Annotated in this window: 42 protein-coding genes, 10 tRNA genes, 2 rRNA genes, 1 pseudogene, 1 riboswitch and 1 other annotated feature (2 of these 57 running past the window's edge); of the genes and pseudogenes, 48 read left to right on the top strand and 7 right to left on the bottom strand. The window is 44.4% G+C overall.

What is annotated here, in order from left to right:
- The 14 genes from gyrA to BN3261_RS13205 form a co-directional block, all read left to right on the top strand.
- A protein-coding gene (gene gyrA / locus BN3261_RS13270) for a DNA gyrase subunit A (protein ID WP_059086495.1) crosses the window boundary here: on the top strand, nt 1-2225 show its 3' portion. It extends 328 nt beyond the left edge of the window; the window shows 2225 of its 2553 coding nt (coding positions 329-2553); its start codon lies off the left edge, out of view; it ends in the stop codon at nt 2223-2225.
- A 15-nt stretch (nt 2226-2240) separates the two neighbouring features.
- Nucleotides 2241-2870 (top strand): hypothetical protein, encoded by a 630-nt coding sequence (locus BN3261_RS13265; RefSeq protein ID WP_021651690.1) that lies wholly within the window; start codon nt 2241-2243, stop codon nt 2868-2870.
- Between the two features lie 23 nt (nt 2871-2893).
- Complete coding sequence (locus BN3261_RS13260; RefSeq protein WP_021651689.1) at nt 2894-3607, top strand: lysophospholipid acyltransferase family protein; 714 nt, start codon at nt 2894-2896, stop codon at nt 3605-3607.
- 181 nt (nt 3608-3788) lie between these two features.
- The gene (locus BN3261_RS13255; RefSeq protein WP_059086494.1) at nt 3789-5255 is read left to right on the top strand and encodes an alpha-L-fucosidase; all 1467 of its coding nucleotides are present in this window, start codon (nt 3789-3791) and stop codon (nt 5253-5255) included.
- Between the two features lie 67 nt (nt 5256-5322).
- Nucleotides 5323-6645, top strand: a complete 1323-nt coding sequence (locus BN3261_RS13250) for an alpha-L-fucosidase (protein ID WP_059086493.1) — start codon at nt 5323-5325, stop codon at nt 6643-6645.
- Nucleotides 6646-6740: 95 nt separating this feature from the next.
- Nucleotides 6741-8039 (top strand): leucine-rich repeat protein, encoded by a 1299-nt coding sequence (locus BN3261_RS13245; RefSeq protein ID WP_059086492.1) that lies wholly within the window; start codon nt 6741-6743, stop codon nt 8037-8039.
- A gap of 252 nt (nt 8040-8291) precedes the next feature.
- Nucleotides 8292-11972 (top strand): leucine-rich repeat protein, encoded by a 3681-nt coding sequence (locus tag BN3261_RS13240; protein WP_059086491.1) that lies wholly within the window; start codon nt 8292-8294, stop codon nt 11970-11972.
- Between the two features lie 244 nt (nt 11973-12216).
- Nucleotides 12217-12558: a nucleotidyltransferase domain-containing protein gene (locus tag BN3261_RS13235; protein WP_015526591.1), complete on the top strand. Its 342-nt coding sequence runs from the start codon at nt 12217-12219 to the stop codon at nt 12556-12558.
- A complete protein-coding gene (locus BN3261_RS13230; RefSeq protein WP_059086490.1) occupies nt 12545-12970 on the top strand; it encodes a HEPN domain-containing protein in 426 nt (141 codons plus the stop codon). Before BN3261_RS13235 ends, BN3261_RS13230 begins: the two co-directional genes overlap by 14 nt.
- A gap of 220 nt (nt 12971-13190) precedes the next feature.
- The gene (locus BN3261_RS13225; RefSeq protein WP_235812385.1) at nt 13191-14375 is read left to right on the top strand and encodes a LacI family DNA-binding transcriptional regulator; all 1185 of its coding nucleotides are present in this window, start codon (nt 13191-13193) and stop codon (nt 14373-14375) included.
- A 256-nt stretch (nt 14376-14631) separates the two neighbouring features.
- A complete protein-coding gene (locus tag BN3261_RS13220) occupies nt 14632-15657 on the top strand; it encodes a sulfate ABC transporter substrate-binding protein (RefSeq protein WP_059086489.1) in 1026 nt (341 codons plus the stop codon).
- A 59-nt stretch (nt 15658-15716) separates the two neighbouring features.
- Complete coding sequence (cysT, locus tag BN3261_RS13215; protein WP_059086488.1) at nt 15717-16556, top strand: sulfate ABC transporter permease subunit CysT; 840 nt, start codon at nt 15717-15719, stop codon at nt 16554-16556.
- Complete coding sequence (cysW, locus tag BN3261_RS13210; protein WP_059086487.1) at nt 16556-17392, top strand: sulfate ABC transporter permease subunit CysW; 837 nt, start codon at nt 16556-16558, stop codon at nt 17390-17392. The genes cysT and cysW overlap by 1 nt, the downstream gene beginning before the upstream one ends.
- Nucleotides 17382-18440, top strand: a complete 1059-nt coding sequence (locus BN3261_RS13205; RefSeq protein ID WP_059086486.1) for an ABC transporter ATP-binding protein — start codon at nt 17382-17384, stop codon at nt 18438-18440. Before cysW ends, BN3261_RS13205 begins: the two co-directional genes overlap by 11 nt.
- Before the next feature lie 155 nt (nt 18441-18595).
- Here the strand turns inward: BN3261_RS13205 and BN3261_RS13200 are convergent, their stop codons facing one another.
- Both BN3261_RS13200 and BN3261_RS13195 read right to left on the bottom strand, forming a co-directional pair.
- Nucleotides 18596-19543 (bottom strand): serine hydrolase domain-containing protein, encoded by a 948-nt coding sequence (locus BN3261_RS13200; RefSeq protein WP_059086485.1) that lies wholly within the window; start codon nt 19541-19543, stop codon nt 18596-18598.
- Between the two features lie 21 nt (nt 19544-19564).
- Nucleotides 19565-20401, bottom strand: coding sequence for a MurR/RpiR family transcriptional regulator (locus tag BN3261_RS13195; protein WP_015526598.1), 837 nt, complete (start codon nt 20399-20401; stop codon nt 19565-19567).
- Nucleotides 20402-20660: 259 nt separating this feature from the next.
- Between BN3261_RS13195 and BN3261_RS13190 the strand changes: the two genes are divergently transcribed.
- From BN3261_RS13190 to BN3261_RS13150, 9 genes and pseudogenes are all read left to right on the top strand, one after another.
- Nucleotides 20661-22007 carry an APC family permease gene (locus tag BN3261_RS13190; protein WP_059086484.1) on the top strand — a complete coding sequence of 449 codons (1347 nt, stop codon included), beginning with the start codon at nt 20661-20663 and terminating at the stop codon, nt 22005-22007.
- Nucleotides 22008-22012: 5 nt separating this feature from the next.
- Nucleotides 22013-22945 carry a serine hydrolase domain-containing protein gene (locus BN3261_RS13185; protein ID WP_173702171.1) on the top strand — a complete coding sequence of 311 codons (933 nt, stop codon included), beginning with the start codon at nt 22013-22015 and terminating at the stop codon, nt 22943-22945.
- 307 nt (nt 22946-23252) lie between these two features.
- A pseudogene (tnpA, locus tag BN3261_RS13180) lies at nt 23253-23674 on the top strand (IS200/IS605 family transposase).
- Nucleotides 23674-24771, top strand: coding sequence for an IS200/IS605 family element RNA-guided endonuclease TnpB (tnpB, locus tag BN3261_RS13175; protein WP_059086482.1), 1098 nt, complete (start codon nt 23674-23676; stop codon nt 24769-24771). Before tnpA ends, tnpB begins: the two are co-directional and overlap by 1 nt.
- A gap of 283 nt (nt 24772-25054) precedes the next feature.
- Nucleotides 25055-26173 carry a fibronectin type III domain-containing protein gene (locus tag BN3261_RS13170; RefSeq protein WP_199874119.1) on the top strand — a complete coding sequence of 373 codons (1119 nt, stop codon included), beginning with the start codon at nt 25055-25057 and terminating at the stop codon, nt 26171-26173.
- A gap of 413 nt (nt 26174-26586) precedes the next feature.
- Nucleotides 26587-26694: riboswitch (TPP riboswitch) on the top strand.
- 248 nt (nt 26695-26942) lie between these two features.
- Nucleotides 26943-27146, top strand: a complete 204-nt coding sequence (gene thiS, locus BN3261_RS13165) for a sulfur carrier protein ThiS (protein WP_059086480.1) — start codon at nt 26943-26945, stop codon at nt 27144-27146.
- A gap of 163 nt (nt 27147-27309) precedes the next feature.
- Nucleotides 27310-28095, top strand: a complete 786-nt coding sequence (locus tag BN3261_RS13160; protein ID WP_015526604.1) for a thiazole synthase — start codon at nt 27310-27312, stop codon at nt 28093-28095.
- Nucleotides 28096-28261: 166 nt separating this feature from the next.
- Nucleotides 28262-29503, top strand: a complete 1242-nt coding sequence (thiH, locus tag BN3261_RS13155) for a 2-iminoacetate synthase ThiH (RefSeq protein WP_059086479.1) — start codon at nt 28262-28264, stop codon at nt 29501-29503.
- Between the two features lie 349 nt (nt 29504-29852).
- Complete coding sequence (locus BN3261_RS13150) at nt 29853-30869, top strand: sulfate ABC transporter substrate-binding protein (RefSeq protein WP_059086478.1); 1017 nt, start codon at nt 29853-29855, stop codon at nt 30867-30869.
- Between the two features lie 157 nt (nt 30870-31026).
- Here BN3261_RS13150 and BN3261_RS13145 read toward each other — a convergent pair whose 3' ends face one another.
- The 3 genes from BN3261_RS13145 to BN3261_RS13135 all read right to left on the bottom strand — a co-directional run bounded on the left by BN3261_RS13145 (nt 31027) and on the right by BN3261_RS13135 (nt 34393).
- Nucleotides 31027-32289 (bottom strand): hypothetical protein, encoded by a 1263-nt coding sequence (locus tag BN3261_RS13145; RefSeq protein ID WP_235812384.1) that lies wholly within the window; start codon nt 32287-32289, stop codon nt 31027-31029.
- A 199-nt stretch (nt 32290-32488) separates the two neighbouring features.
- Nucleotides 32489-33202, bottom strand: a complete 714-nt coding sequence (locus BN3261_RS13140; RefSeq protein WP_059086477.1) for a response regulator transcription factor — start codon at nt 33200-33202, stop codon at nt 32489-32491.
- Nucleotides 33203-34393, bottom strand: a complete 1191-nt coding sequence (locus BN3261_RS13135) for a sensor histidine kinase (protein WP_235812383.1) — start codon at nt 34391-34393, stop codon at nt 33203-33205. It lies immediately after the preceding gene.
- A 304-nt stretch (nt 34394-34697) separates the two neighbouring features.
- Here BN3261_RS13135 and BN3261_RS13130 point away from each other — a divergent pair, with 304 nt between their 5' ends.
- From BN3261_RS13130 to BN3261_RS13025, 22 genes are all read left to right on the top strand, one after another.
- The gene (locus BN3261_RS13130; protein WP_022426722.1) at nt 34698-35936 is read left to right on the top strand and encodes an O-acetylhomoserine aminocarboxypropyltransferase/cysteine synthase family protein; all 1239 of its coding nucleotides are present in this window, start codon (nt 34698-34700) and stop codon (nt 35934-35936) included.
- Between the two features lie 40 nt (nt 35937-35976).
- Complete coding sequence (locus BN3261_RS13125) at nt 35977-36840, top strand: 4Fe-4S binding protein (protein ID WP_059086476.1); 864 nt, start codon at nt 35977-35979, stop codon at nt 36838-36840.
- On the top strand, nt 36833-37078 hold the full coding sequence (locus tag BN3261_RS13120; RefSeq protein ID WP_015526613.1) for a sulfurtransferase TusA family protein: 246 nt from the start codon (nt 36833-36835) through the stop codon (nt 37076-37078). Before BN3261_RS13125 ends, BN3261_RS13120 begins: the two co-directional genes overlap by 8 nt.
- Before the next feature lie 12 nt (nt 37079-37090).
- Entirely contained in the window at nt 37091-37300 is a 210-nt protein-coding gene (gene thiS, locus BN3261_RS13115) for a sulfur carrier protein ThiS (RefSeq protein WP_059086475.1), read from the top strand.
- A complete protein-coding gene (gene thiF / locus BN3261_RS13110; RefSeq protein ID WP_059086474.1) occupies nt 37300-38106 on the top strand; it encodes a thiazole biosynthesis adenylyltransferase ThiF in 807 nt (268 codons plus the stop codon). Before thiS (BN3261_RS13115) ends, thiF begins: the two co-directional genes overlap by 1 nt.
- 82 nt (nt 38107-38188) lie before the next feature.
- Nucleotides 38189-38605 (top strand): M67 family metallopeptidase, encoded by a 417-nt coding sequence (locus BN3261_RS13105; protein ID WP_059086473.1) that lies wholly within the window; start codon nt 38189-38191, stop codon nt 38603-38605.
- A gap of 5 nt (nt 38606-38610) precedes the next feature.
- A complete protein-coding gene (locus BN3261_RS13100; RefSeq protein WP_059086472.1) occupies nt 38611-40317 on the top strand; it encodes an adenylyl-sulfate reductase subunit alpha in 1707 nt (568 codons plus the stop codon).
- Nucleotides 40301-40612 carry a 4Fe-4S dicluster domain-containing protein gene (locus BN3261_RS13095; protein ID WP_015526617.1) on the top strand — a complete coding sequence of 104 codons (312 nt, stop codon included), beginning with the start codon at nt 40301-40303 and terminating at the stop codon, nt 40610-40612. Before BN3261_RS13100 ends, BN3261_RS13095 begins: the two co-directional genes overlap by 17 nt.
- 56 nt (nt 40613-40668) lie before the next feature.
- A complete protein-coding gene (gene cysD / locus BN3261_RS13090) occupies nt 40669-41571 on the top strand; it encodes a sulfate adenylyltransferase subunit CysD (protein WP_015526618.1) in 903 nt (300 codons plus the stop codon).
- A gap of 1 nt (nt 41572) precedes the next feature.
- Nucleotides 41573-43258, top strand: coding sequence for a sulfate adenylyltransferase subunit 1 (locus BN3261_RS13085; protein WP_110925814.1), 1686 nt, complete (start codon nt 41573-41575; stop codon nt 43256-43258).
- Nucleotides 43259-44054: 796 nt separating this feature from the next.
- Nucleotides 44055-44142 (top strand) — tRNA-Ser (locus BN3261_RS13080).
- Between the two features lie 615 nt (nt 44143-44757).
- Nucleotides 44758-45539 (top strand) — a sequence feature (16S ribosomal RNA rRNA prediction is too short).
- 69 nt (nt 45540-45608) lie between these two features.
- Nucleotides 45609-45726, top strand: a 5S ribosomal RNA gene (gene rrf, locus BN3261_RS13075).
- Nucleotides 45727-45731: 5 nt separating this feature from the next.
- Nucleotides 45732-45804, top strand: a tRNA-Ala gene (locus tag BN3261_RS13070).
- A 23-nt stretch (nt 45805-45827) separates the two neighbouring features.
- Nucleotides 45828-45901 (top strand) — tRNA-Ile (locus tag BN3261_RS13065).
- Nucleotides 45902-46217: 316 nt separating this feature from the next.
- Nucleotides 46218-49104 (top strand): 23S ribosomal RNA (locus tag BN3261_RS13060).
- 85 nt (nt 49105-49189) lie between these two features.
- Nucleotides 49190-49263, top strand: a tRNA-Asp gene (locus BN3261_RS13055).
- 29 nt (nt 49264-49292) lie between these two features.
- Nucleotides 49293-49365: transfer RNA gene (locus BN3261_RS13050), tRNA-Val, on the top strand.
- 8 nt (nt 49366-49373) lie between these two features.
- Nucleotides 49374-49455: transfer RNA gene (locus BN3261_RS13045), tRNA-Tyr, on the top strand.
- 7 nt (nt 49456-49462) lie between these two features.
- A tRNA-Thr gene (locus BN3261_RS13040) sits at nt 49463-49535 on the top strand.
- 15 nt (nt 49536-49550) lie between these two features.
- A tRNA-Met gene (locus tag BN3261_RS13035) sits at nt 49551-49624 on the top strand.
- Between the two features lie 5 nt (nt 49625-49629).
- Nucleotides 49630-49702 (top strand) — tRNA-Phe (locus BN3261_RS13030).
- A 65-nt stretch (nt 49703-49767) separates the two neighbouring features.
- Nucleotides 49768-49840, top strand: a tRNA-Lys gene (locus BN3261_RS13025).
- Nucleotides 49841-50158: 318 nt separating this feature from the next.
- On the opposite strand, the gene BN3261_RS13020 is transcribed toward BN3261_RS13025, so the two are convergent.
- Nucleotides 50159-50578: a DUF3592 domain-containing protein gene (locus BN3261_RS13020; protein WP_059086471.1), complete on the bottom strand. Its 420-nt coding sequence runs from the start codon at nt 50576-50578 to the stop codon at nt 50159-50161.
- 129 nt (nt 50579-50707) lie between these two features.
- On the opposite strand from BN3261_RS13020, the gene BN3261_RS13015 reads away from it, so the two are divergent.
- A complete protein-coding gene (locus tag BN3261_RS13015; RefSeq protein WP_059086470.1) occupies nt 50708-54712 on the top strand; it encodes a carboxypeptidase regulatory-like domain-containing protein in 4005 nt (1334 codons plus the stop codon).
- Here BN3261_RS13015 and BN3261_RS13010 read toward each other — a convergent pair.
- Nucleotides 54676-55893, bottom strand: coding sequence for a metallophosphoesterase (locus tag BN3261_RS13010; protein WP_059086469.1), 1218 nt, complete (start codon nt 55891-55893; stop codon nt 54676-54678). The two genes, BN3261_RS13015 and BN3261_RS13010, sit on opposite strands and share 37 nt — an antisense overlap.
- A gap of 235 nt (nt 55894-56128) precedes the next feature.
- Here BN3261_RS13010 and BN3261_RS13005 point away from each other — a divergent pair, with 235 nt between their 5' ends.
- Together BN3261_RS13005 and BN3261_RS13000 are read left to right on the top strand one after the other, a co-directional pair.
- Nucleotides 56129-56950, top strand: coding sequence for a SpoIID/LytB domain-containing protein (locus BN3261_RS13005; RefSeq protein WP_059086468.1), 822 nt, complete (start codon nt 56129-56131; stop codon nt 56948-56950).
- Nucleotides 56951-57115: 165 nt separating this feature from the next.
- Nucleotides 57116-57671: the 5' portion of a M23 family metallopeptidase gene (locus tag BN3261_RS13000; RefSeq protein ID WP_059086467.1), read on the top strand. The gene runs 413 nt beyond the window's last position; the window shows 556 of its 969 coding nt (coding positions 1-556); the start codon lies at nt 57116-57118; its stop codon lies off the right edge, out of view.

Genomic DNA, 57671 nt, shown 5'->3' with positions numbered 1-57671 from the left:
TTGGTTCCGTGGATGGTGACGGTGCGGCTGCCATGCGATATACAGAGGCACGTCTCAGCAAGATATCCATGGAGATGCTTGCTGACATCAACAAGGATACGGTTGATTTTCAGCCGAACTTTGATGAAACAGAGCGTGAGCCGGTTGTACTTCCGGCACGTTTTCCGAACCTTTTAGTAAACGGTACTACAGGTATTGCGGTAGGTATGGCAACCAATATTCCGCCGCATAACCTTCGTGAAACTATCAATGCAGTTGTTAAGATCATTGATAACATTGTAGAAGAAGACAGAGAAACAGCTATGGAGGAGCTTCTTGAGATCGTAAAGGGACCGGATTTCCCTACAGGAGCGACCATCCTCGGAACGAGAGGGATCGAGGAAGCTTACCGTACCGGACGTGGCAAGATCCGTGTCCGTGCGGTGACGAATATCGAGACTTTGCCAAACGGTAAATCCCGTATCGTGGTTACCGAGCTCCCGTACCTTGTAAACAAGGCACGTCTGATCGAGAAGATCGCAGAGCTTGTCCGTGACAAAAAGATCGACGGGATCACAGACCTGAACGACCATTCCAGCCGTGAGGGTATGCGAATCTGTATTGATCTTCGTAAGGATGCCAATGCCAACGTGATCCTGAATCTGCTTTACAAGCATACACAGCTGCAGGATACTTTTGGTGTGATCATGCTTTCTCTTGTTCCAAATCATGGAAGTATGGAACCGAAGGTTCTGAACCTGAAAGAGATGCTGGAGTACTATCTGGAGCATCAGGAGAATGTAGTTCGCAGAAGAACACAGTATGATCTTAATAAGGCACAGGAGAGAGCCCATATTTTGGAGGGCCTTCTGAAGGCACTTGATAATATTGACGAAGTGATCCGCATCATCCGTGGTTCCCGCAACGTACAGATCGCCAAGCAGGAGCTGATCGACCGTTTTGAGTTGACAGATGTGCAGGCACAGGCGATCGTGGATATGCGTCTCCGTGCACTGACAGGTCTGGAAAGAGAGAAGCTGGAGGCTGAGTATGCAGAGCTTATGGAGAAGATCCGCAAGTTCCAGGCAATCCTTGCTGACCGCAAGCTCCTTCTCCGGGTGATCCGAGAGGAGATCCTTGCCATTGCAGAGAAATACGGCGATGACAGAAAGACTTCCATCGGATACGATGTATATGATATCTCTACAGAGGATCTGATCCCGAGAGAAAATACAGTGATCGCAATGACAAAGCTTGGTTATATCAAGCGTATGACCGTTGACAACTTCCGCAGCCAGAACCGTGGCGGCAGAGGAATCAAGGGTATGCAGACGATTGAGGATGACTATATCGAAGAGCTTCTGATGACGACAACGCACCATTATCTCATGTTCTTTACTAATACAGGACGTGTATACAGACTGAAGGTATATGAGATCCCGGAGGCTGGTCGTACAGCCAGAGGAACTGCGATCATCAATCTTCTGCAGCTTGCACCGGGAGAAAAGATCACAGCTGTGATCCCGCTTCGTAAATATGAAGAGGGGCATTATCTGATGATGGCCACCAAGAAAGGCCTTGTGAAGAAAACTCCGATCAAGGATTACGAGAATGTCCGTAAGACAGGTCTTACAGCAATCGTTCTTCGTGATGATGACGAGCTGATCGAGGTTAAGGCTACTGATAATAATAAAGATATTATTCTTGTGACCAGGGACGGACAGTGTATCCGCTTTAAGGAAACGGATGTCCGCAGCACAGGCCGTGCGTCCATGGGAGTAAGAGGTATGAATCTTACTGACGGTGATGAAGTTGTTGCCATGCAGCTGAACACTCAGGGAGATTATCTGCTTGTAGTTTCCGAGAACGGAATGGGCAAACGTACAGCTATGAGTGAGTTCGTTGTCCAGAACCGTGGCGGTAAGGGTGTGAAGTGCTACAAGATCACCGAGAAGACCGGAAATGTTGTTGGCGCCAAGGCTGTCAACGAAGAGAACGAGATCATGATGATCACTACAGAGGGTATCATTATCCGTCTGCAGTGTGCGGATATCTCTGTTCTTGGAAGGATCACCTCCGGTGTGAAGATGATCAATCTTACAGAGGGTGTAACCGTTGCAAGTATCGCCAAGGTAAGAGATAAAGATCCGGAAGCAGATACAACTACCGAAAAAGCTGACGGAGAAACCGGCGATAACGAAGAAGGCTCTGCAGAGGAAGCTGTCACAGGCAGTGAAGAGGAATAAGGTCGAGGATAAGTCATGACGACGACAAAGAAAAAACGCAGAAAAAAATCAGTAAAGAAGCTGAAATACTCTAATAAAAAACTGAATTTTGTCCACATTGCGACACTGGCGGGGATCATTCTGATCCTGCTGGTGATCGTTCTGGCGGCCAGAGGTTGCGGAAAGATCAGCCACAGAACTCCGGAGGGGGTTGTGGAAGGCTACATCAAAGCGGCAGCAGCAGGCAAGAATAAAAAGATGCAGAGCTGTTACAGTGCGGATAAGTTATCGGATGAGGCGAAAACAGAGATTTCCTCCACGATAAAATATTTTCAGGCCCATGGAGTAAAGGATGTAAATATCGACAGCTGTGGCTCCATTTCTGAAAACAAAAATTATTCTTATGTTTATATCCGCTATAATCTTGTTCTGGAGAACGAGCAGGAATATCCATGTATCAGTACCTATCTTGTAAAGGTCCAGGACAAAAAGTATTATCTGTATGCGCCTTCTGAGATTTCAGATAAGATCAGCCAGCAGGCTGCCAAGGATTATCAGAAATTTATGACTACGAAAACCTATACAGATTATACAAAGGCTTATGAGGTTTTTCTGAAAAAGAATCCGGGATACGAGGATAAGATCGCAGGGAAACTGAACGGATAAAGCAGAGGCGGGAGGATGTAAGAATGAAGCGGATTTTGCTGATGGTGCTCAGAAATATAGTCTTTGTTCCTTACTGGTGGATCAAGCTTTGCTGGTATGCAGCGCATACAGATGATTATCCGGAAGAGAAGAAATACGCATTCCTGAGACTGGTAGATGAGCATGCCATCGAAGGCGGAAATATCCATATTGATGTGCATGGAGCTGAAAATATCCCAAAAGAAAAGGGATTTATGTTTTTTCCGAATCACCAGGGACTGTTTGATGTGCTGGCGATCATCCGGGCATGCCCGGTTCCTTTTTCGGTAGTTGCCAAGAAGGAAGTTGGAGAGATTCCTTTTCTGAAGCAGGTTTTTGCCTGTATGAAGGCCTTTATCATTGACAGGGAAGACCTGAAGCAGTCCATGCAGGTCATTGTCAATGTAATACGGGAAGTGAAGGCTGGTCGTAATTATCTGATCTTTCCGGAGGGAACCAGAAGTAAAAACGGAAATCATCCGGGACCGTTCAAGGGCGGCAGCTTCAAGACTGCCACCAAGACGAAATGCCCGATCGTTCCGGTTGCACTGATCGATTCCTTTAAGGCTTTTGATACCGGTTCTACAGAGAGGATCACCGTACAGGTGCATATCCTTCCTCCGATGTATTATGAGGAATACAAAGATATGCATACCACAGAGCTCGCAGAAGAAGTGAAGAGACGGATCGAAAAGGTGATCGAAGAGAATATTATGTAAAAAAGAAAAGACTTTGATGAAGTTGGAACAAAAACATCATCAAGGTCTTTTTTTGTTGTATGTTTTGTATAAAAACGAAACGTTTTATTTGTGGATTGTTGGGCATATACAACCAAAAGGTTTGATGATAACATAGAGACATCCATACAATATAAATAAAAGATGTAAAGAGGACGAACAGATGAAAAAAGAAGAATACCTTTCTCTGATCGATGAGGTGATCGCACAGGGACCGTACACGGATACCTGGGATTCTCTCTGTGAGCATCCTACGCCGAAGTGGTATGCAAGAGATAAATTCGGAATTTTTATCCACTGGGGTGTTTACAGTGTTCCGGCTTTCGGAAATGAATGGTATCCCAGAAATATGTATGTGAAAGGCTCTAAGGAGAACCTGCATCATACAGAGAAATACGGAACTCTGGATAAATTCGGCTACAAGGATTTTATTCCTCAGTTTAAGGCTGAGAAGTTTGATCCGAAGGAATGGGCGGCCTTATTTAAAGAGGCGGGGGCGAAATTCGTAGTTCCGGTAGCGGAGCATCACGATGGATTTCAGATGTATGCAAGTGACCTTTGTCGCTGGAACGCTGCTGAGATGGGACCGAAAAGAGATATTCTCGGAGAGCTGAAGACAGAGGTTGAGAAAGAGGGAATGGTTCTCGGTGCTTCTTCTCACAGAGCAGAGCATTACTGGTTCTTTAATGGAGGTCGTCAGATCCCGGAGGCTGATGTCAATGATCCGGAATATGCGGATCTTTATGGGCCGGCAGCAGGAATCACCAGAGATATGAGTGATATTTATGACAATCCTCCGACAGAGGAGCATATGCAGGACTGGCTTGTCCGCACCTGCGAGATCGTGGATAAATATCAGCCATCCATCGTGTATTTTGACTGGTGGATCCAGCAGTATGCATGGAAACCGTATCTTCGTAAATTTGCAGCATATTATTACAACCGTTCTGCACAGTGGGGAAAAGAAACAGCCATTGATGCCAAATTTGACGCATATGTTTACGGCAGCGCAGTCAATGATCTGGAAAGAGGTCAGTTAGACCATATCACACCGGATCTGTGGCAGAATGATACGTCTGTAGCTAAGAATTCCTGGGGCTATACCATTGGAAATGATTATAAGAAGCCTTCCGATGTAGTGCTGGATCTGATCGATGTAGTCAGCAAAAATGGTGCACTTCTTCTTAATATCGGACCGAAGCCGGATGGAACAATTCCGGAAGAGGATGCACATAGCCTGAGAGAAATGGGAAAATGGCTGAAGGTAAACGGAGAGGCGATATACGGAACCAGATACTGGAAGATATTCGGAGAGGGACCGACGGTGGTTCCGGAAGGACATTTCACGGATACCTATGATAAGCACTTTACTTCTGAGGATATCCGTTTTACAAGTAAGAGCAATCATATTTATGCGACTGTTCTGCACTGGCCGGAGGATGGAGAGATCCATATCAAAGCTCTTGGCAATGATATGAAGCTTTTGAAATCCACGATCCGGGATATTGAGATCCTCGGAACAGATCTGCATCCGGCATTTGCGAGAAATAAAGAACTGGATATTTCCTGCGGAAGAGGGGTTATTGAGGCGGGAGATATGCCGGTGGTATTGAAGATCACAGTAGAATAGCTGTTGGGGGAAGCGAGTAAATTATAATGTCTTTTTGAAAGGACAGAAAGGATAAGGTATTTTAATTATGGGAGATGTAAGATTCACAGGAAACTGGAACTCTGTAAATGCACACACAGTTCCAAAATGGTATGAGGATTGTAAATTTGGAATTTTTATCCATTGGGGAATTTATTCCGTGCCGGCATTTGCACCGCATACATGGGAGCTGGGAGAGGTTGATTCCAAGGAATGGTTTGCGGATAATCCGTATGCAGAATGGTATTACAATTCTCTGAACATTGGAAAAGGCCCTACATATAAGCATCATATAGAAAAATACGGAAAAGATTTCAAATACGAAGATTTTATTCCTATGTGGAAAGCTGAAAACTGGGATCCGAAGCAGTGGGCAGAGATCTTCAAAGAAGCAGGTGCGGAGTATGTTGTTCTGACAACCAAGCATCATGACGGATTCTGCCTGTTCCCAAGTAAATATACACATTTCAATTCCGTAGAAATGGGACCGAAGAGAAATATCACCGGTGAGCTGACAGAAGCTGTCCGTGACGCAGGAATCCGCATGGGTCTGTATTATTCCGGACTGATCGACTGGCAGTATGCAAACGATCCTATTTTTGAGGATGATGATCTGTTTGGAACAGCCAGCCCGACATTTGCATATGCAGATTATTCCTATAATCAGATGAAAGAGCTTGTTGATGATTATGCACCGAGTGTGTTCTGGAATGATATCGGATGGCCGACACAGAGTGAAGAGATGATGCCGTATTTCTTTGCACATTATTACAATAAGGTTCCGGAGGGTGTGGTAAATGACCGTTTCAACGGACGTTATCACGATTTCCTTACTAAGGAATATAAATCCGGTTCTGTAAACAGAAATGAGAAATGGGAGATGTGCCGTGGAATGGGCTTATCTTTCGGTTATAATGCCAACGAAGGCGATGACAAGCTGATCTCTGTTCCGGATCTGATCTCACTTCTTGTCGGAACAGTGGCAAATAACGGAAATCTTCTCCTGAACATCGGCCCGAAGGCAGACGGAACTATCCCGGAGGAGCAGGTAAGAAGACTGAAGATCCTGGGTGCATGGCTGAAGGTAAACCATGACGGTATTTACGGAACACGCTGCAGTGACCGTGAATCTGAGTTGCTTGAGAGTGGAATCGAGCTCCATTATACACAGAAAGACGGAAATCTGAATGTGTTTGCAGATCATCTGAAGGAAGGTGCCAATGAATTCCTGATCAAGGGCTATCACGGAGCGCTGAGACCATTTGATCCGGCAGTGAAGGTAGAAACTGAAGATACTGCAGAGGGACTTCTTGTGAAGATTCCGGAATATAAAGAAGATATGTATGTGGTTGGATTAACCAACAGATTCTAAATGATGAACATGAGGACCGGATGTATGCCGGTCCTTTTGGTGCTGCATGAGAGAAGATCGTGGATATCCGATCGATTCTCAGGGAGGGAGCTTTTATGTTTGGGAAAAAAATCGCAATACTGTTATCAACGGCAATGATCCTGACAGGGTCCTGTGTATCTTCTGTGGCTGTACATGCACAGACTGGTTATGCGGCTGAATATGCACAGGAAGCATCGACAGCAGGTGCGCAGAGCACTGCAAAGCTTGTTGCGAAGGGCTCCTGTGGAAGCAAAGCTGTTTACCGGTTGTACTCCAATGGAAACCTGCAGATACAGGGAAAAGGGGAGGTTAAGGTTACCGATGATTTTTCATACAGATCAGCAATGATAAAAACAGTAACCGTTGCATCTGGGATCACGGGAATCGGTGACAGAACCTTTTCAGGCTGCAGAAATATGAAGAGGATTTCGTTGCCGGGAACTCTGCGGAGTATTGGAGTAAGAGCATTTGGAGATACTGCGATCACCAGGATCAAGCTTCCTGATGGAATGAAAAGTATTGGTGCATATGCTTTTTACCAGAGTAAGCTTATGAGCCTGGATGTACCGAAAACTGTGACAAAAATTGATGAATATGCTTTCAGTTACTGTAACAATCTGGAATCTGTCAGCATTCCGGGAAGTGTGAAAATATTACCGGAATCGTTATTTGAGGCGGATATGAAGCTGAAAAAGGTTACGCTTGGACAGGGCGTTTCCAGGATAGAAAGAGCGGCCTTTCGGCATTGCGGTTTGACAGGAGTAAGCTTTCCAGACAGTGTTACGGTTATTGGGGAAGGTGCGTTTTCTTTTTGTACAGATCTCAGAAAGGTGTCGTTGCCGAAGAAGCTTACAGAGATCGGGAACGGTGTATTCAGTAATTGTCGAAAACTGGGGAATATTACAGTACCTGCCAGTGTGAAAAAGATCAGAAGCCATGCTTTTTATGATTGCCTGGCAATGAAAAAGATTACGATCCTCAACAGTAAAACAGTGATAGAAAAAGAAGCGATCGGCTATAATTTCAATAGTGGAAAAAATAAAACTTTTGTCATTGCCGGAAAAAAGGGTTCTACTGCTCAGACTTACGCAAAGAAAAATGGGTTCCGTTTTTTGAACAATACTGCCGCAGTAAGGACCGCAAAGATGACCGGCGTGCCCAAAACAAAAACCATACTTCGTGGAAAAACATATACGATCCAGGCAGTGACCGTGCCGTATTACAGCGACGAAAAGATTCTTTTCCGTTCCTCGGATCGCAGGATCGCTACGGTAAATTCCAAAGGTGTTGTAAAGGGAATCCGAAAAGGGACGGCCTTGATCACTGTGCAGAGCGGAGCGAAAAAACTGAACTGTAAGATAACGGTGAAGTAACGATGAAGCAGGCGTACGTAAAATCGCCATAACAGTGAAAGAATACAAAAGAAAATAAAAACAGAAGCCCGGCAGATGAAACATGGAGAGTTTTCACATGTGCAGCTGCCGGGTTTTTATAGTAGAAAAAATGTTAAAAAATGTCTGTAAACAGACAAAATATGACAAAAATATTCTAAACAAAGCTTGATTAAATGTGATGGGAAATTTATAATTTTATTATAAATGTGAATTGGAAAATGGGGGAAATCTATGAAGAAAAAGAACATTGCATGGCTGCTGTCTGCGGCTATGATCCTGACAACAGCGGTGGCTCCGGTGGAGACAGTGTCTGTGTATGCGGCTGAGGAATTTCAGGCGGATGAAACAAAAATAGCAGGAGCAGAAAACGGAGATACAGCGACAGAGACAACAGCGGAAATTGCAGTAGATGCAGCGGAAAATGAAACTGCAGGAGCGGATGAAAGTGAGGAAACTGTCGCTGCAGCGTCAGACGCAGAAGGCGAGGAAGAAACTGAAAGTGAAGGATCCGAGGAGAATGCGCAGGCTGACGATGCCAGTAATCTGGAGATGTTTGACGACAGTGCAGAGGAACTGAATGTAGAGACAGAAGCAGACAGCTCTGAGAATGTAGAACTGGAAGCAGAAGTGGAAAATGGTTTTTCAGATGGAGAAGCTGTGATAGCTGGTGCGGGCGACAGTTCGGAAGTTGTTGACAGTGGAAGCTGTGGAAGTAATGCTACTTATAAGCTGTATGGGGATGGACGGCTTGTGATTGAAGGTAGTGGTGTGGCATTTTCCTGGCAGTTTAGAAATGATGAAAGGATTAAAAGCATAGAAATTGGAGAAGGAATTACTTCTCTTAATTGTGGGTCATGGGATGGTATATTTCAGGATTGTAAGAATTTAACCAGTGTTACATTACCAAAAAGTTTAACAAGTTTGGGAAATTATACATTTTCAGGTTGTAGTAATTTAAGTACAATTATATTGTCGGAAAACCTGACAAGTATTGGAGAATGCGCATTCAGCAATTGCGATAGTTTAAGCAGTATTAATATTCCTAAGAGTGTGTCAACAATAGAAAGAGAGACATTTTATGGATGCAGCAATCTGAAAGATGTTGTATTAAAGGATGGAGTAACGACTATAGGTGAAGGTGCATTTCAGTATTGCAGCAGTCTGAGCAATATTAATATTCCTAAAAGTGTAACATCAATAAAACAGAGAGCATTTAGCCAATGTGGAAAGCTGAATAATATTGTATTACCGGAGGGACTTACAACTATTGAAGAAAGTACGTTCTATAATTGCAATAGTCTGAGCAGTATTAATATTCCCAACAGTGTGACATCAATTGGAAAGGCTGCGTTTGAGAACTGCAGCAGCTTAAGCAATATTGTTTTGCCGGATAGCCTGACAACTTTAGGAGAGAACGCATTTGGAAATTGTGAGAAGCTCAGCAATGTAACACTTTCCAAAAATCTGAAAAGTATAGAAGCGAATACTTTTTATAATTGCAGTAGCCTAACAGCTATTGAAATTCCGGAAGGTGTAACAAGTGTGGGAGCTGGAGCGTTTTATGATTGCACAGCTTTGGGTAGCGTTACATTTCAAAACAGTCTTGAAAGTATAGGGGATTCAGCGTTTTATAACACTGGAATAAAGGAAGTTTCACTTCCGGATAGTCTGACAGATATAGGAACAGGAGTATTTTCCGACTGTTCAGACTTGAGAAGTGTTATACTTCCATCCGGACTTAAACGTATAAATAATTCTATGTTTTTAGGGTGCGGAAGATTGAACAGTATTGTAATTCCAGACGGTGTCACAGAAATTGGAGAAGCGGCTTTTTCAGGCTGTGGAAGACTGACGGAAATTAATCTGCCAGCTGGAGTGACAACGATTGAAACTGGCGCATTTAATAATACTGGTGTAACAGAGTTCAAATTACCAAATGGTCTGAAAACGATCGGAGACAGTGCATTTTCAAGTGGTCAATACAGTACGATGATAGTTCCGGAATCCGTAACAGATATAGGAAAATATGCATTTGCAAGTAATGACAATCTAAAAACTGTTAAACTTCCGGATAGTATCACCGAAATAAAGGCAAATACATTTGATGATGATGACTATATTGAAAGTATAAAATTACCTAAAAACCTGAAAAAAATAGGTAATAATGCGTTTTATTATTGTCAGAGAATAAAAACCCTGGAAATTCCAAACAGTGTAACAGAAATTGGTGAATATGCATTTTCACGCTGTTACAGTCTTGAAGCAATTCAGTTACCAAAAGAACTGACAAGTGTTGCATATGGTACACTTTTATCCTGCGAAAAACTTACAGACATCACCATCCCAGAAAATGTAACCAAGATTGACACCGATGCATTTAAAGACTGTCAGGCGCTCAGAAGTGTTTATATTCCAGGAAATTCTGTAAAAATCGAGAAACGTGCGATCGGCTACAATTCAGATACTGAGAAGAACAGTACACTTGTGATCATAGGCCATAAAGGTTCCACAGTCGAAACCTACGCAGCAGGAGAAAACTTCGCATTCCATAATGTCGCAGATCCGTTAACACATTATGTAAGTGTTGAGCCGACTTGTATAAACGAGGGAAATATCGAATACTGGCATTGCAATGTATGCGGAAAAGATTTCGGCAATGAGGCAGGAACTGTAGTTTCCGGTGAGACAAAAATCGAGAAGCTTGAACATAAATTTACCTGGGTTGACTGGAAAAAAGCAACCTGTACTGAAGATGGAAACAGGGAGTACTGGCACTGTGAATCTTGTGGAAAAAATTATGATGATCCATACGATGGTAATGAATTAGAATCTGTAGTATATCCTGCAACAGGCCATGAACTGGAATTAGTTCCGGGATTAGCTGCCAATTGCTGGAACTCAGGCAGACGTGAATACTATCAGTGCATGAAATGCGGAAAGTGTTTTCTGGACAAAGAGGCAAAAAAGGAGATTTCTGATCCGAATGATGAGTTGATTACTCCTATACTGGGGCATGAATGGTCAGAATGGAAATTGCGGGAGATTGCAACAGGTGCTCATGGATACCAGATTGGAAAAAGCTACCCGATAGATGCATCAGAGGCTTATCAGAATGAGAGAACTTGTAAGCGGTGCGGACAGATAGAATTTGGAGAAATTCTGACTTATACGGTCCATGTTAATGTAGATCAGATCACCCTGAAATATGGTCAGTCCACAACTGCAGTCCGTGCTTCTGGTTTTACAAAAGGAGATTATGTAAAGAGTGTAACAGCAAGAAATAAGAATCTTGTAACAGTGTCCAATGTTAGCAAAAATGGTACATTCAAACTTACTGCAAAAAACAGATCCGGAAAAACGTATGTGGATATTAATTTAAAAAGTGGAGTATCAGTTGCTGTAATGATAACTGTTCAGAAAGGCAAGGTATCCACCCGCTACATCACAAACCTGAAATCCACCCGCATCTACAAAGGAAAAACAGTAACTCTGAAACCAGTTCTTGACCCGATTACAAGTCAGGATAAGGTTACATACAGCACTTCAAACAAGAACATCGCAACTGTAAATTCCAAAGGTGTTGTCACAGGAAAACAGGTAGGAACTGCAAAGATTACAGTAAAAGCCGGAAGCAAAAAATCAGTTGTTACTATCAAGGTAATGCCAAAAGTCAAAACAACAAAACTCACCGGTGTACCAAAAACAAAGACCGTGAACAGAGGAAAAACCTTCACCATCAAAGCCGTTGCAACACCAAGAAATACTGATGAGAAGGTCACTTATAGATCATCCAACAAAAAAATCGCAACTGTCACATCCAAAGGAGTTGTAAAAGGCATCAGAAAAGGAACTGCAACTATCACCGTTCAGAGTGGTTCTAAAAAACTGACCTGTAAGGTAACGGTTAAATAATTCAAGGGATATTAGCAATCCGCATTTGTTATTTGCTCATAGTTATATCTTATATATTTGAGCACGCAAAACAGACTGGAGCTTGATAAGAATATATATTAGGTTCTCAGTCTGTTTTTGTATGTCTGGAGAATTATGTCGAAAAAATTTCATTGCGGAATAATGATATAAAAGCGTATAATTAAATGGAAGAAATAGTGGTTATCGAATAAAGATGTTTTATCAGATAGAAGGGGGCGGGATTATGCCGGTATCGATGAAGACATTGTTGGAACAATACACAAAAATATTACAGAAAATATATGGGAAACATTTGAAAAGTGTTATTTTATACGGCTCATATGCCAGAGGAGATTATAGAGAAGATTCTGATATCGATATTATGATTCTCCTTGATCTGTCTGATATAGATATTAAGCAGTATCGTCATGAATTGGCAGGAGAAACTTTTGATTTTAATATGGATCATGATCTTGATATTAAGCCAATTGCAAAAAGTGAAAAACATTTTCTGAATTGGGTTGATGTTTATCCATTTTATGCAAATGTAAAGAAAGAGGGGGTAAAATTATTTGATGCAGCTTGATGAAAAAGGAACGCAGAAAGATCTTATTTTTTATCGGATTGAAACTGCCCAAAGTGATATTAAAGCTGCGGAAATTCTTTTGAATGCAAAAGAATTTCGAGGTGCTAATAATCGGGCATATTATGGTATTTATCATGCAATTTCAGCAATACATGCACTAGATGGAAATGCATATAAACGTCATAAAGATGCATTAGCAAATTTCAATAAGAATTATATTAAAACAGAGATTTTTCCCAGAAAACTTGGACGAAAAATCGTAGAAGCAGAAGAAATCAGACATGCCAGCGATTATGATGATTTTTATATTGCAACAAGAGAAGAAGCAGAAGAACAGATAGAAACGGGTAAACAATTATTGGAATTGATAGAAGAATATATCAAAAGAAAATTAAAGGATAATAATAAGTGATGATCGCAAAAAATACCTTCCACAGTAACTCTGTGTAAGGTATTTTTTTGTAGTGCGCCTTGCTTGGTAATGTAATGCTAAATGAGATGGGCAAGGCGCAGAATCCGGGTGGTCTACTGGAAGATGCAGCAAAAAAGAACACGTTTTCACAAAATAAGATTGACTTTTTTTAAAACTCTTATTATCATATAAAACATATTTAATTACTATGAAATAAGGAATGATAAAAAGTTCTGTTACACTGATGATGCTGAGTTACATAGATGACGTTGAGCAGCTTACAGGACTGGTAGCGGGTAGACTTTTTTCAGAGGGAGGGGACGGGTACATGTCCATCAAGAAGATCGCAGAAAAGGCAGGGGTTTCACCGGCGACGGTTTCCAGAGTTTTGAATAATCCCAATTATAAATGTTCTGTTTCCGGACTCAGGGATAAGATATGGAAAACAGCTATCGAGATGAATTATGTGCCCAACGAGGCGGCCCGGAATCTGAAAAAAGGCGTTTCCGCAAAGCAGGAGAAAACCTGGTACATCAATATCCTGATGACAAGAACCGATTCTTCCACAACGGATCCGTTTTTTGCGGAGCTTCTTCGGGTGATCGAAAGTGAGATCCATGATAAAAACTGCATTCTTTCCAAAGTATGGTATATGTCTGTGTTTTCCGATGACCGGAAGTGCCGAAGGGAGAATCTGGACCGGCTGATCGACGGAATGTATGATGAGGTGGAAGGGAAAAGGGACGGACTGATCATCATCGGCAGATGTAATAAAGAGGCTTTGAAGAAGCTGAATAAGAAGTATAAGAGTGTGGTATCGGTGAACCGGAATTCTACCAATTATGAAGTGGATGAGGTCCTTTGCGATGGGAAAAAGATCGCAGCAGCGGCAGTGGAATATCTGATCTCCCTGGGGCACAAAAATATCGGTTATATTGGCCAGTGTCACAGCGAGGACCGGTATAACGGGTATCTGGAAACACTGAAGAAGCATGATCTGGATGTGATACCGGAGTATGTTATCGAAACAAAGCAGACTGAGGCCGAGGGCTACGAGGCCATGGAAAAGTTCTTTCAGTCGGACGACATGCCAACCGGAATCTACTGTGCCAATGATATTTCAGCGATCGGAATGCTGAAGTGCCTGAATAAATTTCGGAACAGGTATTATATGCCTTCGATCATATCCAGCGATGATATACAGGAGGCACAGTTTACCAGACCGATGCTGACAACGGTGAGTCTGCCCAAGGAGGATATGGGAAAATTTGCATTATACCTGCTGCTGGACCGGCTGAAGGGCGGGCATTCCGGTATTGTGCGAATGGAGCTGGAAGGCAGACTGATGATACGGAACAGCTGCAGCAGTGTGGAGGACAGTATGTGGAGCGATTATTGTATCTGAGTGTTGCGGATGCGCAGATATAGTGACAGACAGGATGCGGTTGCGCTATGACCAGAGTATTTCGTGAAAACGTTTTCAAATATTCCTATTTAATTAATGGGAATAATATGGTTTAATGTATTCAATTCAAATAAAAAAATTACAGAACCACAGTAAACGGAAAGAACAGGTATGATTTGACAGCGAAATGAAGCAGTTACATTGTTGGGAAAAAGATTTCTAAATAAAAATGTGGTTGTAAAGGAGTACACAGATCATGAAAAGAAAACGCATTGCAGGTGTCTGTATCACACTGGCAGCAGTGGTACTGGCAGGAACTTTTGCAGTATCGGGAAACAATACAAAGGATAAAAATCATGTGGAGATCATCAATGTGTCCTATGATCCGACCAGAGAATTTTATGAAGCATATAATAAGATTTTTTCAAAATATTGGAAAGAGGAAACAGGTCAGAGTGTGGATGTGATTCAGTCTCATGGCGGTTCCGGAAAGCAAGCCCTTGAGATTTCCAACGGACTTCCTGCAGATGTGGCGACACTTGCACTGGAATATGATATCGATGCGATCCGGAATGCCGGTCTGATCGACAAGGGCTGGATCGATGAATATCCGGATGACAGTGCTCCTTATACTTCCACCATTGTATTTCTTGTTCGGAAGGGAAATCCGAAGAATATCCACGACTGGGATGATCTGACAAAGGATGGTGTGGGGGTGATCACTCCCAATCCGAAAACCTCCGGTGGTGCCCGCTGGAATTACATGGCAGCCTGGGCTTATGCCAATGAGAAATATAACGGCAACGAGACAGAGATGAAAGCCTTTATCAAGAAGCTTTACAAAAATGTCCTGGTTCTGGATTCCGGAGCAAGAGGTGCCACAACCTCTTTCGTGGAAAACGGGCAGGGGGATGTGCTGATCGCCTGGGAAAATGAAGCGTTTCTTTCTGTAAGGGACAATCCGGATGATTACGAGATCGTAACGCCGGGCATCAGTATCCTGGCACAGCCATCCGTTGCTGTTGTAGATGAAAATGTGAAAAAGCATGATAATGCAGAAGCAGCGAAAGCATATCTGAAATATCTGTATTCCGATGAAGCTCAGGAGCTGATCGCGGAGAATTACTATAGGCCGGTTGATCAGACGATCCTGAAAAAGCATGTAGATACTTTTAACCTGAAGGTGAAGCTGACAACGATCAAAGATTTCGGCGGCTGGGATGCAGTTCAGAAAAAGCATTTCGCAGACGGCGGAGTGTTTGATGAGATCTATGAAGAGTAGAAGAGCCTGAGATTTTGTAACAGATCAGAAACTTAGAATAGAAAAGAGGGGAGACAGAAATGAAGAAACAACAGAGTAAACGTGTGATACCAGGCTTTGGACTGACAATGGGAGTGACTTTGGCGATGCTGAGTATCGTAGTTCTGATCCCTCTTGCGTCTTTGGCAGTATATTCGGCGCGGCTGGGTTTTCGGGAATTTATTGAGGTGATCACACGGCCGAGGGTTTTGTCCGGATTCTATGTAAGCTTTATTACCGCATTTGCGGCCACAGTGATCAATGCTATTATGGGCCTGGTCCTTGCGTGGGTGCTGGTAAGATATGATTTTCCGGGAAAAAGGATCATGGATGGAATGATCGAGCTGCCTTTCGCACTGCCGACTGCAGTTGCCGGTATCTCACTGACATCCCTGACATCCGATAAAGGTCTGGTGGGAAGCTTTTTTGCAAATTTCGGTATTAAGATCGCATATACCAGAATCGGTATCACGGTGGCATTGATCTTTGTGGGAATCCCTTTTGTGGTCAGGGCCATTCAGCCGGTTCTGGAGAAGCTGGACGGTTCCTATGAGGAGGCGGCTCGTGTCATGGGTGCAAAGCCATTCACCGTTTTTCGCAGAGTTATTCTTCCTGAGCTTCTGCCGGCAATGCTTTCCGGGGCGGGACTTGCCTTCGGACGTTGCCTGGGAGAATACGGAAGCGTTGTTTTTATCGCAGGAAACAAGCCTTACTATACAGAGATCACGCCGCTGATCATCATGTCAAAGCTTCAGGAGTTTGACTATGAAAGCGCAACAGCTATCGCACTGGTTACACTGGCAGTATCATTTCTGATCCTGTTTGGTGTGAATCTGGTGCAGGCAAGAAATACGAAACGTATCAGAGGGAGGGATGCATAATGGATGAAAAAAAGAAGCAGGCTTCCGGGCCGGTGAAATGGATCCTTATCGGGATTTCCGTGATCTTTCTTTTTGTGATGCTGGTACTGCCTCTGGTGGTTGTTGTAACCCAGGCACTGAGCAAGGGCTGGCAGTGCTATGTGCAGGCGGTGACAGATGAGTACACGCTGAAAGCGCTGAAGCTGACCATTGGGGCGACGGCTGCGGCTGTTGTATGTAACACGATCTTTGGTCTGTGTGCGGCATGGGCAATGACCAGATTTCATTTTCGGGGAAAAAAGCTCCTTACCACTTTGATCGATGTTCCGGTTACAGTATCACCGGTTATCGCAGGTCTTATCTATATCCTGGTTTTTGGAAAGCAGAGTCCTCTTTATTCTGTTCTTGAAAGTGCAGGGATACAGATCGTGTTTGCAGTTCCGGGAATTATCCTAGCGACGATCTTTGTCACGTTTCCATTTGTGTCCAGAGAGATCATACCGGTTCTGGAATCCATAGGGTCCGATGAGGAAGAGGCGGCAGCACTGATGGGAGCAAAAGGCTGGACGATTTTTACCAAGGTGACATTTCCGCATATCAAGTGGGCATTTCTCTATGGTGTTGTGCTGTGTACAGCCAGAGCCATGGGAGAGTTTGGAGCTGTGTCCGTACTGTCCGGACATCTCCGTGGAAAAACAAATACACTTCCGCTGCATGTGGAAATTCTTTATAACGAATTCCAGTATGTTCCGGCATTTGCGGTTTCTTCGATTCTGGTGATCCTGGCGGTGATCCTTCTGATCGCAAGAAATGTTCTGGAGCATAAAGGAAAGGGGGAAAAAGGCGATGTACGTTGAGTTAAAAAATATCAATAAAACATATGGGGATTACAAGGCATCTGATAACGTAAGCTTTGGTATCGAAAAGGGGAAGCTGATTGGTCTTCTGGGGCCCAGCGGAAGCGGAAAAACTACGATTCTCCGTATGATCGCCGGTCTGGAGCAGCCAGACAGCGGGGAGATCATCATCGACGGAAGAGTGGTCAATGATGTGCCTGCCAGCGAGCGAGGCATTGGATTTGTGTTCCAGAATTATGCTCTCTTCCGGTATATGACGGTGTATGATAATATTGCATTTGGCCTGAAGGTGCAGAAGGCGGACAAGAAGTATATTAAGCAGAGGGTTATGGAACTGGTAGAGCTGATCGGGCTGAAGGGCCTGGAGAAAAGATATCCGAGTCAGATGTCCGGTGGTCAGAGACAGCGAGTTGCTTTTGCCCGGGCTCTGGCTCCGAATCCGCAGCTTCTCCTTCTGGATGAGCCTTTTGCGGCGATCGATGCAAAGATTCGTACGGAGCTTCGAAGTTGGTTGAAGGATATGATCGAGAAGCTGGGGATCACCAGTATTTTTGTTACCCATGACCAGGATGAGGCTATTGAGGTGGCGGATGAAATTATTATTACCAACCGTGGACGGATCGAGCAGAAGGGAACTCCACTGGAGGTTTATCAGAATCCGGATACTGCGTTTACGGCGGGATTTTTCGGGCAGACTTCTGTGATCGATGATTACCAGGTGTTCAATCACTTCGAGGAAGTTCCGGGAGGCGAAAAAGCCATTGTCCGTCCGGAGTTTGTAAAAGTGACTAAGAAGAACGAGGAACAGAAATATAAAAGCTCCGCAACAGAGGGCATCGTAGAACGAGTCGCATTCCGCGGCAGCAGCCTGGAACTGAAAGTCCGTGTAGGAAACACCACACTCAGCGCCAGAAGAAGCCTTGACGAAGAACCCGTCCGGGAAGGCGAAGTTGTGGATGTGTTTGTGCAGAGGATTTTTGTAACGAAGGGAAATGAGGCAGTACTGCTACATAATACAGCTATGGTTGAGGATTGGTTAGTGATATAAAAAAATGCCGCGGGAGCGGCATTTTTTTATGAGCAAGTAGCGTTAGCGGATTGCGAATATCATATGATATGGCCGCGGAAGCGGCATTTTTTTATGAGCAAGTAGCGTTAGCGGATTGCGAATATCATATGATTTGCCGAGGGAGTGGCATTTTTTTATATATGTGAAATTTTCACACCGTAATATTCTGCAAGGGAATCTACCAGATCATCACGGATTTTTTTGTGGTCATTGCCATCTAGGGACATGACACAGGATACCATCTGACGTTTTTTATCAACGACGCAGTATTGGCCGTAATTGCCGGACAGGATCAGTGTATCTTCCATAGGTCCCATATATATGAAATAACCATAACCATAGCTCTGGTAATCCGGATGCTCCGTCAGTGGATTGTAAGAATCGATATGTTTCTGACAGGCATCAATCACGAATTTTTTTGGGACGATCTGTTTTCCGTTACATTCTCCCTCATGCAGAAGCAAATGTCCAAAACGCGCCAACTCGTCAATTGTCAGGTATAATCCATTGGCTGCCATACAGTGTCCTTGAGGACAAAGGGTCCAGTCCGGATTTGGAATTCCAATCGGTTCAAGTAGACGATATCGCAGATAGTTCAGCAAATCGGTACCGGATTTTTCTTCTATAAGGACGGACAAAATATAAGAACAGAAGTTGCTGTATACGAAATGTGTACCGGGTGTATATGGAAAAGAATCATTCTGAAAGAAATATCTCACCCAGTCCTTTTCTCTGTATCGCTCTGGTCCATCGCAGAAAAAGAGCGGATCTTTCTGACCGGATGACATGGTAAGAAGATCACGGATCTTTATCTTGTACAGATTTTCAGAAGGGTCGGAAGGGAAATATTTTTCAAACCAAGGATAAATGTATTCATCAAGAGTGATCAGTCCTTCACGTTCTGCGATACCTGCGGCCATTGCAACAAAAGGCTTGCTGATAGACCATATATTTAAACGGGTTTTGACCGGAAAAAGTCTAAATTCTTCTTTTAGAAGATCATTTTTATATATCTGTGCGTAGATGATATTGGAATGATGTTGCTTTGATTTCTCAAGAAAAATATCTAAAATTTCCTGCATGATAATCCCCCCCTGAAATTATTATTCGTAAAAAAGATCAAAGTCTGAATAAAGTTCTTCTAGGTCATGAAGTCGTGTACTGATGGATTTGCACCTGGTTTTGCGGATTTTTGCAACAATACTGTCAAACAGACAATAGAGGCATGAGAAGGAGTTAAATCCCATTTCATTGAGATTGATCTCTATAATGATAGCGTGGTCTGCCAGCGCCCATGCCGGTGATGAAATGCTGTCTGTGATGGCGAGTATCTTTGCACCATGATTTTTGGCAATCTGTGCATATTTCAGAGACCATTTGGTATAGCGGGCAAAAGAGATCAGAAGAACAACTGTATCCTCGGATGCTTCTGTGAGATATTCGAAATTGGAATCGTAAAATTCGTGAACCACCTTGGTATTTCCAAGAAGCTGATTCAACAGAGTTCCCATCCAGAGAGCGGCACTGTAGGAAGAGCGTGCACCAACAATGAGGCGTTTTTTGGCATTGCTCAGATGGGTAACAATCTGATCCATATCTTCCTGATTCAGATGAGATGCCCAGCTTTCCATGGAATGGAGTTCATTGGCAATGATGTTTTGATAAAAATTTCCGCTATCCAGCAGTGAATCGTCTTTTATAACCGTAGGAACGGAAAGAATATCATTCTGTACAGTACGCTGCATTTCAGAAAAACTTTCAAATCCCAGGGAATAGGCAAGGCGTATGATAGTGGTTTCGCTTACGGAAATTTCCTTGCTGAGTTTCGCAAGGGTGGAATAACTGAATGAATCAAGGTGTTGTAATATATATTCGGCAACTTTCTTCTGACCGGCAGAAAGGAAAGATACTTTTTCACGGATCAACTGTTCTATTTTCATGAAAACCTCCTGTACTGTACGATTAGTATAATAAATTATAACAGGTGTAAAGTTTGATTACAATATAATGGAGTAAAAAATTCTTCTTAACATAAAAAAGATGTAAATAATGCACAAATTAAAGTGTGTATTTTTAATAATATTGTCAATAGAAATCTTGAAACCTAGATGTTAATATAGCATTAAATAATTCATATGACGTCAGAAAAAGAATTAATTGCACTATTAATATTAAAGTCAATAAAAAAGGGGGGCTTTTATGTCGTCAACAGTAAAGGAAATAAAAGAAAAAACAGGTTACCTGAAACGAAGTGATCTTTATACAATCGGTGTAGGACAGGCGATTGGATCGGGTGTTCTGACACTGATCGGACCGGCAATTCTTTTGACTGGTCAGTCAGCATGGTTGGCATATGTAGCTGCATGTATCTGGGGATTTATGATGATTGCACCAATTCCATGGATCACATCTACACTGAAACTTGGAGGAGGATTTTATTCTCTGGTAGGAGATATGGCCGGCAAACGAGTTGCCGGTATGTATGCAGTAGGATTTTTGCCACAGACGATCAATCTGGCGACTTATGGTGTGGCAATTGGTATGTATGCAAATTCCCTGTGGCCGCAGATTAATGCGAAATGGTTTGGAATTGCAGCCCTGAGTGTGTTCTTTGCCATCAATCTGTGTGGTGTGGATGTAATGGCGAAGGTACAGAAAATTCTGGTTATCCTGCTGTTTGTTGCACTTGGTCTGTTTATTGTTCTGGGATGCCTCCAGCTGAAAAATCCGGTGTTTGAGTTTACAGCACCAGACTTTTTCTACAATGGTCCATCCGGATTCTTTTCCGCAATCATGCTGTATGTATATTCAACAAACGGATATTCCTGCATTATGAATTATGGTAAACAGGCAAAAGAAGCGCATAAAGATATTCCAAAGGCACTTCTGTACTGTATTCCGACACTGATGGTTGTATATGGCGGTGTTGCAATTGTAGCAAGTGGTGTGCTTCCTCTGGATCAGGTAGCCGGACAGCCGCTTACCCTGGTTGCAAAAAATATTTTAAATCCGGCACTTTTCACAGTATTTATGATTGGTGGTCCGGTACTTGCACTGTCTTCATCCATTAATTCAACAATTTCCAATAACTGTATTCCGGTTGCACAGTCCTGTAAAGATGGATGGCTTCCGAAATCATGGGCAGCTCAGAACAGAAGAGGGGCTTACTGGAAACTGATGACATTTACTTATCTTATGGGAATATTACCTGTGTTACTGGACTTTTCTATCAGTGATGTTGTAAATAATATTATGCTTCTGGCATCAGCATTGGCATTTCTGCAGATTTATGCGTATTTCCAGCTTCCGAAAAAACATGCAGAAGCATGGGAAAAATCACCAATGCATATTTCTAACGGAAAATATTATTTCCTCTGCTGTTTGAGCCTGTTTGCATATATCTGCATTTTTATCAATTCTTGCAGAAGCCTGAAACTTCCGGTAGTAATCATCAGTCTGATAGCCATTGTAGTATGCATGGCTTACGGATGGTTTAGAAGTGTAAGTCCTGATGTAAAGATGGAAACAAGTGTGTGGGAGGATTAATGTTTATGAATAAAGACCAGAACCTGATCAATGAATTTGCTATCAAAACTTTAAAAGAAAATCTCAATGTTATGTATGCGCAGATATGGCGTGAAGGACAGTTAACGGCAGAATATAAAAGAATGCCTGTCAAGACACGCCTTAACACCTGGTCTGCCTGCAAGGGTGTTGTGTCCTGTGCGGCAGGAATCGCACTTGATGAAGGGCTGATTCGACTTGATGAGAAGATTGTGGATATTTTTCCAGAGTATGCACCGGAGAATCCGGAAGGATATCTGGGGGATGTAACGCTGGAAAATATGCTGACAATGACTACAGGTTTGGAAAGCTCTCTGTTTTTCTGTGACTGGCCGGAGCGTTACACAACTCCGGACTGGATCCGATATTTCTTCGAGAATGCGAAAGTGATAAAAAAACCGGGAACAGAATGGCTGTACAGCAATTTTAATACTTATATGATCAGCTGCGCGATTGAAAAACGTGCGGGAGTTAATCTTCTGGAATATTTGAGAAATCGCTTTTTTGAGCCGCTGGGAATTGGAAATCCAGACTGGACTTTGTGTCCGAAAGGGCATGTGCATGCGGCTAATGGACTTTATGTGAATATTGATGAGTTTACCCGGTATGGACAGATGATTCTTCACAAGGGAAATTATAATGGAAAACAGCTGGTGCCAGAGTCATACATGAAGATGGCAACGTCCAATCTGGTGGATAATTCAGCGGCAGGAAGCCCGGGAAATCTTTATTCCGGTTTTGGATATGGATATCAGTTTGTCATGAATCCGGAAGCCGGTTCCTATCGATCCGATGGAAATTATGGTCAGTTCTGTCTGGCGTTTCCTGACAAGGATGCAGTAGTAACTGTAATGTCTCTGGAGGGGGATTTCCAGAAAATAGGAAATCATCTATGGACTACAGTGGTTCCGGAATTATAAGAATTCTGTCTGGCAAATCAGACAGTGTAAGAGGGCTTAAATCTTTCTGGCTTGACATTGGTCAGAAACCGTTTTATACTCCTGTCTTTGACAGTTGCTAAACAAAAAAATCGCTGTACCTTTTGATTTTACTGGGGTTCGGCGATTTTTTTGTGTCGTTTTGGAATATAGTATTTTATCCAATGCGTCGTAAAACCCCCTGCTTCAACTATGGGGATATAAGACGCGTCCATCGAATTTATGCAAGTAATTGAAGAGGGACAAAATAGTAATTGTATTAACTAATAAACCATAATATAATACAAATATGAACACAACATATAAATCAAACAACAATGTCGTCTATTCCTGTAAATACCATGTAGTATGGTGTCCAAAGTATAGACGAAAAGTATTAATTAACGGTGTGGACGTCCGGCTGAAGGAGCTGCTCACAGAGTATGCTGCAAATTTTTCTGTAGACATTCTGGAAATGGAGATCATGCCAGACCATGTTCATATGCTTTTGGAAGTAGATCCTCAGTTTGGCATCCACAAAGCTGTAAAGTCATTTAAAGGCTATACGTCCAGAGTTTTAAGACAGGAATTTCCCTATCTTAAAACGAAAATGCCGACTCTCTGGACAACAGCTATTTTGTATCGACGGTGGGCGGTGCCCCGATGGAAGCAGTAAAACAGTATATTGAAAACCAGAAAACATCGCAGAGACAAAAGGATAAGATGGGATAATGCAAAAAGGAATTAAATTCAGGATCTACCCGAACAGAGAACAGAAAAACTTCATCCATCAGACCCTGGGATGTTGCCGGTTCATCTACAACCGGGGACTTGCCATGCGTAAGGAAGGCTATGAAAATGGGGAAAAGATCGGCTATTCCCAGACTTCCGCCATGCTGACTGAACTGAAAAAGCAAGAGGAGTTTGCCTTTCTGAAAGCAGCAGATTCCATTGCATTACAGCAGTCTTTGCGGGATCTCGACCGGGGATTTGTGAATTTCTTTCAGAAACGGGCTTCCTATCCAACCTTCAAAAGTAAACATAACCGGTTCCAGTCATACAGAACGGTAAATCAAAAAGATAATATTCGTATTGTGGGAAGATATATCAAACTTCCGAAACTTGGATTTGTTAAAATACGGCAGTCGATGGAAGTGGAAAAGATTAATCACGTGATCATTGAGCACACACCGGCTGGAAAATATTTTGCGGTTTTAAATGTTGATTTTGAACCGGAACCACGCTCAAATGCTGGGGGAACGATAGGGATTGATGTCGGAATCAAAGCGTTCTACTCCGACAGTAATGGAAATACGGTATCAAATCCCAGATATCTGGAACGCTCAATGCGAAAACTCATAAGAGAACAGCGCAGGCTTTCCCGAAAACAAAAAGATTCCCATAACCGCGAGAAGCAGCGGATCAGGGTGGCAAGAGTGTATGAGAAAGTAACCAATCAGCGGAATGATTTCCTGCAGAAACAGTCAACGATGCTGGTGCGTGAAAACCAAACCATCTGTATTGAAGATCTGAATGTTAAGGGGATGATCCGGAATCATAAACTGTCAAAATCGATAGCGAGTGTTTCCTGGGCAAAATTTTTTGAAATGCTGGAATATAAAGCTGGCTGGTATGGAAATGAAATTCACAGAGTACCAACGATGTATCCGAGCAGTCAGACCTGCAGCTGTTGTGGCTACAGAGATCCACGGATAAAAAATCTGGGCATTCGTATCTGGGAGTGTCCCAAATGCCATGCGGTTCATGACCGGGATACGAATGCAAGTATCAATATTCTGAAAAAAGGACTGCAGATGCAGTCTGCATAAAGATAAAAACTGTACCGTAGGGCATACGGGAACAGTATAAATATAGCTTGTGGACACTGTGTAAGACATTGCAGTACCGTAAGGTGTTTGCCAATGCAGTAGTGGGAGAAGCAAGAATCCCCCTGCTTTAGTTGAGGGGAGTGTCAAGCCATTGTAGAAACTGCCGAATTTCACCGAAAGCCCCGATTCGGTGAAAAATATCATAGCAGGAATATTTTTTGTAATGTATACTATATTTGTTAGGGAATCCAGATATACCACAAAGCAGAAAGGAAAAAAGCGTATGAGAAGAAATTGGAAAAAAGCTTTATGTGGCATTTTGACAGGTTTTATGATTGCAACGGCGGCACCAGCTGCGGTTCCGGAGTTGATCAGTGCGACAGAAGTACAGGCGGCGATAAACGTAGCAACGCCGGCTATGTCTTCTATTAAGATCTCCGGCAGGAATAAGATTATTTTCAGCTGGAAACAGGTAAAAGGAGTTACCGGATACCGGGTATACCGCAAGACCGGAAACAGCGGATGGAAAACAGTAAAAAACATCACAGGAAGCAAAAATGTTACGCTTACCGATACAAAAGTAAGTACCGGAGTAAGCTATACTTACACAGTGAGAGCTTACCGGAAATCCGGAAAAAATACGATCTGGAGTAGATATAATGAAAAAGGTCTGACAGCGATCGCAGGTCTGAATTATCTCACCCTGAATAAGACCAGCCTGACACTGGCACCGAAAAAAACTTATACACTGAAGATCAAAGGCACCAGTCTGAAACCGTCATGGAAGAGCAGCAACACAAATGTTGTCAAGATAACTTCTGCCGGAAAGATCACCGCGGTAAAAACAGGAATAGCGGTTATCACAGCGACTCTTGGCGGCAGAAAATTCACCTGCAAGGTTACTGTAAAGAATCCGACTTCGGCTAATACCAGATTGACGCAGAATTATAGCAAATTGAAAAAATACATCAGTCAGAAAGGTAAATATACTGAAGACGGAAATCAGTTTATAAATGTCAAAGTAGATAAAGAAAGTACTCTGATGATCGGTTATCTGAAGAAAGAAGATAAGATAGATATTGGGATGATGCTCTCTATGCCTTCAGATGGAATCCTTGCCGGACTGGATATTATCGGAAACTGTGTGAAATCTGATACGGTCAGTGTGAAGTCCACCCTGTCTACAAATGAAGTCTTTCTGCTGGTGACTTCTTCTACAAAAGCATCTGCTTATAAAGGTCAGAATCTGACTTTCTTGTATACAAACGGAAAAAAAGCGATGACAGATCTGCAGGATTCTTCCAATATTATGATGAAAGCGACAATGAAAGTAGCAAATGATTATCTGAAAAAGAATTTAAATCTGACAATGAAGGATCTGGGATTCACTGCTTATAAATAACAGTAATATCCTATGATGATGCCGTTAATAAATTCCGGTTGACAAATTAGTATAGAAAGCATAAGATGATAGTAGCTAAGAAATGTGATGAAATTCAAACATTGGCAAAAACGAAAACCCCGGAAGTCTCGCACACTTCCGGGGTTTTCTATGCCGTTATGTAAGGGGGCTTAAGCCTTTCAGACTGTTACTGCCTGTCATTTCTGTCCAGCCATTTGCGAATATAGTAGCTAACTATATCCGCCGTAACAGAAACAAAAAATGTGATGATTAATTCGCACACTGGACTTCACCTCCTTTCTGCTGGAGGGTTGGCAGCAATTATAGTGTACTATATTTTAGAACAAATTGGAACTATTGTGAGAAAATTTAATGCTCTTGACATTGATCATAATTCGCCTTATACTAAACCATGTAAATAACAGGGGAGCTTGTGATGGCAGGCTGAGAGGAAGTCTTCAACTTCGACCCTTATACCTGATTTGGATAATGCCAACGTAGGAACGTATAAGATGAATTTACGGGAGATACTTTGGTGTATCTCCTTTTTTATTGGATGCGGATGTTTTTATCCGATTGAATACGTAAGATCAGGATTTACAGGGAAGGGATCAAGAGCGAATGCTTTTAACCCCGGTATCGACAATTGAATATTGGGAAATTTGAGAGTGAACTGAGTTCATGAAGGGGTGCACCACCGCGGGTGTATTTCTTTGTGAACTCTTTTTTATTGACGAATAGCTTTTGAAGTTTCCGGAAAGGAGAGATCATGATCACAGTAAATGGTGAAAGCAGAACATTGGAAAAGTCGGTGACAGTAACAGAATATCTGGAAGCATGTAACTATGTTCCGGTGCAGGTTGTAGTAGAGCTGAATGAAGAAATCATTAAGAGAGATACTTACGATACAACAGTACTGAAAGATGGCGATGTTGTGGAGATTCTGCAGTTTATGGGCGGCGGAAGCTGCTGATGTCGCTATAGAGATAAAATTAGGTATATATACCACGGCAGTAACTGACAGATAAGTTACTGAAAAAATGCAGATGAAGAATGATCTGGCAGAAGAAGGCGCTGGTTATAAATCGGTGGAAATATTTTCTGCAAACAGACATAAAGAAAGGTGGACATAAAAAATGACAACAGCAAACACAAATGAAGACAAACTGATCCTGGGAGGCCATGAGTTTACTTCCCGTTTTATCCTTGGTTCCGGAAAATTTTCCCTGGAGCTTGTAAAAGCATGTATTGAAAAAGCAGGAACTCAGATCGTAACACTTGCCCTGCGCCGTGCAAATGAGGGTGGGCTTGCCAATATTCTTGACTATGTGCCGAAGGATGTTACTCTTCTTCCGAATACATCAGGAGCCAGAAATGCAGAGGAAGCAGTCCGTATTGCAAGACTTTCCCGCGAGCTTGGCTGTGGAGATTTTGTAAAGATCGAAGTTATCCATGATTCCAAATATCTTCTTCCGGATAACTATGAGACCATCAAGGCAACAGAGATCCTTGCAAAAGAGGGCTTTGTAGTTATGCCATACATGTATCCGGATCTGAATGCAGCCAGAGATCTGGTGAATGCAGGAGCTGCCTGTGTAATGCCACTTGGCTCTCCGATCGGTTCCAACAAAGGAATCTGTACAAAAGAATTCATCCAGATCCTTATCGACGAGATCGACCTTCCGATCATCGTGGACGCAGGAATCGGCCGCCCGTCACAGGCATGTGAGGCTATGGAAATGGGTGCTGCAGCAGTTATGGCAAATACAGCCATTGCAACTGCAGGAGACGTCCGTGTTATGGCGGAAGCCTTTAAGAAAGCTATTGAGGCAGGAAGAAGTGCATATCTTTCCGGTATGGGAAGAACTCTGGAGAGAGGTGCAAGTGCATCTTCACCACTGACCGGATTTCTTCATGAGTAAAATTGATAAATGAATGATTGAACGCAGAACACTAAGCGGGGGACAGGCGCTGCCTGTGTAGTGAAACACAGGTATTGTCTGGTTTCAATCAAAATTGAGTTTACAGATATGCAGCAGTGAGGACCAGAGTATTGCTGCAATATATGAGAGGAGCGACATAAGAGTAATGGCAGAGACAGTACAGGCCAGTCAGCAGGACGGCCATTTTAATGAAAGTATCGTAAATGAAGAAATTCTGGAAGATATGAAAAAGAACCGTATCGATCACATGAAGTACCTTCCGGATATGGAACAACTGGAAGAATCTGATGTAATGGATCAGGTTATTTCCGCAATGAACGCATATGATTATGATAAGTACACAGAAGCGGATGTACGGAGAGCGCTTGCTCATGACAACCGTACACCGGAGGATTTTAAAGCACTGCTTTCACCGGCAGCGCTGCCTCTTTTGGAAGAAATCGCACAGGCTGCACGGATCGAAACAAGGAAACATTTTGGAAACAGTATCTGCATGTTTACACCGATCTACATTGCAAACTACTGTGAGAACTACTGTATTTACTGTGGATTTAACTGCCACAACAAGATCCGCCGCGCACAGCTGAATGCAGATGAGATCGAGAAAGAGATGGCAGCTATTGCAGAAACCGGACTCCAGGAGATTTTGATCCTTACCGGAGAGAGCAAAACGAAATCTAATGTGGAATATATCGGAAAGGCTTGTGAGATCGCCCGGAAATATTTCAAGGTAGTCGGTCTTGAGGTGTATCCGATGAATTCTGATGAGTACGCATATCTTCACAAATGCGGTGCAGATTATGTAACGGTTTTCCAGGAGACTTATAATTCTGATAAATACGAAACTCTGCATCTGGCAGGCCACAAGAGGATTTTCCCATACAGGTTAAATACACAGGAGCGTGCGTTAAAAGGCGGCATGCGAGGTGTTGGTTTTGCGGCACTTCTGGGATTGGATGATTTCCGCAAGGATGCTTTTGCAACGGGATATCATGCATATCTTCTGCAGAGAAAATATCCACACGCAGAGATCGCTTTTTCCTGCCCGAGACTTCGTCCGATCATCAACAACGACAGGATCAACCCGAAGGATGTACACGAACCGCAGCTTCTTCAGGTGGTATGCGCGTATCGTCTGTTTATGCCTTTTGCAAGCATTACGGTATCCACCAGAGAGTGTGCCCGCGTGAGGGATAATCTGGTAAATATTGCGGCGACCAAGATCTCCGCAGGTGTCAGCACAGGAATCGGAAGCCATGTGGAAGATATCGAAGATAAGGGTGATGACCAGTTTGAGATCTCTGACGGAAGATCTGTAGATGAGGTCTTCAATGATTTGAAAAAGAACGGCCTGCAGCCTGTAATGAACGATTATATCTATCTGTAAAAACATAGATCATGGGATAACTTCTGTGGAATATGTGGAAAACCAACCACTCCGGAGAGCATTTTTCCGGGGCGGTTGTGGATAAGTGTGATGAAAAATCGCCCAGGATCCCGCGTAATACAAGGCTGATCACGTTTTCTCGAAATATTCCAAAACGGAAATTTTTCCACGGAATCCTGTATTGATTTAACGTTTTCCGGGGATTTTCTGCTGCTTTTTAGGGCAGAGATCCCGGAAATTTTGTATAGTCTGAAAACGGTTTCCAATCTAATAGTTTTCATATGTACTTACTCATGTTTATAATAGCCCCAACAACAAAACACGAGGCAAAACACAGGAGGTAAGTATTATGAAAAGAAGATGGAAATCAGCAGTAGCAGCTCTTGCAGCAATAGCAACAATTGGAAGCCTTACAGGCGTAACCACCTATGCGGCGGACAGTGTCAGCATCACCAATGTATCTTATGATCCGACCAGAGAGCTTTACGAGCAGTACAACAAGAGCTTCCAGGAACACTGGAAGGAAAAAACAGGCCAGGATGTGGAGATCACACAGTCCCATGGTGGTTCCGGCAAGCAGGCACTTGAGGTTGCCAACGGACTGGAAGCAGATGTGGTAACACTGGCACTGGAGTATGATGTGGATGCGATCCAGGATGCAGGACTCATCGATGACGGATGGGTGGACGAATTTCCGGAGGACAGCGCTCCCTATACTTCGACGATTGTATTTCTTGTGAGAAAAGGAAATCCGAAGAACATCAAAGACTGGGACGATCTGGTAAAGAAAGACGTAGGTGTGATCACACCAAATCCGAAAACCTCCGGCGGAGCAAGATGGAACTATCTGGCAGCCTGGGCCTATGCAAAAGATAAATATAACGGAGACGAGGACAAAATTAAAGAATTCATCGGAGATCTTTACAAAAACGTACTTGTCCTGGACACCGGAGCCAGAGGCGCAACGACCTCTTTCGTGGAAAACGGACAGGGTGATGTACTGATCGCCTGGGAAAATGAAGCCTATCTTTCCGTAAAGGATTATCCGGACGACTACGAGATCGTAACACCAAGCATCAGCATCCTTGCACAGCCATCTGTAGCAGTAGTTGATAAAGTCGTAGACAAAAGAGGCACCAGAGATGTGGCAGAGGAATATCTGAATTATCTCTATTCCGATGAAGCACAGCGGATCGCCGGTGATAATTATTACCGTCCGTCAAACCAGGATATTCTGAAGGAATACTCCGATGTGTTTGACCTGGACATCAATCTTGTCACCATTGATGATTTCGGCGGATGGAAAAAGGCACAGGAAACACATTTCTCAGATGGAGGGATTTTTGATCAGATTTACGAAGGATAGACAGCAGAAGATATAGTTGGACACAATAACACAAAGAAGCTGCAGAACAGTGAAAAAACAGAGTCTGCAGCTTCTTTTATGTAAATATTGTGAATCACAAGGGATCAGGCATGGTTTCCTTCGGTCAGGGAACAGCCATCCATTATACGGATCCCGTTTATGACATCCAGATAAGTGTCATACATTTCCTTCCATTCATCAGAGGCGTCCTTGGAGTACTGGCTGATGGTGGACAGAAGATCGTATTTTTTGCCGTCGACGGTTTCGATACGGCCGAGATAGCCCTGCCATACACTACACTGTCCAGAGGCTGGTCTTCGCCATCGTAATATCTGGCTTCCAGAGTCAGTACAGGAACATCCTCATTGTAATAAGTCAGTTTATATCCACCATTTTCGGTTTCGGTTGTTTCATAATGGCAGAGATATTTCCAGCGCTCCGGCGTGAGGACCTGGAAGTAATCCGTCATGGCCATATCCACGCGCTCTGCGTAAACGAAATCTATGGATTTGATCAGCTCTGTGGCTTCCTTTTCGGCGGCCTTATCATAGGTGTCTGACGGAGTCAGGACAAAAAGTCCGAATGTATAATCGTCAGTCTGGCATACAAGAGCATCTACATTTTTTTCTTCTTCGTTGACTTCGGTTAAGTATTGATATTTCGTGGCAGGATAAGATTCAAAGGTAAGATCCTTTTTGGTGATGATCTCACCCTTTACCGGATAGTATTCTGCCAGAAAACCCTTCAGGGAAGAATCCTCCAGAGAGGAATTCGGTACTTTTAAAACAAAGGCAGTGCTTTTTCCGCCATTTACGGAACGCTGCTCGAAATAACCTTCTTTTTCGGGCATGGATTCTCTGATCGTATCATCGGCAGGGAATCCAACCCGCATATGAAGCTCGCCGCGCTTTTCCGATTCAGAGGAATCTTCCGTGTTTGTATCGGAAGAGGAATTTGGGTATGAAGAATCGGAATCCTGCGAGGAGGAGTTTCCACTGGTATCGGAGGATTCTTCTGAAGAATTTCCGGAGGAGGAATCAGTTTCAGAATCGGAATATTCCTGAAGATTGCCGTAGTCATCAATATAATATTTATCTCTGGAGCCAATATATGTGGTTCCGGTGGCATCTTCCAGCCACACACTGCCGTCCTCATAATAATAATGAGGCTCAAAATAACCGTCCTGTTCGGTCCAGCCGGCATCATTGCCTTCCATCAGTTCACCGGAATCCGGGTCAGGGGCATAATTACCTTCCCCGATATATTCATCCTCGGAACCATTGCGGTACCAGTAATCTCCGTTTTCATCCTGCCAGATGTACTGACCGTCATCGGTTGGAGGGTCAGAAGCGAGGACCGGGACTGCAGATATGGAAAGAGCAATCGCGCCTGTTAAAAGAACTAAGATTTTTTTATGCATAGGCACCTCCTGATAAATTGCGCAGCAGTTAGCTGCTTACTATTCTTTGATCATAAATTTTTACAAATAAAAAAGATCTGTCTGTTAAGTACATTGTAACAGACAGATTCCGATATCTGGAAATGTGAAGAAAAAGAGACATTTACGGAAAGCTGCTTACAGGTCTGGAAATATGTTATCCGATCGTGAAAAGGCCGGCTTACCGGCAGGTAAAAAGATATCCCTTCCCATAAACCGAGACAATGTCATACTCATCGGTATCTTCGGCACCGATCTTGGTCCGGAGGTTAAAGATATGCCGCCGTACCGTGCTGGTATCTGTTCCTGCACAGCTACCCCATACCGCTTCGTAGAGCTCCTTTGCAGAAAAAATCTTCTCCTGGTTTTCTGCAAGGAGACGCAGCAGAGAGAATTCGGTCCGGGTAAGGCCTGTGTCGGCATTATTGAGATATGCATGGCCGTCCGAAAGATCCAGCCGCAGGCTGCCGATGGTGATCTGACGGGAGGACTGAAATTTTTCTTTTATTTTTTCTTCCATTCGTTTCTGGCGTTCCAGAAGCATCTGGATCACGGCCAGAAATTCATCGAAATTATAAGGTTTGGTGAGATAATAGTCGCCTCCCTGCTGAAGTCCTTCTACCCGATCCCGGATATCACTTTTTCCGGTGAGAAAAAGAACCGGATTCATGGTTTTTTCGCGGAAGCGGCGGCAGAGATCCAGACCGTTTCCGTCCGGAAGCATAATGTCCAGGATAAGAAGATCCGGAAGCTGTTCTTCAAGCTGATGACAGGCTTCGGCGGCTGTCTGTGCAGTGCGGACATCGTAGCCACGGCGCCGCAGCATACGGCAGTTGGTATTCAGCACCTGTTCTTCATCCTCGACCATAAGGATAAGTGATTTCTTTTCATTCATTTATGATTCCTCCTCCGGAAGTGAGAAGAACACCTGAGTTCCCTCGCCTTCTTTACTTTTCAGCCATATTTTGCCGCCATGGGCAGTGATGATCTGATGACAGACATAGAGGCCTATGCCGTGCCGCCAGTAATCCTTATCAGCGGAAACATAACCCTTGAGTGCGTTTTTTCGCATTTCTTCTGACATGCCGGTTCCGGTGTCGGAGACGCAGATGGTCTGCCAGCCCGGTTCGCCGGTAAGCGAAATGGTGATGGTTCCGTTTTGGGTGTGACGCTCTGCATTGGAGATCAGATTGGTGATAACCTGGATCAGCCGTTCCGGATCAGCAGAGATTTCCGGGAGTCCGGATTGTGTCGTAAGGACCAGCTGATTGTTCTTTGGGCTTGGATGACTGCAGTAGTCTTTTTTTACAGAATACAAAAGACCGGACAGATCTGATGGGACAAGGGAAAGGGCAAGCCGTCCCTGCTCAATGGAAACCGTATCCATCAGATCCAGCACGATCCGGTCAATCCGCATTACCGACTGTTCAATGGTGCGGAGATTTTCCTGCATAAGAGAGAAATCCAGGGGCTCTTCCTCAAGGAGCTCGGAGGTGTCCCGCGCGTGGAGGGAAATGGAACTCAGAGGATTTTTAATCTCATGGGCAACGGTGGTCAGGAAGGTGGACTTGGCATTATCAAGGGAGCGCAGTCGCAGATTCTGTTCCTCCAGAAGGAGCTGCTGCTGGTTATATTCCTTCAGATGAAAATAGAGAACACTGCCGCAGACAATACTTACAGAGACAAACGCCAGAAGGATATCTGCCAGCCGGTCTGCTTCCGTGGCAAAAGGAGTTACAGTGTCCGGGAAATGGTATGCAACCAGACACAGTCCCATATAAAGGAGGATCTCCAGCAGGGAAACGATTAGAGCGCGTCTTTTTTCCAGCATCAGCACGGTAAAAATAATAGCAAACACAAAGAATGCCGGCATGCCGCCACGATAACCGCCGCTGGTAAAAAACATCACCGGAAAAACGAGCAGAAAGATCACGACAATGGTGATCAGGTAGCAGCGCTGATATTTTCCACTGTAATAGGAATAAAGAAAAAGCCCTCCGGAGATTGCAACCAGCGCAAAATTGATCAGTACATTTCCCCAGGAACCGGTCCCGAGACTGAGAAAGGCCATGATCAGGCTGATCACAGTACCTCCCAAGGCGAGGATGTTGAACAGCCGGACGCGGAAATCAAGGGTGGGACTGAATAAAGAGTGAAAAATATTCCGGAGCTTCGGGTTTATATTGATAGGGATCACCTCCTGTTCTTTATGTAGGTTTGTATGCCTGCGGGCATCTTTCTTGTGGTGCTGTAATTATCGCAACTGTTATAATTGTATCATGCTGTCGTATAGTTGTGTACACAAAAAAATACATTTAATCCCGTTTTCCTATTGACATACTATGAATAGTAGGTTAATATAAGTGTCAACAAAAGAAAGGGAAGAGGCTATGAACGAATACGGCTTTAATACAGGACTGCTCCACGGCACCAACGAGAAATATCCGCAGGGAGCCACACAGGTTCCAATCTATCAGAGCAGCGCATTCCGACATGACAGCGCGGAAGACCTGGAGAAAATTTTTGACAATAAAAAAATGGGCTTCTCCTATACAAGGATCAACAATCCTACGGTAGAGTCCTTTGAGAAAAGAGTGACCATGCTGGAGGATGGGATCGGCAGTGTGGCCTGTGCTTCCGGAATGGCAGCGCTGACCAATGCGTTTCTGAACATTCTTCAGGCGGGAGACGAGATCGTGGCAGCCTGCGGACTGTACGGCGGAACCGTGGAACTGTTCGATGATCTGAAGCCTTTCGGGATTTCCGTAAAATATGTGAAAGAGAATAAGCCGGAAGCTTTTGAGGCAGAGATCACAGAGAAGACGCGACTTGTTTTTGCAGAGACCATTGGCAACCCAAAGCTGGATGTTACCGATATCCAGGCAGTTGCGGAAGTGGCACATAAGCATGACGTACCGCTGATCGTAGACAACACGGTGGCAACCCCGTATCTGATCCAGCCATTGAAGCTTGGAGCTGACATTGTGGTTCATTCCTCTTCCAAATATATCAATGGAAGCAGTGATGCCATCAGCGGTATTCTTGTCTGTGGTAAGGGTCTGAAATGGGACCCTGACCGATATCCGGGACTTGCTCCATACCGGAAATTCGGACCATTTGCATACATCGCCAAGCTTAGAAACGGACTTTTCCGGAACACTGGCGCGTGTCTTGCTCCGCAGAATGCTTTCCTTAATAACCTGGGACTGGAAACCTTGGGACTTCGAATGCAGAGACAGTGTGACAATGCACTGGAGCTTGCGAGATTTTTACAGGGCCTGGGTGGTGACATTGAAGTAAATTATCCGGGACTGGAAGAAAGCCCTTATCACGAAATTGCGGAAAAGCAGTTCAGGAATGGCTACGGAGCTATCGTAACCGTAAGAACCGGAAGTAAGGAGAAGGCTTTTTCCATTATTAATTCATTGAAGATCCCGCTGATCATCTCCAATATCGGAGATACGAAGACACTGGTGATCCATCCGGAATCCACCATCGCGGCACACATCTCCGACGAAGAGAAGCTGCAGTCCGGAGTATTCGAGGATCTGATCCGTATCAGTGTGGGAATTGAAGATATTGAAGATTTAAAAGAAGATTTCAAACAAGCGATAGAAAATAACCGATAAAATCTAAGAGCTGCACCAGCAGAGAAATGGAGAGTTCGTTATGGCAAAAGTAGATTACGCTACATTAAAAAAAGGTGGTTTCATGAGACAGAAGCAGAAAAATAATTTTTCTCTTCGTCTTGCCTGTGTAGGCGGTACACTTACCGCAGAAAACCTTAAGAAGATCGCAGAGGTAGCTGAGAAATACGGTGACGGATATGTACATCTTACTTCCAGACAGGGAGTTGAGATCCCGTTCATTAAATTAGATGATATTGATGATGTAAAGGATGATCTTGCAAAAGGCGGATGCAAGCCTGGTGTCTGCGGACCGAGAGTCCGTACAGTTACAGCCTGCCAGGGCAACGCTGTCTGTCCAAGCGGAAATATCAACAGCTATGACATTGCAGTGAAATTAAATGAAAGATATTTCGGAAGAGAGCTTCCTCATAAATTTAAATTCGGTGTTACCGGATGTCAGAACAACTGTCTGAAGGCAGAGGAGAATGATGTAGGAATCAAGGGAGCAGCTCAGGTCAGCTGGAAAGAGGACGCATGTATCCACTGTGGTGTCTGCGAAAAGGCCTGCAGAGAAAACGCCATCTCCTTTGAGGAGGACAAGCTGGTGATCGACACAGAGAAATGCAACTACTGCGGCAGATGTGCGAAATCCTGTCCGGTGGATGCATGGGATGTAAACGAAGCATATATCGTTTCCTTTGGCGGAACGTTTGGAAATCACATCAGCAAGGGACAGGAATTCCTTCCGCTGATCACCTCTGAGGAGCAGCTTTTCAGAGTGACCGATGCAGCGATCCAGTTTTTTGATGATCATGCAAATCCGGGAGAGCGTTTTAAATTTACCATCGACCGGGTAGGCGCTGAAAAACTTCAGGAAGTTTTGAAAGGAGCATACAATGGCTGATATTAAGATTGATGATACAGTAGATATTACCGATGTAGTTTGCCCGGTAACTTTTGTAAAAGCAAAAGTAGCACTTGAGGAACTGGACGACGGACAGATCCTGGCGATCAAAATGAACGATGGCGAGCCGGTACAGAATGTACCGAGAAGCGTAAAAGAAGAAGGACATCAGATCCTGAAACTTGAAGATAATGAAGACGGAACTTATACACTGATCGTAAGAAAAGTTGAAGAATAGGAGAACAGAGAAATGACAATCACAGTTGCAGGAAATAAAAAAGAGTACGAAGACGGACTGAAGCTTACAGAGCTTATTGAGAAAGAGGATATCGAAAGTCCTGAGTATGTAACCGTAACCATTAACGATGAATTCATCAGCAAAGAAGACGTTCCGAACACAGTTGTAAAAGACGGCGACGTTGTTGAATTCCTGTACTACATGGGAGGAGGCACAAGATAATGGCTTTTACAAATGAGCAGCTTGAGCGTTACTCCCGCCACATCATCCTGAAAGAGGTTGGAGTAAAAGGCCAGAAAAAGCTTCTGAATGCCAAGGTTCTTATCATCGGAGCCGGCGGACTTGGAGCACCGGCAGCCCTTTACCTTGCAGCAGCAGGTGTGGGAACCATCGGAATCGTAGATGCAGATGAGGTAGATCTTTCCAATCTTCAGAGACAGGTCATCCACACAACTGCAGATGTTGGCAAACTGAAAGTAGAGTCTGCGGCTGAGACCATGAGAGCCATCAACCCGGACGTTACCGTAAATACATATCACACGTTTGTGGATTCCAGCAATATCATGGATCTGATCAAAGATTACGATTTCATTCTGGATGGAACAGACAACTTCCCTGCAAAATTCCTGATCAACGATGCCTGTGTAATGGCTGAGAAACCTTTTTCACATGCAGGTATCATCCGTTTCCAGGGACAGCTGATGACCTACGTCCCGGGACAGGGACCATGCTACAGATGTGCATTCCAGAGCCCGCCACCAAAGGACGCCGTACCGACCTGTAAGCAGGCTGGCGTGATCGGAGCCATGGGCGGCGTGATCGGAAGCCTTCAGGCAATGGAAGCCATCAAGTACATCATCGGACAGGGTGATCTTCTTACAGGAAGACTTCTTACCTACGATGCGCTGAAGATGACATTCCGTACCGTGAAGCTTCCGAAGAATCATCATTGCCCGGTATGCGGCGATGATCCGACGATCACAGAACTGATCGATTATGAGCAGGCTGTGTGTGAGCTGAAGCATTAATAAACACTGATCACAGAAACGAAAAGGTGTCTGCTGGTGCAGATACTGTAAATAAGTATAGAAACCCATTGGAGGCCACGAAATGCTGAAATTAAAAAAAGAAGATTACGAAAAAATATTAGACCACTGCAGAAAGGGACTTCCCAATGAGTCCTGCGGCCTTCTGGGCGGGACCATTGAGGACGATGTAAAAACCATCGAGAAGGTGTATCTGCTGACAAATATCGATGAAAGCAACGAACACTTTTCCATGGACCCGAAGGAACAGCTGAGCGCGATCAAGGATATCCGTCAGAACGGATATCAGATGATCGGAAACTTTCATTCTCATCCGGAGTCTCCGTCAAGGCCTTCCGAAGAAGATAAACGACTTGCATTTGACCCGAACATAGAATATCTGATCCTCTCCCTTATGGATGCAGAAAATCCGGTGTTGAAGGCTTTTGGCGTAGATAAAGAGAAAAATGTAACTGTACATGAGCTTCAGATAACAGAGTGATGAGTATGAAAAACAGATTAAACACAAAGGAAATTACAACAGATGTGCTGATCATAGGCGGAGGTACCGCAGGCTGCTATGCGGCGCTGGTTCTCTCAGAACAGAAAGCCGGCAGGGTACTGATCGCAGAAAAAGCAAATATCAGACGAAGCGGCTGTCTGGCAGCAGGTGTTAATGCAATCAATGCCTACATTGTAAAAGGCCGCAAGCCGCAGGATTATGTAGATTATGCAACAAAGGATGCCGCCGGGATCGTAAGACAGGACCTTCTTCTTACAGCAGCGGAGAACTTCAACGAAGTTACCGCAAAAATGGAAAAACTTGGACTTGTGATCCTGAAGGATGAAAATGGCGATTATGTAGCCAGAGGAAACCGTAACATCAAGATCAACGGTGAAAATTTTAAACCACTTCTTGCTGATGCAGTTCATAAAGCTGAGAACGTAGACGTTCTGAATTATGTAAATATCACAGACCTTCTTGTAAAAGACGGACAGGTTTACGGAGCGGTTGGTTTCTCTATTATGGAAGAAACCGCATACATTATCCGGGCAAAGGCAGTTCTTGCTGCAACAGGCGGAGCGGCCGGACTTTATAAGCCGAACAATCCGGGATTTTCCAGACATAAGATGTGGTATCCGCCGTTTAACACAGGTGCCGGATATGCAATGGGAATCCTGGCAGGTGCGGAGATGACGTCCTTTGAGATGCGTTTTATCGCACTTCGCTGCAAGGATACCATTGCTCCTACGGGAACCATCGCACAGGGTGTCGGCGCAAAACAGATCAATGCAGCTGGCGAGATCTATGAGACAAAATACGGACTGACCACAAGCGAGAGAGTTTACGGAACAGTTCGGGAAAATCAGCTTGGCCACGGCCCGTGTTACCTGAAGACTACAGGGATTACGAAGGAACAGGATGAGGATCTTCTGAAGGCTTATCTCAACATGGCACCGAGCCAGACTCTGAAATGGATCGAAAGCGGAAAGAGTCCCAGCGAGCAGGATGTGGAGATCCAGGGAACAGAGCCGTATATCGTAGGCGGTCATACAGCCAGCGGCTACTGGGTAAATACAGGCCGTGAAACCACGGTAAAGGGGCTGTATGCAGCAGGTGATGTTGCAGGTGGATGTCCGCAGAAATATGTAACAGGAGCTCTTGCAGAAGGAAAGCTTGCAGCATTGGATATGGTGAAACAGTTTAAGGCCGGAACTCTGAAGGAAGCAGATATTCAGACTGAGACAGAGATTAAGGTTCAGGAAGGGGAAATTCTTTCTCAGTACGAAAAGTTCCGAAATGAAGACGCACCGGCATTTTCCGTGGAAGAGCTGGAAGAGGCTATGCAGAAAGTCATGGATGAATATGCGGGAGGAATTGCTTCTAATTATCAGTTTAATGAGAAGCAGCTTGCTCTTGCAGATGAAAAAATCCTTCAGCTTCAGGCTCTTGCCGAAAAAACAGCGGCAGCAGATATGCATGAGCTGATGTTTGCATACGAACTTCGTGAGCGTCTCATTGTGTGCCGTTCACTGATCGCTCATCTGAAAAACCGCAAAGAGACCAGATGGCATTCTTTTAACGAAAATCTGGATCATCCGGAAACAGATGAGAAATTTTATAAATATGTAAATTCGAAACTGGAAAACGGCGAGATCAGGATGATTTTTCGCGACATTGTAAAGGAGGACACATATGAGCATACGAATTGATCAGAAAAAATGTGTTGGCTGCAGAAAATGCAGTGAAGTATGTCCGGGAACCCTGATTGTCATGGAAGACAAAAAAGCCGTGATGAAATATCCGAAAAATTGCTGGGGCTGTGTTTCCTGTGTAAAGGAATGTAAAGCCGGTGCCATCGACTTTTTCCTTGGTGCGGATATCGGCGGGAACGGAAGTATCATGAATGTAAAAAGCGAAGGGGATATCCTTCATTGGATCATTACAAAAACGGACGGTTCTACATCCGTGATCGATGTGGATCGACGGAATTCGAATAAATATTAGACCAGAAGATAAGTGCTGCCGGTTCTGGCGGCCGGAACAGGAGGATGAGATCAGATATGAGTGGATTATCACATTTGGATGAGCTGGAAGCAGAGGCAATTTATATCATCCGTGAAGTTGCAGCAGAGTGCGAGAAGCCGGTAATGCTTTATTCTATAGGAAAAGACAGTTCTGTAATGCTTCATCTTGCAATGAAGGCTTTTTATCCGGAGAAACCGCCATTTCCGTTTCTTCACGTAAATACAACATGGAAATTTAAAGAGATGATCGAGTTTCGTGACAAAACCGCGAAGGATCTGGGAATCGAAATGCTTGAGTACATTAATCAGGATGGTGTGAAGCAGGGTATCAATCCTTTTGACAGCGGCTCCGCATACACAGATATCATGAAAACGCAAGCACTGAAGCAGGCTCTTAAGAAATATGGTTTCACAGCTGCTTTTGGCGGCGGTCGTCGTGACGAGGAGAAAAGCCGTGCAAAAGAGCGTATCTTCTCCTTCCGTAATGCAGAACAGGCCTGGGATCCGAAGAACCAGCGTCCGGAGATGTGGAAGCTTTATAATACGGAGATCAATAAAGGCGAAAGCATCCGTGTTTTCCCGATTTCCAACTGGACTGAGACGGATATCTGGCAGTATATTAAGAGAGAAAATATCCCGATCGTTCCTCTTTATTTTGCAAAAGAGCGTCCGGTTGTATACAGAGACGGCAACATTATCATGGTGGATGACGACAGAATGCGCCTGAACCCGGGGGAGGAGCCGCAGATGAAAAAGGTCCGTTTCCGTACTCTCGGATGCTATCCTCTGACAGGCGGTATCGAGTCTGATGCGGAGACACTGGACGAGATCATTGACGAGACCTTAAGCTCTGTGGAATCTGAGAGAACCACACGTGTTATTGATTCCGACGGCGGAGCTGCAAGTATGGAAAAAAGAAAGAGAGAGGGGTACTTCTAGGATGAGCGGATTACTGAAATTTATCACTTGCGGAAGTGTAGATGATGGAAAATCTACACTGATCGGTCATATTCTTTATGATTCCAAGCTTTTATATGCGGACCAGGAAAAAGCCCTTCTTCTGGACAGCAAGGTAGGTTCCAGAGGTGGTGCCATTGATTATTCTCTTCTTCTGGATGGCCTGATGGCAGAACGTGAGCAGGGAATCACCATTGATGTTGCGTATCGTTATTTTACAACCGATAAAAGAAGCTTTATCGTTGCGGATACTCCCGGACATGAGGAGTATACAAGGAACATGGCGGTTGGAGCTTCCTTTGCTCAGCTTTCCATTATTCTTGTGGATGCGAAGCAGGGGGTTCTGGTCCAGACAAGGCGTCATGCACGTATCTGCGCTCTGATGGGTATCCATCATTTTGTATTTGCTGTTAACAAGATGGATCTTGTTGATTACAGTGAGAGCCGTTTTAATGAAATCGTAAAGGATATCAATGAGCTTTCTGAGACTCTGGGGCTTCAGGATGTTGTGATCATTCCTGTCAGTGCTACAGAGGGTGATAACGTAACGAAGAAGTCTCCGAATATGCCCTGGTATACGGGGAAAGCTCTTCTGGAGCATCTTGAGACTGTGGATGTTTCAGAGGCTGAGAATGTCAGCGAGTTTTATCTGCCTGTTCAGCGTGTTTCTCGTCCAAACCATGAATTTCGCGGTTTCCAGGGTCAGATCGAGAGTGGCCGGGTTCATGTAGGCGATATCATCACAACGCTCCCAAGCAACGAGACAGCGGCTGTTAAGACGATCCTGGTGGGCAGTGACGATCGTGAGGAGGCTGTTGCCGGCCAGGCTGTTACGATTCAGCTGGATAAAGAGGTGGATGTAAGCCGTGGATGTGTTCTTACCAATAATAATGAGATCCCTGTTGCAAAGGGCTTTGAGGCTACGCTTCTATGGATGGATGATTCCAGGCTTGAAGTGGGCAAGGAGTATCTTGTGAAGCTTGGTACCAAGAAGATCGCAGGTGTGGTTAAGAGTATTGAGTTTAAGACGGATGTAAATACCGGGGAGCATCTGCATGCGGATACGATCGAGAAGAATGAGATCGCTCTTTGCAAAATCGGTCTTTCTGATAAGGTTGTGCTGGATGAGTTTAAGAGGAATAAGACTCTTGGTGAGCTGATCCTGATTGACCGTGTGAGTCATATGACTTCTGCATGTGGTGTTGTGGAATCGGTTGATACTGAGGGGGAGAAGCCTTATTTCCAGAAGGATGATGTGAAGGTTGGCGGTTATGTTTTTGAGGAGTTTTATTTTAACCTTGAGAATGCGCTGCTTTCCAAGGCGGATAAAGAGGTTAAGACTTATCATGTAGGGGATGTGGTGCCTGTTGAGGGTGACAGCTTTGAGTATCCGGGCTATTTTGATATTGTTTCTCTGGAGGATAGCGCGGCTGTTCTGATCCGTGATAAGAGGGTGCAGGATATTATTCCGCTGGATGAGTATGTGTTTATGGGGCTTCCTGTTGTGGATGAGAGAGGTTTTGCCCTGGAGATCCGCAGTAATGATGATTATCAGATGTTTTTGAGGGAGTTTGAGGCTGCTGATAATAAGTCGGAGTTTCATAATAAGTGGTTTAAGTTTGAGACTTACAGGAGGATTGTCTGCACGGATAATTTCTGGATGATCTGATGTTGGGTTACTTATAGTTTCTATAGTTATGTGTGTAAGAGGCTGCATGTGCGGCCTCTTTTCTTTGGGTGTTGCCGGATTTCGTGGTTTGACGGACGCCGAGGAGCTGGCATATGGGCGGGACAGGCTTCGTCGGTGGAAACTACTAAGACTCTGAAAGGTGGCTAAAAGCGTTTTCCAAAAGTCCGAACTCGCTGCGCTCAGACAGCGAACTTTTGAAAAACAACGCCACCTTCCAGAGCCTAAGTAGTTGTCACACCTCCTGCAGAGCGCCCCGCCCATATGCCAGCTCCTCGGCTGTGCACACAGGCCGGTTGCGGAAAGTGAACAGTTCGAGATAGTATTCAATGATGCATGGCAGTAGAGTGTCATATAGAAATTGTTCAGGAGGAATGTTGTATCTAAGAATCAGCTCGGCACAACGTTCCGGAATAATATCGGCTCAGACAGTAATTAGCTTGGCATAAGATTCCATAATAAAAGTCAGTCGCATTATATATCGAAGATGTAGCGCTTGTTCCGTGCCCAAGAGGGTGGGGGCAGGGAAGCCCTCGGACTTCGGAATTCTGAGATGGACTTCCCCTGCGCTGTCCACACGGACAGCGTGTCGTGCGTAGCCACCTGTCTAAGGGGATAATATGATTGGTCAATCGCGCTAAAATAAAATTAATGTAAAAAAATGAAAAAAAGGTGTTGACAAAACTTATATCTTTCGGATATAATTAACCATGCGTTTCGGATGAAAACACAGAAGAAATGCACTCCAATTTAATAAGAAATTATAAGTTCGGAGTCTGGAGAAGTACTCAAGAGGCCGAAGAGGTGCCCCTGCTAAGGGTATAGGTCGCTAACGCGGCGCGAGGGTTCAAATCCCTCCTTCTCCGTTATTTTTTTGAAAAAAATAAATTTTTCAAAAAAATGAAAAAACTTGTTGACAAACGCTTGTGGATGTGATAAAGTAAACAAGCTGTCAGCGAGACAGAGATTCATCAAAAAAGAGTTTGAAAAAAGTTGAAAAAAGTACTTGACAAACGATTTNAAGTGCTTGACAAACAAAAAGAGATGAGATAAAATAAACGAGCTGTCTGAGAGACAGACACAACAAACCTTGATAACTAAACAGTGAAACACATACGATTCTCGAAAATTTCTTTACATTTAAAGAACGGTTTAAACAAACCAAAAGCAGTAAAAACGAGAGATAGCCAAACGGTTGTCTTGAGTAAATGAATCAAACACTTCTTAAGCCTTTGGCTTAATCAGTGTGAGTCGCAATTAAGTTGATGCGAGCATCACTGAATTGCTAACACATTTTATCAGAGAGTTTGATCCTGGCTCAGGATGAACGCTGGCGGCGTGCTTAACACATGCAAGTCGAACGGGAATTACTTTATTGAAACTTCGGTCGATATGATTTAANAAGAACGGTTTAAACAAACCAAAAGCAGTAAAAACGAGAGATAGCCAAACGGTTGTCTTGAGTAAACGAATCAAACATTTTATCAGAGAGTTTGATCCTGGCTCAGGATGAACGCTGGCGGCGTGCTTAACACATGCAAGTCGAACGGGAATTACTTTATTGAAACTTCGGTCGATTTAATTTAATTCTAGTGGCGGACGGGTGAGTAACGCGTGGGTAACCTGCCTTATACAGGGGGATAACAGTCAGAAATGACTGCTAATACCGCATAAGCGCACAGAGCTGCATGGCTCGGTGTGAAAAACTCCGGTGGTATAAGATGGACCCGCGTTGGATTAGCTAGTTGGTGAGGTAACGGCCCACCAAGGCGACGATCCATAGCCGGCCTGAGAGGGTGAACGGCCACATTGGGACTGAGACACGGCCCAGACTCCTACGGGAGGCAGCAGTGGGGAATATTGCACAATGGGNGGAGACTGCCAGGGATAACCTGGAGGAAGGCGGGGATGACGTCAAATCATCATGCCCCTTATGATTTGGGCTACACACGTGCTACAATGGCGTAAACAAAGGGAAGCGAACCTGCGAGGGTGGGCAAATCCCAAAAATAACGTCCCAGTTCGGACTGTAGTCTGCAACCCGACTACACGAAGCTGGAATCGCTAGTAATCGCGGATCAGAATGCCGCGGTGAATACGTTCCCGGGTCTTGTACACACCGCCCGTCACACCATGGGAGTCAGTAACGCCCGAAGTCAGTGACCTAACCGCAAGGAAGGAGCTGCCGAAGGCGGGACCGATGACTGGGGTGAAGTCGTAACAAGGTAGCCGTATCGGAAGGTGCGGCTGGATCACCTCCTTTCTAAGGAAAAAGTAGAGAAAAGAAATGTGTTTTACTGTTGAGTTATCAAGGCAACTGAATAATGATATTTCTGGTAGCGATGCGCTTAGGGGACACACCCGTTCCCATCCCGAACACGACGGTTAAGACCTAAGCGGCCGATGGTACTGCACTGGAGACGGTGTGGGAGAGCAGGTGGCTGCCAGATCAAATGGGGATGTAGCTCAGTTGGGAGAGCACCTGCCTTGCAAGCAGGGGGTCGAGAGTTCGAATCTCTTCATCTCCACTGAAATCGAAAGATTTCAAGATGGGCTTATAGCTCAGCTGGTTAGAGCGCACGCCTGATAAGCGTGAGGTCGGTGGTTCGAGTCCACTTAAGCCCACTGGTTTAAATGAACCAGAACCCCGAAAAGTTCATAATCATGAGCAATAGGGCAAAGGTCCACTTAAGCCCACTCGGGTGTTAAGTATTAAAGCCCGATATTGTACCTTGAAAACTGCATACATGAGATTTGATTAAGTTAATCAAATATCCTTAAACGCAAAGTATTAAGAAATTAATGCAAACGCAAAGATAGGAAGACATCGATTTATCTGTTATTGAACAGAGTAATCAAACACATGTCGGAAGATACGAGAGTATCGGAAAACACGAGAATCAAGAGACCGCATCACCTACGCTAGGGTGATGAAGCGAAAGGTCAAGCAATAAGGGCACAGGGCGGATGCCTTGGCACTAAGAGCCGATGAAAGACGTGATAAGCTGCGAAAAGCTTCGGGGAGGAGCAAATATCCCGTGATCCGGAGATGTCTGAATGGGGAAACCCGCATGAGCAGACCTCATGCATCCATACGCCAATCCATAACGTATGGAAGGGAACCCGGGGAACTGAAACATCTAAGTACCCGGAGGAAAAGAAAGAAACATCGATTCCGTAAGTAGCGGCGAGCGAACGCGGAGGAGCCTAAACCGGTGTGCGTGCATGCCGGGGTCATGGACTGCATTTAAGATTCAGCGAAGTTAACAGAACGGTTTTGGGAAAGCCGGCCGGAGAGGGTGAAAGCCCCGTACGTGAAAGCAGAGCTGACTGAGCAGGATCCGGAGTACCACGAGACACGAGGAACCTTGTGGGAAGTAAGGGGGACCACCCCCTAAGGCTAAATACTACTTAGTGACCGATAGCGCATAGTACTGTGAAGGAAAGGTGAAAAGGACCCCGGGAGGGGAGTGAAAGAGAACCTGAAACCCTGTGTCTACAAGCTGTGGAAGTACTTTATATGTACGACCGCGTACTTTTTGTAGAACGGTCCGGCGAGTTACGCTTACTGGCAAGGTTAAGCACTTCAGGTGTGGAGCCGAAGGGAAACCAAGTCTTAATAGGGCCAGAGTCAGTAGGAGTAGACCCGAAACCGGGTGATCTATCCATGTCCAGGTTGAAGCTGCCGTAAGAGGTAGTGGAGGACCGAACCCACATCCGTTGAAAAGGGTGGGGATGAGGTGTGGATAGGGGAGAAATTCCAATCGAACCCGGAGATAGCTGGTTCTCCTCGAAATAGCTTTAGGGCTAGCCTCGGTGTGAGTCTTGCGGAGGTAGAGCACTGAATTTCCTAGGGGGCGTCAAAGCCTACCGAAGAATATCAAACTCCGAATGCCGTGTAGATATCACCGGGAGTCAGACTGCACGAGATAAGTTGGGCGGTCAAAAGGGAAAGAGCCCAGACCTACAGTTAAGGTCCCAAAGTGCGCGTTAAGTGGAAAAGGATGTGGGATTTCGAAGACAACCAGGATGTTGGCTCAGAAGCAGCCATACATTCAAAGAGTGCGTAATAGCTCACTGGTCGAGAGGTCCTGCGCCGAAAATGTCCGGGGCTGAAACGCGCCACCGAAACTAAGGAATCTGAAAAGATTGGTAGAGGAGCATTGCATGCGGGAAGAAGCAGTACCGGAAGGAGCTGTGGACTGCATGGAAGAGAGAATGCCGGAATGAGTAGCGAGATAGAGGTGGGAATCCTCTAGGCCGAATATCCAAGGTTTCCAGGGTAAAGCTGATCTGCCCTGGGTGAGTCGGGACCTAAGGTGAGGGCGAGAGCCGTAGCCGATGGACAACAGGTTGATATTCCTGTACTGCAGTATGACAGAACTGTGGGGACACGTAAGGAGAGCGGGAGCCGGGAATGGAAAGCCCGGTACAAGCGAGGTACCAGTATGGTAGGAAAATCCGCCATGCAATGGGAAGACGTGATGTGGAGCGAAGATTAGTAGCGAAGCCCGTGAGCCATGCGTCAAGAAAAGCCGCTATCGTTTATACTGTACCCGTACCGTAAACCGACACAGGTGGATGAGGAGAGAATCCTAAGGCCGGCGGAAGAAGTATTGCCAAGGAACTCGGCAAAATGGCCCCGTAACTTAGGGAGAAGGGGTGCCTGCGAGAGCAGGCCGCAGAGAATAGGCTCAAGCAACTGTTTAGCAAAAACACAGGTCTATGCGAAACCGAAAGGTGAGGTATATGGGCTGACGCCTGCCCGGTGCTGGAAGGTTAAGAGGAGAGGTTAGCGGTAACGCGAAGCTTTGAATTTAAGCCCCAGTAAACGGCGGCCGTAACTATAACGGTCCTAAGGTAGCGAAATTCCTTGTCGGGTAAGTTCCGACCCGCACGAAAGGCGTAATGATTTGAGCGCTGTCTCGGCAATACATCCGGTGAAATTGAAGTGCCAGTGAAGATGCTGGCTACCCGCGCCAGGACGGAAAGACCCCATGGAGCTTTACTCCAGTTTGGCACTGGGGTCCGGTGTTGCATGTACAGGATAGGTGGGAGGCTGAGAAACGGTAACGTCAGTTGCCGCGGAGCCGCTGTTGGGATACCACCCTTGTGATATTGGGCTTCTAACCAGCCGCCGTAAACCGGCGGTGGGACAATGCCAGGCGGGGAGTTTGACTGGGGCGGTCGCCTCCGAAAGGGTATCGGAGGCGCCCAAAGGTTCCCTCAGAATGGACGGAAACCATTCGAAGAGTGCAAAGGCAGAAGGGAGCTTGACTGCGACACCGACGGGTGGAGCAGGTACGAAAGTAGGGCTTAGTGATCCGGTGGTATTAAGTGGGAATGCCATCGCTCAACGGATAAAAGCTACCCTGGGGATAACAGGCTTATCACTCCCAAGAGTTCACATCGACGGAGTGGTTTGGCACCTCGATGTCGGCTCATCGCATCCTGGGGCTGTAGTAGGTCCCAAGGGTTGGGCTGTTCGCCCATTAAAGCGGTACGCGAGCTGGGTTCAGAACGTCGTGAGACAGTTCGGTCCCTATCCGGCGTGGGCGTAGGATATCTGAGAGGAGCTGTCCTTAGTACGAGAGGACCGGGATGGACGGACCGCTGGTGGACCGGTTGGCTTGCCAAAGCCATGGCCGGGTAGCCAAGTCCGGAAGGGATAAACGCTGAAGGCATCTAAGCGTGAAGCCCCCCTCAAGATGAGATATCCCATTCTTATGAAGTAAACCCCCTTGAAGACGACGAGGTAGATAGGGCAGAGGTGGAAGTGTGGTAACACATGGAGCTGACTGTTACTAATCGGGTGAGGGCTTGACCAAGAAACGCAGGTTAAGAATTGATTCAAAGAGTTTGATTAACGATCAACAAGCATGTATGTAGTTTTTAAGGTACAAACCTTAAAATGGCCCAGTGGCTCAGTTGGTTAGAGCGCCGCCCTGTCACGGCGGAGGTCGAGAGTTCGAGTCTCTTCTGGGTCGTTACAGCTTAGCTGTAATGAATTAAATATGGGATCTTAGCTCAGCTGGGAGAGCATCTGCCTTACAAGCAGAGGGTCATAGGTTCGAGCCCTATAGGTCCCATAGATTATGGATGGATTCCCGAGTGGCCAAAGGGGGCAGACTGTAAATCTGTTGGCACCGCCTTCGAAGGTTCGAATCCTTCTCCATCCACTTAAATGCCGATGTGGCTCAATTGGCAGAGCAGCTGATTTGTAATCAGCAGGTTATCGGTTCGAGTCCGATCATCGGCTTTTAACATTTAATAACGCGGGGTGGAGCAGTCTGGAAGCTCGTCGGGCTCATAACCCGAAGGTCATAGGTTCAAATCCTGTCCCCGCTACTTATGCCCAGATAGCTCAGTTGGTAGAGCAGAGGACTGAAAATCCTCGTGTCGCTGGTTCGATTCCGGCTCTGGGCATGTTTTAATGTAAAACATACGAACGGCTGGTTAGAAAAAGCCTGGGCATGTTTTAATGTAAATATGGGGTATTAGCTCAGTCGGTAGAGCACTTGACTTTTAATCAAGTTGTCCGGGGTTCGAATCCCCGATGCCTCACTTTTTAAGTGGATCAGATAAATTCCCATTTATTGCTCAAGGCAGTAGGTGGGAATTTTGTTTTATATCTGTGCGAGTATAGTATAAAGGAAGACGGTTACGTTGTGATTCAGCGTAACCGTCTTTTTTATATCATAGAAAATTACGTACTGACGAACGAATCAGCAGAGTCATCGAGTAGGATTTCAATGGTAGGATATGTCAATGCGATAAAAAAATTATTATGGACATTTTCGACAAAAAATGTTCACTTTGCGACAAATTTGACAAAGTTCAAGAGATAAAAATGTTATATAATTAGAGCATAGCTGTACAGTATTAAGACTTTATCATAAGAATGAGCAGGAAATCTGTTATGATCAGGATTACCAGGAAGACAATACAGATGGTCATAGAATAGATATTCTGGATCTGGTTTGGATTCTGCGGATCACATTTAATCTGAACATGCTTTCCGGGGGCTTTGCCGAGGCGTAAAAACTCGATTCGGTCAGCTGTGTAGTCTTGTTCCTTGTAGGTGTAAGAGTACTTCACATAGTTATGATAATTGGAACTATGAGGCTTGTTAGGATTATTTGAGCGGCTGACAGATGATATAATAGCATCTACAGGTACGTAATCATGATATTTTATGGCGGAACAGATAGTTATTGCCAGAAAAAAAACAGTTCCGATTACGCAGCAGCCCAGAATAACCGGTAAAATTTGGCGTGCTTTTGGATTTACGGTGACACTCATGATTTTTCTCCTTTCTTGGTTGATAGTCTGATAATTTACGGGGAATTAATTATAAATGATTTCGAATGATCTCGAAAATTTATAATTGATGAACATTATAGCATAGTACAGCAGAAGGGAAAAGTGCTTATGAAGAGAAAAAGTGCATCAAAAAAATTGCTGCCGCTGATGCTGATCCTGATGTTGATCTTAGGAATCAGCATGCCAGCAAATGCAGCTGCAAATCCCAGACTGAACAGTACAAAAAAGGTTTTGTACGTGGGAAAAACATCACAGTTAAAGGTTGTAAACTGGAAGAAAGCCGTGAAATGGTCTTCTTCCAATAATAAAGTTGTAAAGGTTTCGTCAAAGGGAAAGATAACGGCTGTGAAGACCGGAACCGCAACAGTAAAGGCCAGAATTGCCAAAAAGACATTAACCTGTAAGGTTACAGTAAAAAGCCCGGGAATGTCAGTGAAAAAAGCCGTATTGTATGTAAAGGGAAAAAGTCTGCAGTTAAAAGTAAACGGTGTTTCGGGAAAGACGGTATGGAGTTCTGCCAATAAAAAAATCGTTAAAGTCAGCTCTAAGGGAAAAATAACAGCAGTAAAAACCGGAACAACCGTGGTTAAAGCTAAAATAGGAAAAAAAGTATATACCTGTAAGGTTACTGTAAAAAATCCTTATCTGTCTGCAAAGAGCTTAAAATTTGTATGGGGAACAGCGAATACATCCAGGAAACTTTCGATAAAGGGTGATGTGATCAAAACTGCCTCAAGTTCAAATACAAAGGTTGCCAAGGTAAAAAAAGATGGTACGGTTTCTGTAACAGGAACAGGAACATGTACAGTAACCTTTAAAGATTCCAAGAAGAGAACATATCGATGTAAGATAACAGTTGTGAAACCAACACTGAAAAATCAAAAAGCTACTCTGGAAGAAGGGGAAAGTATCCAGCTTGGTTTTAAGGAAAAGGGTGTTAAAGTAAGCTGGTCATCTGCTGATCAGAAAATTGCAACAGTAACAAAAACAGGTGTTGTCCAGGCAGTCGGAGAGGGAAATACATCGATCGTTGCCAAAGTAAAAGGAATAAAAATCTTTGCAAGGATTTTTGTTACGAAAAAATACGTGCAGGATTCCGGACATGAATACACCAGAGGTGAATGGGTAAAACTTCTTCTGGATAAAGTTGGCTGCAAGTATGAAGAGCAGTTTGATAGCAAAAATTATTATTATGCTGATACCAGAGAAAATGAAAATGGAATCGCAGCAGAAATTGCAAAAACTATGGGAATCATTCCCGATGAAACCGATGAGCAGGATGTTCCATATTTTTATCCTGACGAATATGCAACAAGAGAGTTTGCCGCATATACAGCAGTAATGCTTATGGGATATGAAACTACGGATGAAGAACCGACATGTGCAGATGCGGCTCAGATCAGGTATAAAAATGTTGTAGCTATTGCACTGAAAAAGAATATGCTGTCTCTGAATGGAGATACCTTTGAACCGGAGAAGGCAATTAACGGAAATGATGCAGCTCAGATCTTAAAAGCTATCGACCAGATCACTGAGGACTCAGTAATCGATGAGAATTATGACAGCAAGGTTACCTATGCAACAAATGTAGTTGAAGTCAAAGATACTTCCAAAAATATATACAATGTTGTCCAGAACAGTGACGGAACTTATACGATCACAGTAAAAGATGGAAATGCTTATAAAAATCTGGAAACCGGAAAGGTTGTACTGTTTTCTGCAAAGGAAATGGGAACAGATACAGATATTGCATTAAAAGTCCAGAATATCACAAAGGACGGACTGGGCCGTCTGATCATTAAGGCCGGCAAACCGGATGATATTTCAGAGGTTTACAAATCAATTGATTTTGAAGGTGCAGGAATTGCAGATCCGGAAAATATGCAGGTAACTGCAGAGGGCGTTCAATATGAGTATATTCCGGAAAATTCAAGTGAGGTGCCGGCAGGAGGACTTACTCTCGGCGGAAGTATTCCGGTTCCAGGTAAATTGAAATTTGATCTTAATCATAAATTTAATGATAAGGTGAAGCTATCCGGTTCTGTTGCTGTTACGATTCCGGATGTAAGCTGTAAGCTGGATGCCGGATTTAGCTGGGGAAAGATAGAGGTAAGGCATTTTATTGCGTCAGTTACAGGAAAAGCTGATTTCGAAGGCGGACTTTATATAAGTGGCGTGAATTCAGAGCAGCAGATCAAACATGCAAGTGGAACTATGGAAACAGTCAGCGATGTACTTGAACTGGGACGAGTTCCTATAAAGCTTGGTACAACTGGTCTTTCTGCAGATCTGGTGGTTTCTCTGTTTTATGATGTGTCCGGGCAGTTTGTTGTGAAATATTCCGTTGAAGCAACCGGCGGATATGAATTCAAAGATGGAAATGGAAGATTTATCCATGATTTCAGTCAGACTTTGACACCGGTCACAATAGAAGGATCTGCGAAATGCGGTCTTCAGTTTGGATTAAATCTGACTGCATTGGAGACATGGGATCTGGCAGGAATTGATATTAAGGTAGGACCTGCGGCAAAGGCAAGCGTATCCTATACAGTTCGTGATGCCGGAAATGTGCTTTGTTCTGATGTAAGAACCTATATTTACGCAGCGGGTGAGTTGAATCCGGATACGGTGGTCGGAAAGTTCCTGAAAACGGTATGGCATTATACGTTGTCCAAGGATTTTCTGTCTGATGATGACGATAATCCACTAAAATTGAAGGTTCATTTTGAAAATGGAACACTGGTAGATAAATGTACAGTCGGAGCCGGAAGCATTGAGGGAAGCGTTTTGGATTCAAACAGTAAAGCTCCTGTAAAAAATGCCAGCGTGGAAGCATATTCCGGAACAGTCAAGGTTGAAAAAACTTTCACGAAAGAAGATGGAACTTATTCATTTAATGATCTTGATGAAGGAATCTACAAAATTGTTGTCACAGCAACCGGTTACCAGAAATATGAAAGCAGTTCCATGGGAGTATCAGCGAACCAGATCACATACGCAGAATCTTTCCTGATGGTATCCAGAGCAGAAGCCGGAGATGGTGAGCTGAGTGGAAGATTTATTCATTCCATGACCGGTGGAAATATAGAAAATGTAACTTATGAATTACGTAAGGGCTGGGATAATGTGATCGGAGAAACTGTGAAAGAAGGCGTATCAGCAGATGGAACCTATACGTTGACCGTGCCAGCCGGAAACTATACGCTGAATGCAAGCAATGAAGATTTTGTTTCTGCCCATATCAATGTTGTAGTTCAGGCAAATGCATGCAGTGAACGTGATGTAACAATGTCACCGACCAATATCAGTGCAGGAGATGAGGGACTTCTTCAAATCGTGCTTACATGGGGAGAAACTCCGCGAGATCTGGATTCTCATCTGCTGGGACCTGCTGATGAAAACGGAGATGACTACTTCCATGTATACTATAGGGATAAAAATGCATATTCAGAGGATGGAGATGTAATAGCAAATCTGGATCTGGATGATACAAGCAGCTATGGACCGGAAACAACAACCATATACAAAGGCTTCACCGGAAGAAAATATAGCTTTTATGTATACGATTATACAAATGGTGAAGATGATGCGAGTACAGAATTATCTGCTTCGTCAGCCAAAGTAACCGTTTACCGGGGTGGAAAACAGATCTACCAGGCAAATGTACCGGTTAACAGGGAAGGATACCTGTGGCATGTATTTGACTATGATGTGCAGTCAAACAAGCTTATGCCAGTCAATACCTTTGTATATGATTATGAAGTGCCGGAAGCAAATGCAATGGAAGATAATTCAGGCATTATTTCAGAAACAGAAGCCCTTGAGATCATCCGAAACAGTGAAAAGAAAGTTGAAGAAGAGAGCAGCGAGGAACTCAATATGAGTTCTGAAGAAGGAAAGACGGACGATAATACTGAGGAAGAGATATTTGATGATTCCAGTGAAGAGCCGGAGATATCAGAAAGTGGTGATACGGCTGAAGTAATTGAGTTTCCGAAGGACTCTGAAACGGAAGAAGAAAATGACGGAACAGAAGAGGATAGTGAGCGTGCGGAGGAGCTGCCGGTGGAAGATATTTATGAGGGATCAGAGGAGTTAGGTCTGGCAGGATAAAAATGTACTGTGATCGAACAGATCTCGCTGTTTGTGGCAGTACGCATATTCGGGCCCCATATGCCGGCACCGGAGGTAACGATGTTGTGCATAGTCCCCTTTTTCAGGTAGCCGCAGGAATTTTCCCAGATCAGGCCGGTGATGATGTTCAGAGGGAACAGCTGGCCGTCATGAGTATGGCCGCAGAGATCAAGGTCTGCGCCTGCGGCTGCCACTTCATCCAGCTGACCGGGCTGATGATCCATAAAAATAATCGGGAGTGTTTTGTCAAGGTAGGCTGTAAGCTGGTCAGGATCCTTACGGGTATCGGACATTTTTCGGCAGCGTGAAGGATCCTTACGGCCTGTCAGATAAAACCGTTTATCTATGAGGACGGTTTCGTCATCGAGAAGCCGGATGTTGGCAGATTCCAGAAAATTCCGCATTCTGGGATCATCATAATCTTTTTTTGCATTGCGGAAGGTAAAACCGGCCAGAATCGGTTCGCTGAGATCATGGTTGCCCCAACAGGCATAAACGCCGTATCTGGATTTCAGCGAACGGAGAATGGCCGCTGTTTTTTTCGGGTTTTTGATCCCTTCATATTCGTTATCAAAAATATCGCCTGCAATACAGATCAGATCCGGATCTTCGGCGTTGATCTTTTTTACAAGAAGCCCGGCATGTTTTTCTCCGATACTGTAACCGAAATGAATGTCTGCGAGCAGGACGATCTTCAGGGAGTCCATTCCCTTCACCTGCTTGTCTATTTTCACATCATAAGTTTTTGTCTTAATATTCCACTGATTAAAAATCCCATAGAGACTGACACCAATGATCAGAAGGGTGCAGACAGCGCCTGTGACTACGAAGGCTTTCCGGGAATACATCCAGGCCGGATGAAGTGTATGCTTCAGGATCAGTCTGCAGAGATCTGTAGTTACGATTACGATCAGGATGTAAAGAAATGTTCCCTGAAAATAATTTGCCGTATTTTTCAGGAAGCGATGGAGCGCAGGGGGCTTCCGGATGAGAAAACAGGTCAGAAGAGAAGTGGACAGAAAAATATAAACACCTGCAAAGCATGCCCGGAACGCAAAGGTCTGAAAAAAATGAGTGCAGGCACCCATCCACAAAATCATCCAGCGGACGATATAAATATTAATGAGAATATATAATGGTGCGAGAAAGATGGCAAGCATGGTGTGTGATACCTCCATTCGTGGCAAGCAATAAGCGGTGAGCAGGACTGATCGCTGCAGATACTTTTGGGATTGATATATAGCGATTGATATATAGCATTTCCATAAATTACTGCAGCATGTTCGGAATAACTTTTTTTGATGCATTGATTCATAGAACTGCTATAGTATACAGCAAATAATAATTTTTGGCAAAAGAACATATATTAGGAAAAAGAACGCTTATGGTGTTTTTATGAAAAAATATGCGCTTCTTCGATATTGTCTGGTGTTTTTAGCAATTGTTCTTCCTTATTTTTCGGCGGCAACCATTAATGGACCGGAGAGGGTCCTGGCAGAGAGGGTGCCGGATATGGAAGAATATCTCCCGGTCATTGTTTTTTCGCAGATTTCCCCGGATATGAAAAAAGAAACCATAAAAGCGCAGACTGTGATCGCACGGTCGAATATTCAAAGGTGGCTGGGTGAGGGGAAAAATCTGGCAGAGATCCTGAGGGAAAACGGAAGTACAGAGGAAGTCTGGAGATATTTTTTTGCAGAAAAAAGGCAGATCTATGAGCAGGCAGCAAAAGAGACGGATGGACAGGTACTTACATATGAAGGAAAAGTGAGGCTGACTCCCTGGCATAAGAGAAGCGCAGGGAAAACCCGCAGCGGGGAAGAAGTTTTTCATGATGAGGCGTATACATATCTGAAATCGGCAGATAGCAGTGAGGACAAAAAATCTCCGGATCGTATAAAAATCGTGGAAATTCCTGCGGGGCAGCTTTCCGGGGAGCTGAAGATCAAAAAACGGGACAGTGCCGGTTATGTGACAGAGCTTACGATTGGGGAAACACTTCTGGAGGGAGAAAGCTTTGCAGCGGGAATGGGACTGGAATCCGCGAATTTCAGTTTGAAGAAAAAGGATGATATTTATTATCTGCGAGTGCGTGGCAGCGGTCATGGTGTGGGATTTTCCCAGTTTGGTGGAAATGAGATGGCAAAAAACGGAAGCAGTGCGGAGGAGATCCTGAAAAAATATTTTCCGGAGATGGAGCTGAAAGCTGAGGATTAAAGAAAGTCAGGCATCCGAAGCAACGTCTGATAAAAAAATATTCAAAAAATGAATAGACAGCCATATTCTGGACACTCTATAGATATAGAAATGGTGACCGAAACGGCAGCTTTACTGTTTTTTCTGTTACTGAAAATGAACATATCAGACAGAGGTGGAAAGAATATGAAAAGTAAAATTGTGAGAGGTATTATCAACGGAGGTGTTCTGGCAGCAGTGGCGGCACTTGGGATTACTGTTTATCAGCTTGGAACAAAGCCCATCGCAGAAAATCCCCAGGAGGAAAATTCTGTACAGGTAGAAGAGACCGGGCTGGAAGAAGAGCTTTCGGACGGGGAAAACGCAGAGGATGCGGCAGCTGCCGGAGATGGCTGGCAGGATGTAGCACAGGATGAGATCTCTGATGGAGAAACCGGAGATGAAGCAGGTCTGTCAGGAGCTTCAGAAGCCGGAGCAGATGGAGTGACAGGAAGCATCCGTGAGACTGCAGGAAGTGGTACAGCCGAAAATGCAGCGGCAGATGCAGATAATGGAAGTGGTACGGAGGATAGGAGCGTGTCTGCGGCAGCAGGTGCAGACAGAAGCCGCACAGATGGCACTGGAAATACAGCAGATAATGCCGGAAATACATCGGCAGAGGGAGCGGTGAATAACGGAGCTGGAGCTTCCACAGATACCGCAGAGACCTCAGCTGTCGGAATTGCGGCACAGGCTTTGGATT

Source organism: Blautia massiliensis (ex Durand et al. 2017) (genome assembly GCF_001487165.1).
Lineage (GTDB): Bacteria > Bacillota > Clostridia > Lachnospirales > Lachnospiraceae > Blautia_A > Blautia_A fusiformis.
This window is presented reverse-complemented; position numbering and strand designations above follow the sequence as displayed.

Excerpts from the sequence above, each read along its gene's own strand:
- cysW (WP_059086487.1), top strand. The coding sequence starts at position 16,556 with ATGGATGAAAAAAAGAAGCAGGCTTCCGGGCCGGTGAAATGGATCCTT.
- cysT (WP_059086488.1), top strand. The coding sequence starts at position 15,717 with ATGAAGAAACAACAGAGTAAACGTGTGATACCAGGCTTTGGACTGACA.
- BN3261_RS13120 (WP_015526613.1), top strand. The coding sequence starts at position 36,833 with ATGGCTGATATTAAGATTGATGATACAGTAGATATTACCGATGTAGTT.
- BN3261_RS13015 (WP_059086470.1), top strand. The coding sequence starts at position 50,708 with ATGAAGAGAAAAAGTGCATCAAAAAAATTGCTGCCGCTGATGCTGATC.
- thiF (WP_059086474.1), top strand. The coding sequence starts at position 37,300 with ATGGCTTTTACAAATGAGCAGCTTGAGCGTTACTCCCGCCACATCATC.
- BN3261_RS13190 (WP_059086484.1), top strand. The coding sequence starts at position 20,661 with ATGTCGTCAACAGTAAAGGAAATAAAAGAAAAAACAGGTTACCTGAAA.
- BN3261_RS13260 (WP_021651689.1), top strand. The coding sequence starts at position 2,894 with ATGAAGCGGATTTTGCTGATGGTGCTCAGAAATATAGTCTTTGTTCCT.
- cysD (WP_015526618.1), top strand. The coding sequence starts at position 40,669 with ATGAGTGGATTATCACATTTGGATGAGCTGGAAGCAGAGGCAATTTAT.
- BN3261_RS13195 (WP_015526598.1), bottom strand. The coding sequence starts at position 20,401 with ATGAAAATAGAACAGTTGATCCGTGAAAAAGTATCTTTCCTTTCTGCC.
- BN3261_RS13145 (WP_235812384.1), bottom strand. The coding sequence starts at position 32,289 with ATGCATAAAAAAATCTTAGTTCTTTTAACAGGCGCGATTGCTCTTTCC.
- BN3261_RS13020 (WP_059086471.1), bottom strand. The coding sequence starts at position 50,578 with ATGAGTGTCACCGTAAATCCAAAAGCACGCCAAATTTTACCGGTTATT.
- BN3261_RS13240 (WP_059086491.1), top strand. The coding sequence starts at position 8,292 with ATGAAGAAAAAGAACATTGCATGGCTGCTGTCTGCGGCTATGATCCTG.
- BN3261_RS13005 (WP_059086468.1), top strand. The coding sequence starts at position 56,129 with ATGAAAAAATATGCGCTTCTTCGATATTGTCTGGTGTTTTTAGCAATT.
- BN3261_RS13185 (WP_173702171.1), top strand. The coding sequence starts at position 22,013 with ATGAATAAAGACCAGAACCTGATCAATGAATTTGCTATCAAAACTTTA.
- BN3261_RS13205 (WP_059086486.1), top strand. The coding sequence starts at position 17,382 with ATGTACGTTGAGTTAAAAAATATCAATAAAACATATGGGGATTACAAG.
- BN3261_RS13255 (WP_059086494.1), top strand. The coding sequence starts at position 3,789 with ATGAAAAAAGAAGAATACCTTTCTCTGATCGATGAGGTGATCGCACAG.
- BN3261_RS13235 (WP_015526591.1), top strand. The coding sequence starts at position 12,217 with ATGCCGGTATCGATGAAGACATTGTTGGAACAATACACAAAAATATTA.
- BN3261_RS13225 (WP_235812385.1), top strand. The coding sequence starts at position 13,191 with ATGATAAAAAGTTCTGTTACACTGATGATGCTGAGTTACATAGATGAC.
- tnpB (WP_059086482.1), top strand. The coding sequence starts at position 23,674 with ATGCAAAAAGGAATTAAATTCAGGATCTACCCGAACAGAGAACAGAAA.
- BN3261_RS13100 (WP_059086472.1), top strand. The coding sequence starts at position 38,611 with ATGAAAAACAGATTAAACACAAAGGAAATTACAACAGATGTGCTGATC.
- BN3261_RS13105 (WP_059086473.1), top strand. The coding sequence starts at position 38,189 with ATGCTGAAATTAAAAAAAGAAGATTACGAAAAAATATTAGACCACTGC.
- BN3261_RS13170 (WP_199874119.1), top strand. The coding sequence starts at position 25,055 with ATGAGAAGAAATTGGAAAAAAGCTTTATGTGGCATTTTGACAGGTTTT.
- BN3261_RS13265 (WP_021651690.1), top strand. The coding sequence starts at position 2,241 with ATGACGACGACAAAGAAAAAACGCAGAAAAAAATCAGTAAAGAAGCTG.
- BN3261_RS13245 (WP_059086492.1), top strand. The coding sequence starts at position 6,741 with ATGTTTGGGAAAAAAATCGCAATACTGTTATCAACGGCAATGATCCTG.
- BN3261_RS13220 (WP_059086489.1), top strand. The coding sequence starts at position 14,632 with ATGAAAAGAAAACGCATTGCAGGTGTCTGTATCACACTGGCAGCAGTG.
- BN3261_RS13200 (WP_059086485.1), bottom strand. The coding sequence starts at position 19,543 with ATGCAGGAAATTTTAGATATTTTTCTTGAGAAATCAAAGCAACATCAT.
- BN3261_RS13125 (WP_059086476.1), top strand. The coding sequence starts at position 35,977 with ATGGCAAAAGTAGATTACGCTACATTAAAAAAAGGTGGTTTCATGAGA.
- BN3261_RS13130 (WP_022426722.1), top strand. The coding sequence starts at position 34,698 with ATGAACGAATACGGCTTTAATACAGGACTGCTCCACGGCACCAACGAG.
- thiS (WP_059086475.1), top strand. The coding sequence starts at position 37,091 with ATGACAATCACAGTTGCAGGAAATAAAAAAGAGTACGAAGACGGACTG.
- BN3261_RS13140 (WP_059086477.1), bottom strand. The coding sequence starts at position 33,202 with ATGAATGAAAAGAAATCACTTATCCTTATGGTCGAGGATGAAGAACAG.
- BN3261_RS13095 (WP_015526617.1), top strand. The coding sequence starts at position 40,301 with ATGAGCATACGAATTGATCAGAAAAAATGTGTTGGCTGCAGAAAATGC.
- BN3261_RS13085 (WP_110925814.1), top strand. The coding sequence starts at position 41,573 with ATGAGCGGATTACTGAAATTTATCACTTGCGGAAGTGTAGATGATGGA.
- thiH (WP_059086479.1), top strand. The coding sequence starts at position 28,262 with ATGGCAGAGACAGTACAGGCCAGTCAGCAGGACGGCCATTTTAATGAA.
- BN3261_RS13250 (WP_059086493.1), top strand. The coding sequence starts at position 5,323 with ATGGGAGATGTAAGATTCACAGGAAACTGGAACTCTGTAAATGCACAC.
- BN3261_RS13010 (WP_059086469.1), bottom strand. The coding sequence starts at position 55,893 with ATGCTTGCCATCTTTCTCGCACCATTATATATTCTCATTAATATTTAT.
- BN3261_RS13160 (WP_015526604.1), top strand. The coding sequence starts at position 27,310 with ATGACAACAGCAAACACAAATGAAGACAAACTGATCCTGGGAGGCCAT.
- BN3261_RS13150 (WP_059086478.1), top strand. The coding sequence starts at position 29,853 with ATGAAAAGAAGATGGAAATCAGCAGTAGCAGCTCTTGCAGCAATAGCA.
- thiS (WP_059086480.1), top strand. The coding sequence starts at position 26,943 with ATGATCACAGTAAATGGTGAAAGCAGAACATTGGAAAAGTCGGTGACA.